Source organism: Prevotella sp. S7-1-8 (genome assembly GCF_000758925.1).
Lineage (GTDB): Bacteria > Bacteroidota > Bacteroidia > Bacteroidales > Bacteroidaceae > Prevotella.
This window is the reverse complement of the sequence record NZ_JRNC01000011.1, coordinates 1-57,671: the sequence shown is the minus strand read 5'-3', so window position 1 is coordinate 57,671 and position 57,671 is coordinate 1. Positions and strand designations below refer to the sequence as shown.

47 protein-coding genes and 1 tRNA gene (1 of these 48 running past the window's edge) are annotated in these 57,671 nt (G+C 50.0%); 30 read left to right on the top strand and 18 right to left on the bottom strand.

Translation table 11 applies throughout. The features are described from left to right. From rseP to tsaB, 6 genes are all read right to left on the bottom strand, one after another. Window positions 1-962, bottom strand: the 5' portion of a protein-coding gene (gene rseP, locus HMPREF1640_RS02010; RefSeq protein WP_036891955.1) for an RIP metalloprotease RseP. It extends 472 nt beyond the left edge of the window; only the first 962 of its 1,434 coding nucleotides appear in the window; it begins with the start codon at window positions 960-962; the stop codon falls past the left edge of the window. Window positions 963-1,081: 119 nt separating this feature from the next. Further along, a complete protein-coding gene (locus HMPREF1640_RS02005; RefSeq protein ID WP_036892010.1) occupies window positions 1,082-2,248 on the bottom strand; it encodes a 1-deoxy-D-xylulose-5-phosphate reductoisomerase in 1,167 nt (388 codons plus the stop codon). 36 nt (window positions 2,249-2,284) lie between these two features. Beyond that, window positions 2,285-2,806, bottom strand: coding sequence for a ribosome maturation factor RimM (gene rimM / locus HMPREF1640_RS02000; RefSeq protein WP_036891952.1), 522 nt, complete (start codon window positions 2,804-2,806; stop codon window positions 2,285-2,287). Beyond that, on the bottom strand, window positions 2,799-4,109 hold the full coding sequence (murA, locus tag HMPREF1640_RS01995; RefSeq protein WP_036891950.1) for a UDP-N-acetylglucosamine 1-carboxyvinyltransferase: 1,311 nt from the start codon (window positions 4,107-4,109) through the stop codon (window positions 2,799-2,801). Before murA ends, rimM begins: the two co-directional genes overlap by 8 nt. Before the next feature lie 3 nt (window positions 4,110-4,112). Next, window positions 4,113-4,703: a DUF4290 domain-containing protein gene (locus HMPREF1640_RS01990; protein ID WP_036891947.1), complete on the bottom strand. Its 591-nt coding sequence runs from the start codon at window positions 4,701-4,703 to the stop codon at window positions 4,113-4,115. 86 nt (window positions 4,704-4,789) lie between these two features. Continuing rightward, window positions 4,790-5,482 (bottom strand): tRNA (adenosine(37)-N6)-threonylcarbamoyltransferase complex dimerization subunit type 1 TsaB, encoded by a 693-nt coding sequence (gene tsaB / locus HMPREF1640_RS01985; RefSeq protein ID WP_036891946.1) that lies wholly within the window; start codon window positions 5,480-5,482, stop codon window positions 4,790-4,792. A gap of 103 nt (window positions 5,483-5,585) precedes the next feature. Between tsaB and HMPREF1640_RS01980 the strand changes: the two genes are divergently transcribed. The 12 genes from HMPREF1640_RS01980 to HMPREF1640_RS01925 all read left to right on the top strand — a co-directional run bounded on the left by HMPREF1640_RS01980 (window position 5,586) and on the right by HMPREF1640_RS01925 (window position 17,831). Beyond that, entirely contained in the window at window positions 5,586-6,461 is an 876-nt protein-coding gene (locus tag HMPREF1640_RS01980; RefSeq protein WP_036891944.1) for a YicC/YloC family endoribonuclease, read from the top strand. Between the two features lie 110 nt (window positions 6,462-6,571). Continuing rightward, window positions 6,572-7,162 (top strand): guanylate kinase, encoded by a 591-nt coding sequence (gene gmk / locus HMPREF1640_RS01975; RefSeq protein ID WP_036891942.1) that lies wholly within the window; start codon window positions 6,572-6,574, stop codon window positions 7,160-7,162. 59 nt (window positions 7,163-7,221) lie between these two features. Then, complete coding sequence (gene nadD / locus HMPREF1640_RS01970; protein ID WP_052051665.1) at window positions 7,222-7,848, top strand: nicotinate (nicotinamide) nucleotide adenylyltransferase; 627 nt, start codon at window positions 7,222-7,224, stop codon at window positions 7,846-7,848. A gap of 641 nt (window positions 7,849-8,489) precedes the next feature. Next, on the top strand, window positions 8,490-10,316 hold the full coding sequence (locus tag HMPREF1640_RS01965; protein WP_197051472.1) for a phosphoethanolamine transferase: 1,827 nt from the start codon (window positions 8,490-8,492) through the stop codon (window positions 10,314-10,316). A 35-nt stretch (window positions 10,317-10,351) separates the two neighbouring features. Then, complete coding sequence (locus HMPREF1640_RS01960; protein ID WP_036891940.1) at window positions 10,352-11,461, top strand: acyltransferase; 1,110 nt, start codon at window positions 10,352-10,354, stop codon at window positions 11,459-11,461. A gap of 183 nt (window positions 11,462-11,644) precedes the next feature. Further along, window positions 11,645-12,595 (top strand): acyltransferase, encoded by a 951-nt coding sequence (locus HMPREF1640_RS01955; protein WP_052051666.1) that lies wholly within the window; start codon window positions 11,645-11,647, stop codon window positions 12,593-12,595. Next, window positions 12,592-13,512 carry a decaprenyl-phosphate phosphoribosyltransferase gene (locus tag HMPREF1640_RS01950; RefSeq protein ID WP_036891938.1) on the top strand — a complete coding sequence of 307 codons (921 nt, stop codon included), beginning with the start codon at window positions 12,592-12,594 and terminating at the stop codon, window positions 13,510-13,512. The genes HMPREF1640_RS01955 and HMPREF1640_RS01950 overlap by 4 nt, the downstream gene beginning before the upstream one ends. After that, window positions 13,502-14,149 carry an HAD-IB family hydrolase gene (locus HMPREF1640_RS01945; protein ID WP_036891935.1) on the top strand — a complete coding sequence of 216 codons (648 nt, stop codon included), beginning with the start codon at window positions 13,502-13,504 and terminating at the stop codon, window positions 14,147-14,149. The genes HMPREF1640_RS01950 and HMPREF1640_RS01945 overlap by 11 nt, the downstream gene beginning before the upstream one ends. Next, window positions 14,112-14,516: a GtrA family protein gene (locus HMPREF1640_RS01940; protein WP_036891933.1), complete on the top strand. Its 405-nt coding sequence runs from the start codon at window positions 14,112-14,114 to the stop codon at window positions 14,514-14,516. Before HMPREF1640_RS01945 ends, HMPREF1640_RS01940 begins: the two co-directional genes overlap by 38 nt. A gap of 3 nt (window positions 14,517-14,519) precedes the next feature. Further along, a complete protein-coding gene (locus tag HMPREF1640_RS01935) occupies window positions 14,520-15,953 on the top strand; it encodes a DUF6080 domain-containing protein (protein WP_036891930.1) in 1,434 nt (477 codons plus the stop codon). Window positions 15,954-16,083: 130 nt separating this feature from the next. After that, a complete protein-coding gene (locus tag HMPREF1640_RS01930) occupies window positions 16,084-17,175 on the top strand; it encodes a phosphotransferase enzyme family protein (RefSeq protein WP_036891927.1) in 1,092 nt (363 codons plus the stop codon). After that, the gene (locus tag HMPREF1640_RS01925) at window positions 17,166-17,831 is read left to right on the top strand and encodes a carbohydrate-binding family 9-like protein (protein WP_369699815.1); all 666 of its coding nucleotides are present in this window, start codon (window positions 17,166-17,168) and stop codon (window positions 17,829-17,831) included. The genes HMPREF1640_RS01930 and HMPREF1640_RS01925 overlap by 10 nt, the downstream gene beginning before the upstream one ends. Before the next feature lie 81 nt (window positions 17,832-17,912). On the opposite strand, the gene HMPREF1640_RS01920 is transcribed toward HMPREF1640_RS01925, so the two are convergent. Genes HMPREF1640_RS01920 through HMPREF1640_RS01910 form a run of 3 tightly spaced genes read right to left on the bottom strand, consistent with a single transcriptional unit; the run spans window position 17,913 to window position 21,281 of the window. Then, window positions 17,913-18,932, bottom strand: a complete 1,020-nt coding sequence (locus HMPREF1640_RS01920; RefSeq protein WP_036892001.1) for a hypothetical protein — start codon at window positions 18,930-18,932, stop codon at window positions 17,913-17,915. Window positions 18,933-18,936: 4 nt separating this feature from the next. Then, window positions 18,937-19,842, bottom strand: a complete 906-nt coding sequence (locus HMPREF1640_RS12495) for a glycosyltransferase family 2 protein (protein ID WP_052051664.1) — start codon at window positions 19,840-19,842, stop codon at window positions 18,937-18,939. Beyond that, entirely contained in the window at window positions 19,839-21,281 is a 1,443-nt protein-coding gene (locus HMPREF1640_RS01910) for a lipopolysaccharide biosynthesis protein (protein ID WP_036891925.1), read from the bottom strand. Before HMPREF1640_RS01910 ends, HMPREF1640_RS12495 begins: the two co-directional genes overlap by 4 nt. 170 nt (window positions 21,282-21,451) lie before the next feature. Between HMPREF1640_RS01910 and HMPREF1640_RS01905 the strand changes: the two genes are divergently transcribed. From HMPREF1640_RS01905 to HMPREF1640_RS01890, 4 genes are all read left to right on the top strand, one after another. Next, window positions 21,452-21,886 (top strand): adenylyltransferase/cytidyltransferase family protein, encoded by a 435-nt coding sequence (locus HMPREF1640_RS01905; RefSeq protein ID WP_036891923.1) that lies wholly within the window; start codon window positions 21,452-21,454, stop codon window positions 21,884-21,886. Window positions 21,887-22,090: 204 nt separating this feature from the next. After that, the gene (locus HMPREF1640_RS01900) at window positions 22,091-23,131 is read left to right on the top strand and encodes an asparagine synthase C-terminal domain-containing protein (RefSeq protein WP_197051470.1); all 1,041 of its coding nucleotides are present in this window, start codon (window positions 22,091-22,093) and stop codon (window positions 23,129-23,131) included. 56 nt (window positions 23,132-23,187) lie between these two features. Beyond that, complete coding sequence (locus HMPREF1640_RS01895; RefSeq protein WP_036891919.1) at window positions 23,188-24,078, top strand: phosphorylcholine transferase LicD; 891 nt, start codon at window positions 23,188-23,190, stop codon at window positions 24,076-24,078. Between the two features lie 305 nt (window positions 24,079-24,383). Further along, window positions 24,384-26,573 (top strand): glutamine synthetase III, encoded by a 2,190-nt coding sequence (locus HMPREF1640_RS01890; protein WP_036891918.1) that lies wholly within the window; start codon window positions 24,384-24,386, stop codon window positions 26,571-26,573. 266 nt (window positions 26,574-26,839) lie between these two features. Here the strand turns inward: HMPREF1640_RS01890 and HMPREF1640_RS01885 are convergent, their stop codons facing one another. Next, window positions 26,840-30,049: a glycoside hydrolase family 2 TIM barrel-domain containing protein gene (locus HMPREF1640_RS01885; protein ID WP_036891997.1), complete on the bottom strand. Its 3,210-nt coding sequence runs from the start codon at window positions 30,047-30,049 to the stop codon at window positions 26,840-26,842. Between the two features lie 919 nt (window positions 30,050-30,968). Here HMPREF1640_RS01885 and HMPREF1640_RS01880 point away from each other — a divergent pair. Further along, complete coding sequence (locus HMPREF1640_RS01880) at window positions 30,969-31,985, top strand: YqiA/YcfP family alpha/beta fold hydrolase (RefSeq protein ID WP_036891916.1); 1,017 nt, start codon at window positions 30,969-30,971, stop codon at window positions 31,983-31,985. A gap of 9 nt (window positions 31,986-31,994) precedes the next feature. Here the strand turns inward: HMPREF1640_RS01880 and HMPREF1640_RS01875 are convergent, their stop codons facing one another. After that, entirely contained in the window at window positions 31,995-32,462 is a 468-nt protein-coding gene (locus HMPREF1640_RS01875; RefSeq protein WP_036891914.1) for a nucleoside deaminase, read from the bottom strand. Between the two features lie 207 nt (window positions 32,463-32,669). On the opposite strand from HMPREF1640_RS01875, the gene HMPREF1640_RS01870 reads away from it, so the two are divergent. The 3 genes from HMPREF1640_RS01870 (at window position 32,670) to HMPREF1640_RS01860 (ending at window position 37,413) form a co-directional block, all read left to right on the top strand. Beyond that, window positions 32,670-33,290 carry a methylated-DNA--[protein]-cysteine S-methyltransferase gene (locus HMPREF1640_RS01870; RefSeq protein WP_036891995.1) on the top strand — a complete coding sequence of 207 codons (621 nt, stop codon included), beginning with the start codon at window positions 32,670-32,672 and terminating at the stop codon, window positions 33,288-33,290. Then, on the top strand, window positions 33,277-36,738 hold the full coding sequence (locus tag HMPREF1640_RS01865; protein ID WP_036891913.1) for an ATP-binding protein: 3,462 nt from the start codon (window positions 33,277-33,279) through the stop codon (window positions 36,736-36,738). Before HMPREF1640_RS01870 ends, HMPREF1640_RS01865 begins: the two co-directional genes overlap by 14 nt. Before the next feature lie 75 nt (window positions 36,739-36,813). Continuing rightward, window positions 36,814-37,413 (top strand): porin family protein, encoded by a 600-nt coding sequence (locus HMPREF1640_RS01860; RefSeq protein ID WP_036891911.1) that lies wholly within the window; start codon window positions 36,814-36,816, stop codon window positions 37,411-37,413. A gap of 141 nt (window positions 37,414-37,554) precedes the next feature. Here the strand turns inward: HMPREF1640_RS01860 and mutY are convergent, their stop codons facing one another. Together mutY and HMPREF1640_RS01850 are read right to left on the bottom strand one after the other, a co-directional pair. After that, window positions 37,555-38,640 (bottom strand): A/G-specific adenine glycosylase, encoded by a 1,086-nt coding sequence (mutY, locus tag HMPREF1640_RS01855; RefSeq protein ID WP_036891909.1) that lies wholly within the window; start codon window positions 38,638-38,640, stop codon window positions 37,555-37,557. Next, window positions 38,641-39,072, bottom strand: coding sequence for a Fur family transcriptional regulator (locus tag HMPREF1640_RS01850; RefSeq protein ID WP_036891907.1), 432 nt, complete (start codon window positions 39,070-39,072; stop codon window positions 38,641-38,643). A gap of 96 nt (window positions 39,073-39,168) precedes the next feature. On the opposite strand from HMPREF1640_RS01850, the gene HMPREF1640_RS01845 reads away from it, so the two are divergent. Continuing rightward, window positions 39,169-40,092 carry an FAD-dependent thymidylate synthase gene (locus HMPREF1640_RS01845; RefSeq protein WP_036891905.1) on the top strand — a complete coding sequence of 308 codons (924 nt, stop codon included), beginning with the start codon at window positions 39,169-39,171 and terminating at the stop codon, window positions 40,090-40,092. Window positions 40,093-40,162: 70 nt separating this feature from the next. Further along, entirely contained in the window at window positions 40,163-41,803 is a 1,641-nt protein-coding gene (locus HMPREF1640_RS01840; protein WP_231565816.1) for an RluA family pseudouridine synthase, read from the top strand. Window positions 41,804-41,812: 9 nt separating this feature from the next. Here the strand turns inward: HMPREF1640_RS01840 and HMPREF1640_RS01835 are convergent, their stop codons facing one another. Together HMPREF1640_RS01835 and HMPREF1640_RS01830 are read right to left on the bottom strand one after the other, a co-directional pair. Continuing rightward, a complete protein-coding gene (locus HMPREF1640_RS01835; RefSeq protein ID WP_036891904.1) occupies window positions 41,813-43,474 on the bottom strand; it encodes a putative transporter in 1,662 nt (553 codons plus the stop codon). A 23-nt stretch (window positions 43,475-43,497) separates the two neighbouring features. Continuing rightward, window positions 43,498-44,316, bottom strand: coding sequence for a pyridoxamine kinase (locus HMPREF1640_RS01830; RefSeq protein ID WP_036891902.1), 819 nt, complete (start codon window positions 44,314-44,316; stop codon window positions 43,498-43,500). A gap of 168 nt (window positions 44,317-44,484) precedes the next feature. Here HMPREF1640_RS01830 and HMPREF1640_RS01825 point away from each other — a divergent pair, with 168 nt between their 5' ends. Then, window positions 44,485-45,573, top strand: coding sequence for a mannose-1-phosphate guanylyltransferase (locus HMPREF1640_RS01825; protein ID WP_036891900.1), 1,089 nt, complete (start codon window positions 44,485-44,487; stop codon window positions 45,571-45,573). A gap of 98 nt (window positions 45,574-45,671) precedes the next feature. Here the strand turns inward: HMPREF1640_RS01825 and HMPREF1640_RS01820 are convergent, their stop codons facing one another. Beyond that, window positions 45,672-46,073, bottom strand: a complete 402-nt coding sequence (locus HMPREF1640_RS01820) for an HIT family protein (RefSeq protein WP_036891897.1) — start codon at window positions 46,071-46,073, stop codon at window positions 45,672-45,674. Window positions 46,074-46,083: 10 nt separating this feature from the next. Next, window positions 46,084-46,551, bottom strand: a complete 468-nt coding sequence (gene greA, locus HMPREF1640_RS01815; RefSeq protein ID WP_036891895.1) for a transcription elongation factor GreA — start codon at window positions 46,549-46,551, stop codon at window positions 46,084-46,086. Window positions 46,552-47,806: 1,255 nt separating this feature from the next. On the opposite strand from greA, the gene metG reads away from it, so the two are divergent. The 4 genes from metG (at window position 47,807) to HMPREF1640_RS01780 (ending at window position 54,314) form a co-directional block, all read left to right on the top strand. Beyond that, window positions 47,807-49,936: a methionine--tRNA ligase gene (gene metG, locus HMPREF1640_RS01795; protein WP_369699816.1), complete on the top strand. Its 2,130-nt coding sequence runs from the start codon at window positions 47,807-47,809 to the stop codon at window positions 49,934-49,936. A gap of 106 nt (window positions 49,937-50,042) precedes the next feature. Then, window positions 50,043-50,591, top strand: coding sequence for a protein-disulfide reductase DsbD domain-containing protein (locus HMPREF1640_RS01790; protein ID WP_052051662.1), 549 nt, complete (start codon window positions 50,043-50,045; stop codon window positions 50,589-50,591). 222 nt (window positions 50,592-50,813) lie between these two features. Beyond that, complete coding sequence (locus HMPREF1640_RS01785) at window positions 50,814-52,904, top strand: thioredoxin family protein (protein ID WP_036891882.1); 2,091 nt, start codon at window positions 50,814-50,816, stop codon at window positions 52,902-52,904. A gap of 117 nt (window positions 52,905-53,021) precedes the next feature. Then, window positions 53,022-54,314, top strand: coding sequence for a serine dehydratase subunit alpha family protein (locus HMPREF1640_RS01780; protein ID WP_036891880.1), 1,293 nt, complete (start codon window positions 53,022-53,024; stop codon window positions 54,312-54,314). 4 nt (window positions 54,315-54,318) lie between these two features. Here the strand turns inward: HMPREF1640_RS01780 and HMPREF1640_RS01775 are convergent, their stop codons facing one another. Further along, on the bottom strand, window positions 54,319-55,212 hold the full coding sequence (locus tag HMPREF1640_RS01775; RefSeq protein ID WP_036891879.1) for a PfkB family carbohydrate kinase: 894 nt from the start codon (window positions 55,210-55,212) through the stop codon (window positions 54,319-54,321). Between the two features lie 280 nt (window positions 55,213-55,492). Here HMPREF1640_RS01775 and HMPREF1640_RS01765 point away from each other — a divergent pair, with 280 nt between their 5' ends. From HMPREF1640_RS01765 to HMPREF1640_RS01755, 3 genes are all read left to right on the top strand, one after another. Further along, the gene (locus HMPREF1640_RS01765; protein WP_156098679.1) at window positions 55,493-55,804 is read left to right on the top strand and encodes a hypothetical protein; all 312 of its coding nucleotides are present in this window, start codon (window positions 55,493-55,495) and stop codon (window positions 55,802-55,804) included. Between the two features lie 122 nt (window positions 55,805-55,926). Next, window positions 55,927-57,054: a nucleoside recognition domain-containing protein gene (locus HMPREF1640_RS01760; protein WP_156098677.1), complete on the top strand. Its 1,128-nt coding sequence runs from the start codon at window positions 55,927-55,929 to the stop codon at window positions 57,052-57,054. A 214-nt stretch (window positions 57,055-57,268) separates the two neighbouring features. Next, window positions 57,269-57,350: transfer RNA gene (locus tag HMPREF1640_RS01755), tRNA-Leu, on the top strand. Window positions 57,351-57,671: the final 321 nt, after the last annotated feature.

Here is a 57,671-nt window from a genome sequence, read left to right as displayed (position 1 = left end):
AGCGTCGTATGCAATGTATCGACACCAGCGCCTCCGGCCTTGGCCACGATGAGCGTGACGCGACGCAGATCAACACTGTCTTTGCGAGTCTTGGCGGCCGTCATTTGGTCCTCCACGCGCCCTATCTCGTCCATAAACTCGTTGTATGAGCCAATGGCCTTGCCATTGACGGAACGTATGGTGTCGCCCTTGGCCAATCCTATCTGGCAAGCTGGCGCCACGACAGAGACGCCGCCACCTTCCGTTACCGGCACACGGCGAAATACAGTATCGACGATAGCGGGGATGAATGGCTCGACAAACTTCGGCGTGGCCTGCAACATGTCCAACAGGTTGATATCGCCGGGAAGCGCGACACGCACCTTTTTGCCACCGCGGACGACATCCGCGTATTGGGCCTCGGACAGGTCGCGGTAAACGTCTATATTGAAGTCGCGGAAGGGCCGGATGTTTGTGCCAACAAGAATATCCTTGTCTTGGAAACCGAGCTTCTTGGCCTCGGCGCTAAACTTCATGCCCTCGGTCATGTTGGACATGCCCACATAGCTCTCGCCCCAATGGTACATAATCATGGAATAAATGAAAAGAGCCAGCAGAAAATTGACCGTAACGCCACCCACCATGATGATGAGACGCTGCCACGCGGGCTTCGTCCTGAACTCCCACGGCTGCGGTTCTTGTTTCAGCTGCTCGGTATCCATGCTCTCATCTATCATGCCGGCTATCTTACAATAGCCCCCAAGCGGCAGCCATCCTACGCCATACTCGGTGTCTCCGGCCTTAGGTTTGAAACTGAAAAGTTTTCCTCCCCACTTGCCAACGCTGACATCAAAAAAAACAAAGAACTTGTCCACGCGCACTCCGAAGAGCTTCGCCGCCAACATATGACCGCCCTCGTGCAAAAAAACAAGCAGGGATATGGACAAAATGAATTGGAGGAGCTTGATTAAAAAGATTTCCATTGCGTTAAATTGTTTATTGTAAGCATTATTTATCTACTTTCACGACACAAAAAAGAACGTATAAAGTTTGGAGGAACAACAATTCCTTTGACTTGTGAAAAGTGTTAAATAATAGTCAATTAATTGTTTTTATTAAGAATCTTGGTCGCTATGTTTCTGGCCTCCTTGTCTGTTTGGAGATAGACATCGAGGTCTGGATTACTGTCAAAAGTGGCTTCTCGCATGGTTTGTTCTATGATATCCGCCATGCCCAAGAACGTGCACGCGCCGCGTCTGAATGCCGCGTTGACCACCTCGTTGGCCGCGTTGAGCACGCACGGCATGTTACCCCCACGGCGTATGGCCTCGTAAGCCAAGGCCAAACATTTGAATTTGTCCATGTCCGGCTCGTAAAACTCCAATGTTCGGGTTTTGAACAGGTCGAGCTTGTCACCTTGCGATGACAGGCGTTGGGGATAAGACAGGGCATACTGGATAGGCAAGCGCATGTCCGGAACGCCCAATTGCGCTTTCACCGCGCCATCCTTGAACTCCACGCCGCTATGCACCACGCTCTGCGGATGTATCAGCACTTGTATCTTCTCGGCCGGCACGCCAAAGAGCCACTTGGCCTCCATCACCTCAAAGCCCTTGTTCATCAGCGTGGCGGAGTCTATCGTGATCTTCGCGCCCATGTCCCACGTGGGGTGACGCAAGGCGTCTGCCGCGGTGACGCCAGCCAACCGGTCGAGCGAGTGGAGCCTGAACGGTCCGCCCGAGCAGGTCAACAATATTCTCTCCACCTCGTTCATATCCTCGCCCACAAGGCATTGGAATATGGCACTGTGCTCCGAGTCCACGGGCAGCAGGTCCACATGGTACTGGCGCACGAGGTTCAACATCAGCTCTCCGGCCACCACAAGCGTCTCCTTGTTGGCCAAAGCTATCTTCTTGCGAGCCTTGATGGCTTGGATGGTGGGGACCAATCCGGCAAAGCCCACCATCGAGGCGATGACCACGTCGATAGCGTCAGACTCGACAACTTGGCTTAACGCATCCGCCCCGGCATAGACCTTGATATCCGGTTTGTCGGACAACAAATCCGTCAAAAGCTCGTAACGCTCCTCGTTGGCAATGACCACGCAAGCCGGATTGAAGCGGCGAGCCTGCTCGGCGAGTTTCTCCACGCTGTTGTTTGCGGTCAGACAGTAGACCTCGTAGCGGTCTGAGTGTCGCGCGATGACATCGAGTGCCTGCGTGCCTATTGACCCTGTGCTGCCGAGAATACATATCTGTTGTTTCTTCATTATATTGTTTTGATTGTGCCATTCCATACGCCACGACTATAAATCGAGCAGTCCTTGAGGTATGTTCATGGCAATGACGCGCGTGTTATTGTCCACTTTGGTGATGAGACTGGCATCTGCCGGGATCAGGATTTCCCTGCCATCATTGGCCGCCACCTCAAACAAGACGTTGACAGTGCTGTCGTCCACGCCTTTGACTACGCCCACAGGCTTGTGCGTTTGGGCGTCGAGGATTTTGTATCCCACGATTTCTGACCAACTCAGATGGCCGGCATCGTCCCCGGAACGTGTCCTTTGAAAAAAAACATCACAACCCGAAATCTCACGCGCTTGCATTTGAGTGTCGATGTCTTCAAACTTAAGCAATGCCACTTCGTTACTCTTAAAACGATATTCTTCTATAAAAAAAGGAACAAAAATGCCATCAAGCTCTATTAAAAGATGGTCGGCCTCCACCCTGTCGAACACGTCGTCGACAAACCGAAACGTGATTTCTCCCCTCACGCCATGTGGCCTTTCCAATTGGCCTATGCGGTAAACGTCCTCCCTTTTAATCATCCACACGAGATATTTTGGCTCCCAATTGATTGAGCCTGTACTCTATATCCTCATACCCACGGTCTATTTGGGCGATGTTTTCGATACGGCTTACCCCGTCGGCGCCCATCGCGGCTATGAGCAAGGCGATGCCGGCGCGAATGTCCGGACTTGTCATCCTGCCGGCTCTCAACTTGATGCGGTGGTCCTGGCCTACCACAACAGCCCTGTGTGGGTCGCAAAGGATGATTTGGGCGCGCATGTCTATGAGTTTGTCAACAAAGAAAAGCCTGCTCTCAAACATCTTTTGGTGTATCAAGACCGAGCCCCGCGCTTGCGTGGCCACGACCAACAGCACAGACAAAAGGTCTGGCGTGAGCCCTGGCCAAGGTGCGTCCGCCAATGTCATAATGGTGCCGTCAATAAAGGATTCCACCTCGTAGTGACTTTGATGAGGTATGAAAATATCATCGCCATCCACCTCTATTTTAACGCCAAGACGGCGGAAAGATTGTGGGATTACGCCCAAATTTCTCAATGACACATCTTTCACGCGTACGCCATTGCCCACCATTGCCGCCATGCCTATGAACGATCCGACCTCTATCATGTCTGGCAACAGGCGATGCCTCGTGCCGTGAAGGCTTTTCGTGCCGACAATGGTGAGCAGGTTACTGCCTATCCCACTGATGACGGCCCCCATGCCATTAAGCATATGGCAGAGCTGTTGCACGTATGGTTCGCAGGCCGCGTTGTAGATGGTGGTCACGCCATCGGCCAAGACGCTGGCCATGATGATATTGGCGGTGCCCGTCACAGACGCCTCGTCCAACAACATATAGGTGCCTTTCAAGCGTTTAGCCGTGATGTGATACACATTGCGTTCAGGGTCGTGGACAAAATCAGCGCCTAACTCTTTAAATCCCAAGAAATGGGTGTCAAGCCTCCTTCGCCCTATCTTGTCCCCCCCCGGCTTGGCCACAATGGCTCGCCCAAAACGTCCGAGCAACGGCCCTATAAGGAGCACCGACCCCCGCAACGACGAGCATTTCTTGACAAATTCAATACTGTCAAGGTAGTCGAGGTTTAGCGCGTCGGCTTGGAACGTATAGTCATGCCGACTGTTTTTGACAACTTTCACGCCAATATCCTTGAGCAAACGAATGAGGTTGTTAACGTCGAGAATATCGGGGATATTTGATATTCTTACCGGCTCATCCGTCAACAACGCGGCACTGACGACCTGTAGCGCCTCGTTTTTGGCGCCCTGAGGGATGATGGTGCCGGACAATTGATGCCCCCCCTCGATGACAAAAGACTCCATAGGCTATCTCTTTCTACGTTTTCTATCGTTTTCGCGGACCGAGATCTTGTCAAACTTAAAGTTTCCAAGGTCTATCCGCACCCTCCCGTCCGTATAGCGAGCCAAGTCGTCCGCCACCTTTTCGTCGCTGCAACCGTGGCTCCATTGCATGAGGTCGCGTTTCATCTGGTTAGCCGTCAGCCTGACCAAGGCGTCGTATTCCTCGCCCTCGGGCATGGTTTTGAGCTTGTCGAAGAGCTCGAACAACATGCGTCCATAATGGCGCACCGAAATCTTGTCGTTGGGATAAACCATTGGTTCTGGCTTTGTGCCAATAGATTTGGCTTGTGACACATCATAAGGCCAATCAATATCGAGCTTAAAATCGCTCATCAAGGCTAAATGATCCCACAGTTTCTGTCTGTAGTCCGCGCTCTCCTTGATTTGCGGGAACATGCGTTCCATGGTCATGACGATGGTCTCGGCACAGCGCTGGCGCTCTTCTTTATCCTCCAGCGTCAACGCGTAGTTCACCATATTTTGTATTTCCCGGCCATATTCCGGCAACACGAGCTTTTCTCGTTGGGTATTGTAATCCAATCCGTCTATATTCATAAGTATTGTTATTTTGCCTTTATCAAGGGAGAAATGAGACTTTATTTTCGCTCAACGACCTTTCGTCACAAAGTCGACGTGACGCCTTACAACAATTTACGCGGTTGTTTAGCCACGAAATCCTTTAAATAGAATGGCACAAAATAGGCCACGTCCTCAAACCTTTCGTCGGCCCACCGCTTTTCCGCCAATGGCAACATGTTCTTGGCCAACGCCTCCACGCCGTCTATGAAACGGGCGTTGGGATGGCCTATGGCATCCTTGCATTTACGAGCCCCATTGCCAAAGAAATAGACCGGGGCCTTATCCAAGAACTCCCTGTACGTATCCGCGTCCACGACATCAGCGTGAATGGGCCTAACCTCTTTGAGAGAGCGGTCAAAAAGCTGCGCGTAGACCTCCATCCTGCGAGCGTCGAGCATGGGGCACAACAACGCGTTTTCCTCCTTTATCCTCTCCTGAAGCAGCACCGGCACACACAACAGCGACAACGTAGGCACGCTGATGAGCTTAACGCCACGTCCATAGCACACGCCCTTGGCCATCGAAACGCCAATGCGAAGCCCCGTGTACGAACCAGGACCGGAGCTTACCGCCACCGCGTCCAACGGTATGGCGTGGTTGTCAACGTATGACAAAGCCTCGTCGACAAACGTGCCGAGCCTCTCGGCATGGTTAGGGCCAGAATGGTCTTCTTGCTCAAAAATGCACGCGCCATTGTCGCTTACGGCAACAGAGCACACGTTGGTGCTCGTATCAATATGCAATATACAAGACATAACTTTTTCCTCGTTTACTATCGAATAATATTAATAAATTGCAAATTTACTCTTTTTTCCTGCATTTTTTGTATTTTTGCAGAAATTTAACTTGCAAGAAACTATGATACTATCAATGACCGGTTACGGCAAGTCTGTCGTAACATATAGAGACAAGAAAATCAACGTTGAGATAAAATCATTAAATAGCAAGTCCTTGGATCTTTCCGTTCGCATAGCTCCGCTTTACCGGGAGAGAGAGATGGAGATACGCCAAAAACTTGCCGCAGGGCTCAAGAGAGGGAAGGTAGACTTTTCGATTTGGATCGAAAAAAGCGACCTTGTAGACGCCACTCCCATCAACGCCTCGCTTGTTGAGAATTATTACAACCAGATAAAAACCATCTCCGAGCGCACCGGCATACCCGAGCCAACCGATTGGTACGCCACGTTGCTACGCATGCCCGACGTGCTTCTCAAGACAGACGCCGAGCAACTTGACGACGAGGAGTGGGGCATGGCGAGCCAAGCCATCGACAAAGCCTTGGCCGAGACGATAGACTTCCGCCGCCAAGAAGGCGCCGCCCTCGAGAAAAAGTTCAACGAAAAAATTGCCAACATCAGCCGGTTGCTCCAAGAGATAGAACCATTCGAGGCAAGCCGAGTGCCCAAGATAAAAGAAAATATCATCAATGGGTTGAGGCAAATACCCGAAGTGGATTACAACAAAAACCGGCTCGAGCAAGAACTCATTTACTATATCGAGAAGCTTGACATCAACGAGGAGAAACAGCGACTGGCCAACCACCTTAAATATTTCAGCGAGACCATGGCCGAAGAGCAGCCCAACGGCAAAAAATTAGGCTTTATCGCCCAAGAAATGGGACGCGAGATAAACACCACCGGCTCTAAAAGCAACCAAGCGGAAATGCAAAACATCGTGGTAAAGATGAAGGATGAGTTAGAGCAAATCAAGGAGCAGGTACTCAACGTGCTATAAACACACCCGCCCCAACCATCGCCATCCTCACCCGGGCATCATCGACACCATACGACAACGGTCACGGTGCCCGACATCAAACCACCCATCCACCCTTCACATCATAGACTATGAACTCCAACAACACGCCAAACGCCAAACTCATCATCTTCAGCGCACCCAGCGGAAGCGGCAAAAGCACCATCGTCAATTATCTCATGCGCGAGCACCCCGAGTTGCGCCTGGCATTCTCCATATCGTGCACCAACCGAGCCCCGCGTGGCACCGAGCGACATGGCGTGGAGTATTTCTTTCTTTCGACCGATGAGTTTCTGTCCAAGATAGACGGAAACGAGTTCTTGGAGTACGAGGAAGTTTACCCCGGCCGTTTCTACGGCACATTGAAATCGCAGGTCGAGAACCAGCGCGAGAAAGGCCAAAACGTTGTGTTTGACGTAGACGTGAAAGGAGGTTGCAACATCAAGGACTATTACGGCGACCGCGCGCTAAGCGTATTCATTCAGCCGCCATCCGTCGACGAGCTGCGCCGCCGCTTGGAGGGACGGGCCACGGACGCGCCAGACGTAATCAAGCAGCGGCTGGACAAGGCGGCCTACGAAATGACCTTCGCCAACCGTTTTGACCGCGTCATTGTCAACGACGACCTTGCGAAAGCCCAAAAAGAGGCCTATGGGATAGTCAGCGAGTTTTTAAAAAAATAGTTGTCTTGCGCCTTGTCATCCATCGGCAGGCACCCAGCTTTATATTTATCCACACGCTTATGAACGACATCGCGCCGACATCGCTCGCCACACGCGCCACCACCCACGACAAGAGGTTGCGCACGGGGGTGTTCGGCGGCAGCTTCAACCCCATTCATGTGGGGCACATTGCGTTGGCGCGCCAAATACTCCAAGCGGCCCATTTGGAAGAGGTGTGGCTCATGGTCTCGCCTCTCAACCCCTTCAAGACCAACGACACCCAACTTTTAGACGACCGCGCGCGACTCGATCTCACAAGCCGCGCGCTCGCCACAGAGCCAACACTGAAAGCCTCCGACTACGAGTTCCACCTGCCCAAGCCTTCTTTTACGTGGAACACGCTCAAGCACTTAGCCTCCGACTATCCGGAACGCACATTCGTCCTTATCATCGGCGCCGACAACTGGCTGGCATTCGACCGCTGGGCCGAACCACAATACATACTCTCGCATCACGAGATAGCGGTCTATCCACGCAAGGGCTATCCCATAGATCGCTCCAAGCTGCCTCCCAACGCGCACCTCGTCGACACACAGCTCTACCCTCTAAGCAGCACAGAGATAAGGCGTCGCGTCAAGGCGAGACAGCCCATAGACGGTTTAGTGCCTGACGCCATCTTGCCAATGGTGCAAAAACTGTATCGGTAAGCACACACCTTTAGAATGTAAAGACACATTGGCAAATCTCCATTTTTTCAAAATAATATCACAAAAAAAGCATCCTCCACAACCTGTCTTTTAGCGCGAAAAAAATCAGTTTCTTGGCAATTTCTCGCCATTATGGGCACCTCGATTTTGTCGACAAACCACGAACGCTATCCAATCGCGCCACGTTCAAGGCCCATTGAGTCCGCGATTAAGTCTCATTGACGTTGCGACCAAGGCCCATTCGCCACAGCTTTAAGCACTAATGGCAAGCCCGAAAGAAAACTTTCGCGCACGAAAAAACGCCAAGACGTCATAACGTTCCGCAAGACAAGGCTTTACAAAAAACTCGCATTTTTCGTGTATTTGCGCGCAAAGCCAACACCGACAGCGAACACACGATTTACGGGAAACACTTTGTCAATATTTTTCAGCTTGGGCATGCCTGTCCCTTCAACACCTCCATCATATCTCACCCAACGCGTCAAAACAAGCCAAAGCACGCTTGGCGACACTTCTTTCGCGTTAATTTAGGGCATGTGCATTGTTTATCTCCTATTTTTATACTATTTTTGCAAAAAATAATAAAACAAGCATTCGTGAAGACTTTGAGACGCGTGGCGTCGCTATTGCTGAAACCCATCATGAAGAACAGCGTTTTCTTCGTGATGATGTATGCGCTTGGGATGCTGAGCGCCATTCTCACTTTGCCCCACCATAAAGGCGCGACACTATACGAGAATATCTATTTGGAGCTGTTCCTGTTTGATTATTGCGCCTGCGCGGCACTCGCGCTTTTTCCCCACAAGATACGCACATGGCTGAAACGGTTGCTCTACGTCGTGCTCTACACCGTGTCTATCATTGACATATACTGCTTTTGGAAATTCGCCTCAACGCTCAATCCCACGATGCTCATGCTCGTGAACGAGACCGATAGCAGGGAAGCCGGCGATTTTATTCGGGCGTTTCTCAACGTAGACATTCTCTTCTCGCCCCTCTGCTGGATATTCTCGCTCATCCTCATTCATGCCCTATGGGTAGCGCGTCGGCACTTCTTCCACCTGCCGAGCAAACGCGCGCGCCAAACGGCCAGGGCGTGGCTCATGGCCATAGACGCCAAGGCCACCAAGTGGAAATTGGACTACGCGGGGGGCGTGGCCATCGCCGCGCTCTTGGCGCTGAGCGTAAACACAAGCTGGCACAATATAAAAGAGACTGTCAGGCTGATGACCGCGGACACCATCGGCACCGTGGAGCACATACTGACCGAGAAAGATCACGCCGTGCTCTACTTGCCCATCTACCGCCTGGCATTCAGCATTTACAGCAATTCGCTGGCCGACAAGCAGATAGGACGGTGCATCGCCACTAACGAGAAGATAGCGGTGGACACTTGCACGCGGCGATCGCCCACCATCGTCCTTATCATCGGAGAGAGCTATGGCAAGGCGCACAGCTACCAATACGGCTACTATCTCAAGACCACGCCGCGCCAAATGAGACGCGAGCGCAGCGGACTGCTCACCAAGTTCACCGACGTGGTGAGCTGCTGGAACCTCACGAGCTTCGTCTTCAAGAACGTGCTCTCCACACACGTAGTGGGCCAGAAAGGTGAATGGTGCGACTATCCGCTCTTCCCGGCCATATTTCGCAAGGCTGGATACCATGTGAGCTTTCTCACCAACCAATTCCTGCCCAAGGCCAAAGACGCCGTATACGATTTCTCTGGCGGCTTTTTCCTGAACAACGCCACACTGAGCAAGGCACAGTTTGACACCCGCAACACACAGACACACCAATATGATGACGGACTGCTCGATGACTATGACCGATTAGTGAAACGCGGAGAGATAACCAACGACAACCCCAACCTCATCATCTTCCATCTCATAGGCCAACACGTGAACTACCGCACGCGATGCCCCAACGCACAGCGCAAGTTCGGGCCAGAGGCGTATGCGAAGACGCGACCGGAACTCGACGAGAAGAAACGGCGTATCATCGCCGACTACGACAACGCCGTGCTCTACAACGATTCCATCGTGGACGCCATCATCAAGCGTTTTGAACACAAGGAGGCCATCGTCATCTACATGCCAGACCACGGCGAGGAATGCTACGAACCGGGGCGAAATTTCATCTGTCGCAACCACAGCGCAGCCATAGACTGGCCATTGGCTCACTACGAATTTGAAATCCCATTCTGGATATATTGCTCACGCGAATACGTGAAAAGGCACAGAGACGTGTACAGAGCCATCCGAAAAGCCAAAGACAAGCGATTTATGACCGACGCCCTGCCACACATGATGCTGTGGTTGGCCGGCATCAAGACCAAAGACTACAGGCCCGAATACAACTTGCTCTCGACCGAGTACGATGAGCGAAGGCCTCGCATACTGAAGAATACCACCGACTATGACTATTTGCGAGAACGTCACTACGCCGAGTCTGCCAAGCGGAAATAAACGCCACCGCCATCATCCCATTATCACAGATCGTCATGAAATACAAAATGAATGTCGCGCTTCTCTCGCGCGCCGAGTGCAACGCGCTACGAGGATTGGCCATCATAGGCATTTTCTTGCACAACTATTGCCACTGGCTCGGCCCCGTGGTGAAGGAGAACGAATATCAGTTTTTCAAGCGCAACGCGGACTGGTTCTCGCAAGTGGCAAGCAACCCCGACTACCTGTGGCCTATGCACATACTGTCGTTTTTCGGACACTACGGCGTACCGATCTTCTTGTTTCTCAGTGCCTATGGGTTGGAACGCAAGTATGGCGCGACATCGACCGCCACGGCACAAGGCCATGACGGCGTTGGCGAAACGTGGATGTTTGTCAAAAAGCACTATCTCAAACTGTTCCAAATGATGTTCGTGGGCTTCGCGTGCTTTGTCTTTGTGGATGCCATCACACCCGGCAGATGGCACTACTCCACGCTGCAAATCGTGGCGCAATTGGGCATGTTCAACAACCTTTTGCCAGAACCCGACCAGAATATCTGGCCAGGACCTTACTGGTTTTTCGGGCTGATGCTCCAGCTCTACATTGTGTACCGGCTGCTGCTCTATCGACGGCACTGGGCTTGGACGGTGACATTGATGGCTCTCTGCATTGGCGGCCAGCTCTGTCTTGGACCTGAAAGCGAGGCTCTCAATCGCTATCGGTACAACTTCATGGGCGGCATGCTGCCCTTTGGAATGGGGCTGCTGTTCGCGCGCCACGGCCAACGGGTCATCTTGGTGAACCTCTCCACGGTGGCATTGCTCATGTCGCTTGTGGTCACAACGTTTTTCGTAGTTGGTTTCGGCAACAACTTTTGGGGCTGGATGCTGGTGCCCGCGCTGGTGTGCTATGCCGCTGTCTATTTTGTAAAATCATTGAAGAGCGTGCCTGCCAATGTCGTGACCGACACCATTTGGAAAGCATTGCAGTGGATGGGTGGCGTATCGGCAGCCCTGTTTGTCGTCCACCCCGCGATACGAAAAGTATTCATACCCATATCCCAACATGGCGACACCTACGCCGGGCTATTGCTTTACACCATCGCCTCGATAGGCGCGGCATGGCTTGTCAATGAGATTATGAAAAAAATAAAGATGGGATAAGACGACAAAAGGTTCCAGCTACAAAAACGACACATGTCACAGCCACGACAACATCACGCCACACAGCACATGAAAACACACGCCACACAGTGTCACGATTCAAAGACACCATCTTGGGAAAACGCCCACGAGGATGGCTGTCGGCTATCATTGGCCGCCATCAGCGCCTACCGAGGAGAGCTGATGGGACTTGCCATGTTGATGATTATGTTGTTCCATGTGCCCCTTTCGTCACGCGACCCGTTCTTTGGACTACACAGAATGGGCAATATCGGCGTGGATATATTTTTCTTTCTCAGTGGCGTGGGGCTATGGTTCTCATGGACCAAGAACCCAAACTACAAACACTTTTTCAAACGCAGGTACCTCCGCGTCTATCCGGCATGGCTGCTCATGGCCAGCCTTTACTACATACCGCGGTTCAGGGGGGGCGACACGATGGCGTGGGTAGACCTCGTCGGCGACATCACCATCAACTGGGACTTCTGGCTTCACGACGAATTAACGTTTTGGTATGTACCCGCCGCCATGGCGCTCTACCTTTTCGCACCTGCCTATATGAACCTTATCAAGCGCGACACCACGTACCGCTGGTTGCCCGTGGCGATGGTTGTGTGGTGCGTGGCTGTGCAATGGGTAGCCCCTATCCATAACGCCGTGGGGCATTTAGAGATATTCTGGAGCAGGGTACCCATCTTCTTCATCGGCTTGGGCATGGGCGAAAGCGTGCGGCAAAAACACAGCGTCCCCCTGTCATCGGCGTGGTTGCTATTGGCTGTCGTCCTCATCGGAATGGGCACCAGTATATACATGGAGCAAAATTTGCACGGCAAATTTCCGCTTTTTATAGAACGAATGGTCTATATTCCTGTCACCGTATGCGGCACATGGCTGCTGGGCACCGCCTTGAGGCGTATAGGCAGGGGCGCAAGACGTGCCTTGGCGTTTATTGGAAGTATCAGCTTGGAGACATACCTCATACACGCCCATTTCGTATTAAGGCGCCTGCCCGCGGATTGGAGCTACTGGATCACATTCCTCGCGTGCCTTGCATGCACGCTCCCTTTGGCTTGGGCATTGTGGCTGGCAAGCTCGCGGTTGACAGGAAAAATATTTAAAACGAAAAAAAAATGAAGCATTACATCAGACTGGCACGGCCCACACAGTGGATTAAAAACCTCTTTGTCTTTGGTCCTGTGATATTTGGCGGCAGGTTGCTCGACCCCCAGGCCATGTCGGCGGCTTTCGTCACCTTCTGGGTTTTCTGCTTCGTGGCATCGAGCATCTACTGCCTGAATGACATCATCGACGCGCCGGACGACCGTCGTCACCCCGTGAAGCGCACACGGCCGATAGCCTCCGGGGCGGTTTCCTTGCGCCAAGCCTACGCCCTGATGCTGCTGACGCTTGCGCTCTCGGCATGCTGCGTGGCCGCGTTGGCGCCCCTATACGGCATGTTTGGCTCATGCCCCCCATCCAGCCTACACTCATGTCTCAGCGTGGGCGCGGTGGCGTTGTTCTACGTGGCGCTCAACATAGCCTATTGCGTCAAGCTCAAACAATACGCCATCATCGACGTTTGCTTGGTAGCGTTCGGCTTTGTGCTCCGGCTAATGGCTGGCGGCTTGGCCACGGGCATAACATTGAGCAAATGGATTGTGCTCATGACATTTCTGTTAACGTTGTTCATGAGCTTCGCCAAACGGCGTGACGACGTGGTCCGAATGGAAGCCACGGGAGAGCCACCACGCAAGAACACCATACATTACAACCTCACGTTCATCAACCAAGCCATAACCATCACCGCCGCCGTGACATTGGTATGCTACATCATGTACACCATAAGCCCGGAGGTGATAGCGCAGTTTGGAAACGAGAACCTATATCTCACCAGCGTGTTCGTATTGGTGGGACTGCTGCGCTACATCCAGATAGCGGTGGTAGAGAAAAAAAGTGGCAACCCCACAAAAGTGATATTGAAAGACCGTTTTGTGCAACTCGTTGTGGCGGCGTGGTTCGTCGCGTTCATCTTGATTATTTATGTTTTCTGAGCCGAGAACCAAAACCAAGCTCGCGCTGTTCGATTTTGACGGCACGATCACCACAAAAGACACTTTCGTGGCGTTCATTCGCTATGCCAAGGGCAATGTGAGAACGCTGTGTGGATTTATGCTCCACGCACCCATTTTGGCGTTGATGCTGCTGCGCCTATACCCCAACCATAAGGCCAAGCGACGCATTTTTTCATATTTCTTCAAGGGAACGCGCTTGGCCGACTTTGACAAACTGTGCCAGCGATTTGCCAATGACAGCCGGGAATGGTTGATACGCCCCAAGGCCAAAGATGCCATGCGCCGGGCCTTGGACAACGGGTCCAAGGTGATGGTGGTGAGCGCAAGCGTGGAAAACTGGGTGAGGCCATTCTTCACCGCGCCTGAAGAACGAGCCGGCGAACAAGACGCGAGCGACATTACAATATTGGGCACGCGGATAGAAGTGCGAGACGGCATCGTCACGGGCGAGTTTTCCACCCCAAATTGTTATGGCATGGAGAAAGTGAGACGCGTCAAAGCGGCGCTCACCAAGCCCCGGGAGGAATATGACATCACCGCCTTTGGCGATAGCGGGGGCGACAAAGAAATGCTCAACTATGCAGACAGAAAACACTACAAACCATTCAGGAACTGACAAGCGACAGAGAATGGGCGAGATAATACGCTTTGGCGCGGTAGGCGCGTTGGCCACATTGATACAATATGGCATCTATTTGCCGCTCTTGACATGGACGCACGCCACGGTGGCCAACACAGTGGGCTATGTCGTGAGCTTCGCGTTCAACTTCATGGCAAGCGCGCTCTTCACGTTCCGCGTCAAGCCAAACGCCAAGCGCGGAGCATGGTTCGCGCTGTGCCACGCCATCAATTATCTATTACAAACGGCATCGTTAGCGTGCTTTATCTATATTGGAACACCCAAATCGTTGGCCCCAATACCCATGTTTGCCATCTGCGTGCCCGTCAATTTCATATTGGTTAGACATTTCATGAGACGTTGAATTATGAAAAAAATACTTGACATATTCCGTTTAAAACAAGAGGAGCGCATACCTACCATGGTCGCGACGCTACTCATGGCAGCGCTCATCGCGCTTCCTATCTACGCTTACAGTGACGCGTTGACGCCTATATCCGACGACTTCAGAAAGATGGTGATAGCCCACTTCCGCATATCGGGCTTCGACCCGTTGAGCTATCTTGTACTGACCGATTGGGGAACGTTCTACAACGTGTACCGTCACCCACTGTTGGCGTTCTTTATGTACCCGCCATATCTGCTCAACCAAGCGTTGACTTGGCTCACGGGACACAACTGCGCCATCTATGTCATGGGGGCGTCGCAACTGCTGTGCAGTTGCTACTCGTTCGCGTTCATGTATCGTATCCTGCGCGAGATTATCGGCTTGAAGCGCATAGAGACCATCGTCATGTCTTATTACCTTTTCTCCATGGCTTACGTCATGGTGACATTCATCTCGCCTGACCACTTCGCCATGTCCATGCCAGCGCTAATTATGACACTGTACATAAGCGGAACATGTATCAAAAAACGCCGCGCGCTCACCATTTGGCAAACCGTCTTGCTCTTCGCGCTCACGGCTGGCATATCGCTCAACAATGGCTTGAAGACCTTCATGGCCGCCCTTTTCTGCAATGGCAAGCGGTTCTTCCGCTTGAAATACCTGCTTCTGGCTGTCATCGCGCCCTCTCTCCTCATCTGGTTGTTCGCCCGATTCGAATATCGCAAATTTGTGTGGCCCGCCGAAATGGCCCGAAAAGAGGCCAAGATGAAGAAAGACAAAGCATGGAGAGACAAGGTGTACACACAGTACAGGGATACCACCAAGCTCACAGACACGGCACAAATAAGGGCGAACGTGAACCAATACATCAACCAAAAAATTAGCGCGAAATATAAACGAGACCATCAAAAAGCGTGGATGGTGAACAAAGGAAAGCCCATCGCCCAAGGCGAGTTTATGAGTTGGACCGACGGAACAACCTCTCGTTGGGAGACAATCGTTGAAAATCTCTTCGGAGAGTCTATACAATTGCACAGCAAGCACCTGTTGGAAGACACGTTAGTGCAGCGTCCGCTCATCGTGAAATATGGCGCATGGTATTTTTATTGCATAGAGCTTATCGTGGTATCGCTATTCGTTTGCGGCGTCATAGCGGGTGCCCGATCACGCTTCTTGTGGCTTGTGATGTCTTTTTTTGGATTTGACATGTTGCTCCACATGGGTTTGGGATTTGGCATCAACGAGGTTTACATCATGTCGGCCCATTGGATTTACGCCATCCCCATAGCCACGTCTTGCCTGCTCAAACGCTCTCAGGGGGTGGCACGACACGCGCTGCTTGCCATATTGACCCTGCTCACGATATACCTATGGAGTTACAACGCGACGCTTGTTGTACAATATTTCACATAGACTCCAAAACAAAGATGAAGGCTGAAAGACAAAATTACCGAGTACATGTTTTGTTATTTCAGCCTTATTCGTTATTTTTGTATCATCGTTTTAAACCTATACCCAATACTAATCACTAAAATTATATTTCATGGAAAATAACAAATTGTCGAAAGTTATCGCTCAATTCAACATCAAAGGCACCGTTGAAAGCATTGCGCCACTTGGCAACGGCTTGATCAACGACACCTTCCTGGTAAGGACAAGGGAGCAAGACGCGCCAAGCTATGTGTTGCAACGCATTAACAACGAAATATTTACAGACGTTGATTTATTACAACACAATATAGAAACCGTAACCAACCATATACGCAAGAAACTAAAAAGCAAAGGTGAAACGGATATCGATCGCAAGGTGTTGAGATTTGTCACGGCCGACAATGGCAAGACATACTTCAAAGATTCCGATAACAAATACTGGCGCGTATCATTGTTCATACCCGACGCCGAGACACACGAGACCGTCAATCCCGCAAATTCTTATGACGCTGGCAAAGCTTTCGGCAATTTCCAGTCAATGTTGGTAGACGTGCCCGAAAAATTGGGCGAGACCATCCCCGACTTCCACAACATGGAGCTTAGAGCAAGGCAGCTGCGCCAAGCGGTAGACAATGACGCCGTGGGCAGGGTGAAAGAGGTGCGCGACATCTTGGCCGAACTGAAAGAACACGAGGCGGAAATGTGCAAAGCCGAGCGCTATTACCGGGACGGAAAACTCAAAAAGCGCATCTGCCACTGCGACACCAAGGTGAACAACATGATGTTTGACAAGGATGGCAAGGTGCTCTGCGTTATCGATCTGGATACCGTCATGCCAAGCTTTATATTCTCAGACTATGGCGATTTCCTGCGAACGGCCGCCAACACCGTTGCCGAAGACTCCCCCGAATACGACAAAATCGCTTTTCGAATGGATATTTTCGAGGCCTTCACAAAAGGGTATCTTGAATCGGCCAAAGTGTTCTTGGAACCCATCGAGATAGAAAACTTGCCCTACGCGGCCAAACTTTTCCCCTACATGCAGTGCGTAAGATTTCTTGCCGACTATATCAATGGCGACACCTATTATAAGACATCGTACGCCAACCACAATCTTGTGCGAGCCAAAAACCAATTGTGTTTATTCCGCAATGTATGCGAACACGAGCCTGAGATGAACGCTTATATCAAACAATGTTTATAGATATGAAACGCCTGACCATAAAAAAAATATCGCAGCAGCCCCTTGCCGCCGCCGACATACCAGCCATCATGGATGCCGAGCAAATTCCATTCGAGCTGATCGACAACGCCAATTGGGCCGCAGACTACCCCTATACACCGAAGGCATCGTTCAGGATGGGGCATCACAACGACACCATATACCTGCACTATCGTGTGTCTGAAGACAGCGTTAGAGCTTTGGCCGCTCAAGATAACGGGCATGTGTGGGAAGACTCTTGTTGTGAATTTTTCTTCCAGCCCACCCCGGACGGCCCCTATTACAACGTGGAATGCAACTGCGCGGGCACGTTATTGGTGGGTTGTGGCCAAGGAAGGGAATCGCGAGCATTGGCCTCTGAACATGTTTTAAGGCAGATTGACAGGTGGACAACATTGGGCAGGGCGCCCTTTGAAGAGCGAAAGGGTAGATGCGAGTGGCAGTTAGCCCTCATCATTCCTACCTCTACCTTCTTTAACCATCAAATTGGCACTGTGAGTGGGCAGGATTATCGCGCCAACTTTTACAAGTGTGGCGACGCTTTGGAAAAGCCTCACTTCTTGTCTTGGAACGCCATTGAGATAGCCAAGCCCGATTTTCATCGCCCCGACTACTTTGGCGACTTGTCGTTTGAATAGTGACGTGAGCGCGGAACGAGCGAGCGTCGCGCCATCAACTTATAACCGCATGGAGGCTTAACCCGTACCACAGGTTAAGCCTCAAACATGCTTGGCCCTACCCATCCATTTAGAGACACGTAGCCTGATGGCCTTGCCAATCTTGCCGAATTGTCCATATCGCAGGCTCAAGAGCAGCTCTTCCACCGACCGCCCCACCTTGACGAGTGGATGTCCCCATGCGTTGACACGATAAAGGCGGTCTTTATAGTCAACGTACTCTATGACATATTTGGGATGACGAAGCGGAAAATCAATCTCGTGACGCCCCATTGTGAATATGCGACGCAATCCATGTGGCGTGGTTCGCATATCAGAAGCATAATGAGTGGAGTTCTCCGTCAGCCCGATATTGCTCACAAGATTTTTTGACGGCATGATGGCGAGCCCCGAACCGAATAGCATCGCTGACCAAAAAACACTCTCGAAGAACGGCTTTCCAGCCTGCCGATGGTCTCGGCACATCTTGATGAAATCGCGCCTAAAACCTCTTTGCCTCAGCACCGACCGCAATTGGAGCATGTTGAAACTGTCGTCAAGAAAACTATAAGTAGCGTCCCATTGGTCAACAACTCTTCTCCACGACGCCCAGCCCCATATAGAGAACGCCGACGTGAAGAAATAGTCATACGGAACGGACGCCGACACTTCGTCAACATTAAACCCGGCAATCATCGTCACGCGCTCATCATGCTCGTATCTGTCAAGCATCTCCTTGCAAAACGGGAAGAAAGACTGCGACGGCACCACGTCATCCTCGAGTACCATGCACTTGGAGGCCAAAGAGAAAGCCCACTTTTGCGACATGTAGCCAGAAGGGTCGCAACCGTAGTTGCGCTCTTGATAACATTGACGCACGTCACATTCCCAATCGATATCCTCGGCAATGCGTCGGCAAGCCATGATACCATCCATGTCTTTGTCGTCCCGAGGTCCGTCCTGGTACAAGAACAGGCGCGACGGACGAGCCTTTTTCACCTCGGCAAAAACCTGTCCGAAGGTATCCGGACGATTGAAAAACAACATTAACACGGCAATGTCTATTTTGGCAGGATGTCTCATAATATCAGTCATTTAAATGTTTTCTCCAATGTATGGGGTAATAGGCCAACCGCGGCGGCAACATATAGGCCATGCGGTCTGCCAACGGAATATCGCCATTGAGTTTGCCGTCAAGTTGCGATTGGTAATAATCCTCAAACTCGCCAAAACGCCTTTGGTCCACAAATTTTTCGTATTGCTTGAGCTGTCTCAACACATAATAGTCTTTATACCTATCCCATTTAGGTGCCAACACCTCGCGGAGCAACTTGTCATAGGCCCGCTCCTCCGGAACATTGAGCGTGCGATCATTGGGAATATCCATATTGTAGTAATACACCGGCTCGTCCATGAAATACACTCGAGGCTCCCTCATCAACACCATCACCTGCATGAGGCGATCCTCGCCCGTCCTGATAACGCGTGGCGTGTCAAGGCATCCCGCGAGCAACTCGCGCTTGAAAAGAACGCCCCACAGCACGCAGAAACGCGAGCTATTGGCCAATATCTCCTTCAACAACAAGTCGTGCCCCACCCATCCCTTGCGATGGGTGGAGAACAGCCGGCCGTATTGATTGACATACGTGCCAATCACCTCGTCGGATCCGCTCTCTGCCATGGCGCCATGCAGTCGTTGCAGGGCGTCGGGCAACAGTTCGTCATCCGCGTCCACAAAGCTGACACACTCCCCTTGCGCTTGCTCCCATCCCACCTTTCGGGCGGCTGTCACACCGCCATTGGCAGTATGGATGACGCACAAGCGATGGTCTTCGAGAGCCATGGCATCCAGCAACTGGCCACCATTGTCCTTGCTTCCGTCGTCAACAGCGATAATCTCAAAGTCGGCAAAGGTTTGGGCAAGACAACTTGCCACGCATTTTTCTATATACTCAGCCTTGTTGTATACCGGGATAATGATGGATATTTTCATTTGTCGCGTTTAAAAAAAAAGTTGAGGCACTCATCAAAAATCTTCACTCTGCACACCTTCATCATGGCAATATAGAGCGCTATTGTCGTCACCACCTTGACCAACATCGATAAAACAAGCGAATTTATGGGCACACTCACCATATATGCCAAAGCCATGACACCCGCGGCAATGAGCATGAAGGGCGCAATGTCAAGCACGAACTCGCCAAAACGAATGTTGACAAGACGGCGCGTGGCCATAAACCACACTATCAACCATGTTATATTGAGCGCCGTAAAGGCGACAACCATGAACTGCACGCCCTGCTTGTAACATAGAAAGATGAGTGCCATTTGGGTGACAATCTGAAAGAAATTGCACCACATGTAGATGTCACTGCGCTGGTGACTGATGGCAAGATTTTGATAAAGGGTGTAGAAAGGCATAAAAGCGCCACCCACACAGAGTATCTGCATCAATGGCACGGCATCGCTCCACTTGGCACCCAAAAGCGTAATGATAAACTCTTGGGCAATAAGGGCCAACCCAAACAGGCAAGGAAATGAGAGCAAAGCCACAAAACGCGTCATTTTTCGAAACGCTCGCCGCTCTCTGCTGGCATCGTCATCCGTGAGCGATGACAAAACAGGTTGAGCCACTTGCTGCACCGCATTGCCCACAAAAGAATAGGCCATGGTATTCCATTTATACGCTTGGGAGAAATTGCCAACCACTTTTGCCGTGAAGAGCCGACCGAAAACAAAGGTCAGTATATTGTTATTCAACGTGTTGAGAATCATAGTTATAAGCATTTTCACGCTGAAACCAAACATCCTTTTGATGGGTTCAAAGCTGAAACGCCATGTGGGTCGCCACGCACAATAATAGTATCTGAACAGGTTGAGCACCAAGATATAGACCAATTGTTGCCAAGCCAAGCTCCAACAGCCATGCCCGCGCACCGCGAGCGCTAATCCGGTGGCACCCGCAACGATGAGAGCCACGTTTCCGGCGATAGCCAATTGCTTAATCTTGAGTTCTTTGGTAAGTATCACATTGGGCACAATGCCAAAAGCGCTGGCGACAAAAGTGAGAAATATAAAGCGTGACAGCGGTAGCAAAGTGGGCTCGTGAAAGAATGCGGCAATAAGGGGAGCGCCCGCAAAAAGTATCGCATAGATGGCTACACTGGTCAGGATGTTAAACCAAAACACTGCGTTATAGTCGGCATGGGTGGCATTTTTGAGATTGATTAGGGCGTTGGGAAACCCGCTACTCTGCAAATTGCCAGCAATAACGACAAAGATGGCCAGCATGCCCACCACCCCATAATCGGCCGGCGAGAGCAGTCGGGCCAAGAAAACACCGATGATAATGTTGAGCATCTGGGTCGCGCCACTGTTCACCGTGCCCCAGAACAGACCGTTTGCCGTCTTCTCTTTTAATGATTTTGCCATCTACATCAACACTTTTAAACAACAAATGTAGCATGAATTGTTTAATTCTCAAAATAAAACACTACTTTTGTAACTCAAAATTCAACCAATTCCTCAAAAGGTTTGGCGCCTTGGGGCGACAGGGAATAACCTTATTGGAATTTTCATAAAATAACGACAACATTAAATAAATGGTTATAGGATATACAACAGGAGTATACGATCTTTTCCACATTGGGCATCTAAACCTTTTGAAAAACGCAAAAGGGATGTGCGACAAACTAATTGTAGGAGTTACGGTTGACGAGCTTGTTGCTTACAAAGGGAAAAAAGCGATGATACCATTTGAGGATCGCATTGAGATCATTCGCAGTTGCAAATATGTCGACGCGGTAGTCCCACAATACGATATGGACAAATTTGAAGCATGCAAAAAATTAGGAGCGTCCATACTCTTTGTTGGCGACGACTGGTATGCCACGACCAAATGGCAAGAATACGAGAAGCAATTTGACGAGGCCGGTATTCGTATCATTTATTTTCCATATACCCAAGGCACTTCCTCCACACAGATTCGCAAAGCTCTCGATGCTATCAGAGGGGATAATTTAGAAGATTTAAAATAAAAAATCACGGTCTTTTACAAATTCCCAAAAACCGCAAGCCACCAAGTGTCAAAACCATTAGCATGAGGACAATCGCCCTTGTCAAAGTTGCCCCAAGAGGCTCGGAAACAAAATATTAATGATTTTCGCCACACAATTTTACACCACCCCAAAAGCGTTTATACAATATTTAATATAAAAATCATGGTAAATAAAGACTTTTGTTTGAGTTCATACATTGCTTACAGATACATATTCAAAGAGGGAGTAAACTTCTACCAAGGCATGGAACACAAGCATTTCAAACCAATAAGCGACGACAAAAAAATTGGAGTAAAAACACCCGAGGACATAGACAGGGAGATACGAAAGCAATTCGACAACTTGTACTCCCGCCATTCCAATATCGGCATCCTGCTTTCCGGTGGCATGGACAGCGCAATTCTTGCTTCATACCTTCGTCCAGGAAGCCATGCCTATACATTTACAGCGCATGGAACAGATGTGTTCAACCAAGATGCCGCGCGCTCGGACCATTATTGCGAGAAGTATGGGCTAATTCATCATTACATAGACATTTCCCTTGAAGACTATCAACAGATAGCTCCTGTCGTGATGAAACGCAAGTGCGCGCCCGTACATTCCATCGAGCCACAAATATATAAAGCCGCGTTGGCAGCCAAATCCGATGGCGTGACGATGATGGTTGTAGGCGAGAGCTCTGACCTCATCTTTGGCGGCATGGACCAATTGATATCACGCGATTGGACTTTTGACGCCTTTGCCAAGCGCTACACGTTTCTCGAGCCAGCGTCAGTGCTGACTAATCCCGACGAGAGCGTAAAGGATTTGTACGAAACTTATCGCCTGCCTGATAACAAAATAGATTATCTCAAATTCATGGACGAGGTGTTCTCCATAGAGAGTTCAGGCTCTTACCTGAACGCATTTGGCGCAGCAGGCTTGGATTATTACGACCCATACGCACGCCTTGTAATGACAGACCGATTAGACTTAAAACGTGTCAGGAACGGAGAACCCAAATATCTTATTCGCAATCTTTACGCTTTGAAATATCCCGAGACCCCTATTCCCGATAAAATCCCAATGCCAAGACCCGTAGACATGATTTTCAAAGATTGGAAAGGCCCAAAGCGAAAAGAGTTCAAAAACGACATAGACATGAGCGCTTTGACAGGTAACCAGAAGTGGCAACTGTGGTGCGCGGAGACCTTCCTGAACATTTACGAGCCTGAAAAAGCCTGAATAGGCAAAGCATCACCAAGGCAAAGGCGACAAAACAAATACATAAATCCTCAAAAATGAATCGGATAGAAGTAAAAGGCGAATTGAGAGAGCAATGGTGTAAATGTATCACAGACATACTAAAATACTATATACGACTGTGCGAGAAATATCATCTACGCTATTTTATAGCCTACGGTTCTGCCATTGGAGCGGCTCGCCATCACGGCATAATACCATGGGACGACGACATTGACGTTGTAATGCCCCGTCCTGATTTTGAAAAGCTGCTCGAAATATGCAAGCATGAAGACATGGGGAAATATGAGATTGTGTCGCCTTTCAACACCCCCAATTATTACCTTCCGTTTTATAAAATGTGCAACAAGGAAACCACCTTGTTGGAAAGCGAAGATTTCAAGTGTGTCCTTGGTATGTATATAGACATCTTTGTCTATGACGGGATGGTCTCCGACAAAAGCATCTCTGACCATTTGCGTCACAAATATGTCAAATATTGGAACCGCTTCACGGTAGCCTCTTCTTTTTATTCATGGGAGAGAATAAAGGGCAAACTGAAGCGTGGACAAATCAAGGACCTCGTTCATTACTTTCTTTTGAGTCTCAATCGCGACGGATACCGCAAGAAGTTTTTAAGGAAACTATACGACATAACCCATGCGTACAATTATGATGACATGGAACTTATCGTGAAATATCCTCCGGGATATGGAGCGAGCGAGGTTATCCCCAAAGAGTGGATCGAGGAAAGCACGCTCCTACCCTATGAAGACTTGCAGGTTGCAATCCCCAAAGACTACACCCGCTGGCTCAACAACTATTTTAAAGACTACACGCAGTTGCCTCCCGAAAACGAGAGACACCCTCATCACAATATCGCATACGTAAACTTAAAGAAACGGGAGAGCTTGGAGGAAGTGCTGAAAAAAATCAAAAAGAGAAAGTAATCCTGCCACGGCCAGCGTTCCCGATGCCCTCATTTACAATTGCGCATAATGTTTTAGAGCTTTACGTGGCATTGCCAACGCACCCGCCAAACCACTCGTAAACACCGTTATTTAAAACTGCCAACACACCCCACACTTACGCCCACATACCGGTATCGTAAGACACTGTTCATTTTTACGCATGCGTCAATTTAATCATATTGACGGAGATATACCATATTGCATAACATTTTAAAACCTATTGTTTCGTTATTTTGAGCAGAATAGCTTAAATTTGCACTTGATTTAATATTAAGTGCAAGTTAATGTCAAATTTAAGATTAGCAGCCGTTACAGCGGCTTTTCACAAACGACCCTTGGAAACGGTCGCGCCATTAGAGCGTCCTTCCGAATATTTTGCGCAAAAAGTGTTCAACCGTCGCAAAATGTACAAGTACCTCCCTTCGGATGTTTACCACAAACTTGTCAATGTCATCGACAATCATGAGCGATTAGACAGGGGCATAGCCGACGCCGTGGCCAAAGGCATGAAACAATGGGCGGAGGAGAATGGCGTGACACATTACACCCATTGGTTCCAACCATTGACAGAGGGAACGGCCGAAAAACACGACGCTTTCGTGGAGCATGACGGCGAGGGGGGCATGATAGAAGAGTTTTCTGGCAAACTGCTCATGCAGCAAGAGCCGGACGCCTCGAGCTTTCCGTCAGGCGGCATTCGCAACACTTTCGAGGCGCGCGGTTATTCGGCATGGGACCCCACGTCGCCGGTCTTCATCATGGATGACACCCTTTGCATTCCCACCATTTTCATCTCATACACCGGCGAGGCCCTCGATTACAAAGCGCCGCTGCTACGTTCGTTGCGCGCCGTGAACAAGGCGGCCGCCAATGTGGCCCAACTGTTCTATCCAGAGGTAAAAGAAGTGCAAACCAATCTTGGTTGGGAACAAGAATATTTTTTGGTGGACGAAGACCTTTATCTCGCCCGACCCGACCTCATGCTTACCGGACGCACACTCATGGGGCACGACTCGGCCAAAAACCAACAGATGGATGACCACTATTTCGGAGCCATACCCGAACGCGTGCAGGCCTTTATGAAAGACCTTGAGGTACAGGCTTTGGAATTGGGCATACCCTGCAAGACGCGCCACAACGAGGTAGCTCCCAACCAGTTTGAACTGGCACCTATATTCGAGGAGTGCAACTTGGCCGTGGACCACAACATGGCACTCATGGGACTGATGAAAAAAGTGGCCCACAAGCACAGCTTCAGGGTGCTCCTCCATGAGAAACCTTTCAAAGGAATCAATGGTAGCGGCAAGCACAACAACTGGAGTTTGTCCACCGACAACGGCATACAGTTATACGCTCCGGGTAAAAATTCGGTGGACAACCTGCGCTTCGTAGTGTTCATTGTCGAGACACTCATGGCTGTATACAAACACAACGGACTGCTCAAAGCGTCTATCATGTCGGCCACAAACTCCCATCGTCTGGGTGCCAATGAGGCTCCGCCGGCCATCATTTCCTCGTTTCTCGGCAAGCAACTATCCGATCTTCTTGACCACATTGAGAAAGCGGACAAGGAGGATTTGTTCTCTTTCTCGAGCAAAAAAGGCATGGTGCTCGACATACCAGAGATACCAGAACTATTCATTGACAATACAGACCGCAATCGCACGTCGCCCTTTGCCTTTACGGGCAACCGTTTTGAGTTTCGTGCAGTGGGTTCGGAGGCCAACTGCGCATGTGCCCTCATCGTACTAAACACCACCGTAGCCGAAGCTCTAACCGACTTCAAAGCTCGAGTGGACGCCCTCATGGCCCAAGGAGAAGACAGCTCCAACGCGGTCATTGACGTGATACGCGAAGATATAAGAACGTGCAACCCCATCCACTTTGAGGGCAATGGCTACAGCGAGGAATGGATAGAAGAGGCTAAAAAGCGTGGCCTCGACACCGAAAACTCATGCCCTCTTACCTACGACCGTTATTTAGACCGAGCGTCTATCGCCATGTTTGAAAACATGAACGTGATGCAAGAGAACGAGTTGTACGCTCGAAACGAGGTGAAATGGGAAACTTATATCAAGAAAATACAAATTGAGGCACGTGTCATGGGCGATCTAAGCATGAACCACATCATACCAGTCGCCACGCATTACCAGAGCCAGTTGGCCGAGAACGTGCAGCACATGTTCGCCATTTTCGACCAAAGCGAGGCCACGTCGCTCACGGCTCGCAACAAAGAATTGATACGCGAGATAGCCGAACGCACACAAAAAATAGAAACGGGGGTTGTCAATTTGGTCAACGCGCGCAAAGTGGCCAACAAAATAGAAAACACGCGCGAGCGCGCCATCGCTTACCATGACACCGTGGAAACGAAAATGACGGAGATACGCTATCAGATTGACAAGTTGGAATTGATAGTCTCTGACGACCTTTGGACACTGCCCAAATATCGCGAACTACTTTTCATACGCTAAACGTCGCAAACTATTTAACGGGAGAAGCCTTCTTTCTACGAAATGGCATCTCCCGTTATTTTTGTGTCGAACATACGCCAATGAGCGAACGTCAGGGTTGAGCCAGTTTAAAACTTAACCACCACAAACGCCTTGGAGGGTATGTTGACGATGGCCCTGCCATCTTGAGTTTCCATGGCTTGGTCATTGTTATTAACAATATTCACAATATAGCTTTTCCCATTTTTGTCGTACACGGCACTGCGTTTCCACGCACGCCTTGATGACTATTGGGCGCTTAGCGGAGTGACGCGGAACTTGAACGTCATGTCTTTGTAGCCCAAACGGTGCTGTGGCAACGGCCATGCCCCCCAGCTATTCTCACCACCGAGACCAAATTGCGCAAGGTCAAAGCACAACTCCGTGTACTTGCTTTTACGCAACTCGGGCGCATGGCGCTGCCCTTTGTCATCCCCCTCGTCCAACTCGGCTATGCCATAGTGCAACGCGCTGGCACTGAACAGGCCGTCCGCGGTAACGCAAAATCCCTTGCCCGAAGCCGCGCGCTGTTTCCACCAGCGTATGTCGCTCTTGGTTCCCGTTTCTTGCGGCCGTATGTAAGGATAAAATTGCTCGTCGGCTGTCTGCTCATAGATACCCACCATTTGGCTTTCCTTGCGGTCGACATAGTTCTCTATCGGTCCACGACCATAAAACTCCGACTTGTCCATTTCATAGGGCAGCTCCATCAACATGCCATATCTCAATGGCGCCCCGACGTCCGCTCCCTTGGTGGTGACAAGCGATTGAACCACATCTATCACGCCATTGGCATGAACGGTATAGTCTATTTTTAACGTGGATTGCACCGATGGCATATCAAAGACGGTGCTCACGCACACGACGTTATCACTCATTTTTTTAGAGGAGATGGCCTTAAGGCTCATATCCGGATTTCGCCAAGCCTTAAACTTACGATTCAACCGCGCACCCATGTCATTGTCGGTCACCGCTCTCCAGAAGTTAGGACGCATCTGCCCCCCCTCGCCTAACAAGTCGACTCCTCCCACACGATACTTGCCCATCAAGCCCGTGGACTTGCCAAACACCACTTCCAGGCCATCGTTGTCGGTTACTGTCAACGTGTTTTGCTTTCTGTCGGTTTTCACTTTCAACTTGCCCTCCATGGGTTGGATGGGCTGCATCGTCGGTTTAACCTCCCTGACGGCCATCTGCCTATAGGCTACCGTTTGTCCCTTGGCCATCAGCGGCTCGGCCGTCTTGAGCTTAAACGCCACGTCAAGCATCAGCTCTCCCGTTGCCGGCACATGGTAAGGCAGTGTGAGCGCGCACCTTTTTTGCGGTGCCACGTCAAGCTCGTTTACCTCGCCTTTCTGCACGACCTTGCCATCATTCAGCAGTGTCCATTCCATGATGTAATTGGAAAGGTCGCGGAAAAAATACTCATTGTAAACCGCTATCTTACCCTCGTTCAGGTCGATTGGCTCGGCCCAAACATTCTGGTACACGTACGCGAGGTCATAAGCGTGCGGGTTCAGTTGCCTGTCAGGGCCGATCAAGCCATTGCAATTGAAGTTGTTGTCAGAGCCATCCGTCTTGTTATAGTCGCCTCCGTATGTATAAAGCGGAGACATATTGCCCGTGCCAGCCTCGTATTTGGCGGCGATAGCCTCATAGTCGGCCACCGTTCGGCCGTACCTGAAGTCTGGATTTCGGTGCAAAGCTTGGTCCACGAAGTCCCAGTCGTAACCTCCTTGAAACTTCGGATACTTGCGCACCAAGTCCCAATACTCGAGCAATCCTCCTCCCGAGTTGCCCATGGTGTGGTTATATTCGCACTGAATGAGAGGCTTAGTGTATGTGGTGTCTTGGGCGTATCGCTCACAATCGGCGTGGCTGTAATACATAGGGCAGAATATATCAGTGTTCTTTCCGTCTATCCCCGCGCGCTCCCAGTGTATTGGTCTGCTTTGATCCACCGACTTAATCCATTCGTAGGCAGCCGTGAAGTTCGGCCCATCCACCGTCTCGTTGCCCAAGCTCCACACCACCACGGAAGGGTGGTTGTAGTACATTTCCACGTTGTGCTGGTTGCGCTCAAGTATTTGCTTGGCAAAAACAGGTTTCTTGGTTTCCGAATCGTCCTTGTAACCGAAGGCGTGTCCCTCTTGGTTTGCCTCGGCGGTGACATACAGTCCATACTCGTCGCAAAGATCATACCACACAGGGTCGTCCGGATAATGGCACGTGCGCACGGCGTTGATGTTGAGCCGTTTCATCACCTTGATATCTTGTATCATGCGCTCGCGGGTCACCACATAGCCTCCGTCAGGGTCCATCTCATGGCGATTGGCGCCCTTGATGAGCACCGGTTGGCCGTTGACGAGAAACTGTCCGTCCTTTATCTCCACCTTCCTGAAGCCCACTCTCTGCGGTATCACCTCTGTCACGTTGCCTCTGGTGTCTTTCACCACGGCCAACAGCGTGTACAAATAAGGAGTCTCCGCCGTCCACTTCTTCACGTTTCTCACAACAAATCGCACCGTGCCGTTAGACATTTTACGGAAATTGCCCACCGTTTTACCCACGACAATGTCGTTGTGATTGAGCAGTTTGAACTCTATGACCGGATCGCCCGTCACATCCACATTGATTAACAGTTCGCCGTCCTCGTAGTTATTGCCAAGGTCGGGGGTAATACGGATGTCGCTTACCTGCACCTTTGGGTTGCGCGCGTAGAGATAACTATCGCGCGCCACGCCCGATAGCCGCCAGAAATCTTGGTCTTCGCACATCGAGCCGTCACACCATCTGAAGGTCTGAAAGGCTATCAAGTTCTTGCCGGGCCTCACGTATCTCGTGATGTCAAACTCAGCGGCGACCTTGGAATCTTCCGTGTAGCCCACAAATTGACCATTTACGTATAGATACATGTTTGACGTCACCGAGCCAAAATGGGCTATAACCTGCTTGCCATTCCAGTTTTGCGGTATCTCCACCATCCGTCTGTAACTACCCACGTGGTTGTCTTTAATGGGCACGTCGAGCGGTTTTTCCCAATTAATCTGGTAACTCCATGCCAACCCGATGTTTTTATACAGTGGATCTCCAAAGCCATTTAGCTCCCACATTCCAGGCATCCGCATGGTCGTCCAGCCCGACTCGTCCATGTCAGTCTTATAGAAGTCCGTGGGGCGTTCATTGGCATGACGCACCCATTTAAATTTCCATGTGCCATTTAACGACAAGAAATTTTTTGAGTTGGCTTTCTCGCCTTTCATGGCCAAAGCCTCATTTTCGTAAGCAAAAAACTGTGTATGCGGTTTAAATCTGTTCACCGCGTTGACCTGTAAATCGTGCCACTCGTTCCATGTGGGCCGCGAGCCATCCGCCAGCGTCGTCTCATTTGCGCATGTGGCAGCGTTCACATTCAGCGACAGGGCCATCAAGGCCATTGCCATCAATATTTTTTTCATTGTTTTAGAGTATAAGTATTTTTTAATTTGCAACTCCCCCCTATGCATGTTTTCCAACATTAGGCGAGCCATCTCGCAAGTCTGACGTCGCCAATAGGCACGATCGGTTACGGCGCGTGCCTCTTGGCCGTTATGGCACATGCCGGGAGAGCGCGCGCAAAGGCCACTGTAAAAACTTTGGTTGACAATTTATTCATGATGTTTAGGTTTTGTAAATTCTCTGTACGACAAGGGCGGATAGCTGGCTGAAACACCCATCCTTAATTACAAAGATACGACAATTTTAACTATGGGCTATGGATTAAACAATTTTTAAGGTGCAAAAAAGTGACATTACAAATGGGAATGGCTCTCCCCTTTGTTTGCCATCCCTCCCCAAAAAGTCGCGAAAGCCATAAGAGAAACCAAAATATGTCAAAAAAATGGATGCAAAACAAGCTGCGCAAACTCTTGGCTTTTAGAAGATGAAAAGATAAAATCAGGATGTTTTTTGGCCATCGCCTCGCCCCCAAACCAGCTATCGGCGTGCCATTAGCACCTATTGGCACGGCGAATAAGGCCTCGACGCACGTTGAATGGGGTCCATTCGCCCTGTGGTTAAGCCTTAAAGGCAGCCCGAATAAGCACTAAAGGCAGAGTCCCCGGAAAACTTTGTATAGCCGTGCGAATGCCAAAAGAGCGCAAAAGCATGTCTATCAATTCATTGTGAAAAACTTGAAATAAGGCCGTATTTTCAGCCAATGGATTTTATTTTTCAAGAAAACGAAGCACGCAAGGCCTCTTGTCAAATGTTTTCAAACACCAAGCGCAAATAGTCAAGGTTAACGCCCGCGAAAAGAACCCAATATTATCGCAGTTATAAAAAGCCGTTTTGCGTATAAATGCGTATCTTTGCAATAACAACAAAACACAGTTATTCATGGACAATCCATATATCAAACAATATCCAGACTTGATGGACGGCAAGACCATCATGTACAACCACGGCTTCGGCTCGTCGGCCGCGTCGGGCACCGTGGGCCGCATTCAGCAAACTTTTCCCAACGCTCGAGTGGTGGCTTTCGACATTCCGTTGCACCCCACCGAGGCCATGACATTCCTGAAAGAGAAAGTGGCGCAAGAAAAACCCGACCTCATCATCGGCACGTCGATGGGCGGCATGTACACGGAGATGCTCTACGGGTATGACCGTATATTGGTAAACCCGGCCTTTGAGATGGGTCAAACCATGAAAGAACATGGCATGACAGGCAAACAGACATGGCAAAACCCACGGCAAGATGGCGAGCGAACATTTCTCGTGACCAAGGCTCTGGAGAAAGAATACAAAGAAATGACCGAGCGATGCTTCGTGGAATTGGAGAGCATGCCAGCCAAGGGCAAAGCCGAGGAGCAGGCTCGCGTGTGGGGACTGTTCGGCGACGAGGACCCAATCGTGCACACGTTCGACCTGTATCGCGACCATTACCCGCAAGCGGCCCACTTTCATGGCGAGCACCGCATGGACGACAGGTCGTTCATGAACGGAGTGGTGCCGGTGATAAGATGGATTGACGACCGGCAAGAAAAGCGCGAGCGACCCGTCGCGCTCATAGACAGCAGCGCGCTGCGTGACGCTTACGGCAAACCCAAATCGAGCCTGAACAAAGCTTTCGACATGCTCATAGAGCGTTACGCAGTGTACATCGTGGCGCCGGCGCCCACCAACGATCGCGAGGATTTAGCCGACATGGGCGCATGGGTAGAGCGACACCTGTCCACCCCCGCCCACGACAGAGTGATATATTGCAACCAAAAACAACAACTCTACGGCGACTATTACATAGACGCCAACCCTTGCGCCAACTTCATGGGCACCACCATCGCCTTTGGCAGCGACAAGTTCAAGACATGGGAAGAGGTGATAACCTTTTTCGAACGACTTGGCGGCCAATGAGGCACAAGGCTAATACTCGGTCTTGTCGGTCTTGTCGCGCCACATGTCAAAGGCTTTGGCCCCCTCTGTGGGCAGCAAGACGTCAATGGGAATGGAACGCTTGTCGAGGTCTAACGGTATGTCGTTATAGATAAGGTCGTCGCTAAAGCCGATGGCGCCGGCAGCCTTGCGGTCGTTGGCAAAATAGATATGGCCAAGGCGAGCCCAGTATATGGCGCCGAGACACATAGGGCATGGCTCGCACGAGCAATATATCTCGCAACCCGAGAGGTCGAAACTCCTAAGCCGCGAGCAAGCCGCGCGTATGGCGTTGACCTCGGCATGGGCCGTAGGGTCGTTGTCCATGGTGACACTGTTGGAAGCCTCGGCTATCACCACGCCGTCCTTGGCGATGACGGCTCCAAACGGACCGCCGCCGGTCCTCACGCTCTCTTCGCTCAAGGCAATGGCCCTACGCATCAAAGACTCGTTATTCATTGTATATATTTTTTTAGTTTCGTGAAAATAAACAAATAGTGACACAAAGGTAAACATTTTATCAAGGCATGCCGTGCCTTTACCAATCTTTTAACATCGAAAAAACTTTTTTCCTTTTTTTTGTCGCTACCACAGCGCGCGCTCGCGCTCACTTTTTCTGGCCATTGGCGCGATATATCAGGAAATTATACTTACATTTGCAACATCATGGGCACTATAACATACGGTTTCAGCGACACGCCATTTGGCGAAATTATCGTGGCCGCAACAAAGAAGGGCGTTTGCGACTTGCGATTTTTGGAATATAACAAGTTGGAGACCATTCACGATTTGGGACAACGGTGGGGCGTCTACACTCCTATTACGCTTGATAACGAAATGGCTGAGATGGTAGCCAGCGTGGTGTTCGGGGGCAAACGGCGCAAACTTACCGTCGACCTGCGAAGCACCGACTTCCAGATAGCGGTGTGGAAAGCCGTGCGCGCCATTCCATTTGGGCAGACCGCCACCTATCAAGACATGGCCAGGGCAGCCGGTAACGAAAAGGCCGCGCGCGCGGCGGCAACGGCCGTGGCACAAAATCCGGTGTCGCTGCTCATTCCGTGCCACAGGGTGGTGCGTGGCGATGGAGACACCGGCGACTACCGATGGGGACGGGATTTGAAACGAAAACTGTTGAAATGGGAAGCCGAGACCGTTGCCGCCCAGCCAAAAAACGGCATGGCGACAGACCTAACCCAGCTGATAGACATACACTGCAGCAACGTGCCGTTGGTGGAAGAACTCTCGCAAGACATGTTTAAAGGAGATTTGGATGGATTGTTCTGAACTTTTTGACCGCGTGTCGCAACTGCTCACCACACAAGACCTTGAGCCGGCCATACAAAACAAGATTATGCACGAGACGTTGGTACAGACTTGTACCTACGGCCTGAAAAATTGCAAGTATGGGTTTGGAGACCTCAACGCACAGGTGGAACAACTGATAGAGCGACACCATATCTCTCAAACGGTGGCCAACGCCATACATAAAATGCGGCGAGACAGCAACAGAAGCGACGCCTTGTTGCCAGAAGAGCTGCTACATGACGCACGCGCCTTGGCCACGTTTATCGCGCAGGTGCTCAACGTTGACATACCCAAGGGGCTAACGTCAAAATTGCCGCGAAACATGAACGACACACGCGGCAGGAACCGAGCCAACTCCCCCGACAAGCGTTGCACGGTGATGGCATGGGATGACACGACCATCACGGTAAGGGTGGACGAGGACGACGCGAGGGATTGGAAAAAAGTTTTTTACACCAAAGAGACACAATACGCCAACATGCAATACATGCGTGGCATACTGCGAAAGCACATGCAGCTCAACTTGATAGGATGCCACGTGGATGGAGACGCCATCACGCCACAACTAATCGTGGTGGAACCCGACTGCCTGATAGACATCAGCAGCATCGCGGCATGCTTTGAGGATTATGGACACCACCCATTGCTCTATCTGATAAACCGATTGAAACCACGCCCTGTCAGCCAACCCATCTTGTTGGGCAATTTTGCCAGCAACGCGCTTGACGACATTATCAGCAACCGAGAAGCTGACTTCGCCAGCACTCTGGTGAAAAATTTTACGAAAAACGCCGTGGAATACAGTACCTGCCAAGATTTTAACGCCACAAAATTCAAACAGGACGCCATGACGCAAATGCGTAACCTAAAACAGATAGTGGCAGAAATAGAAAATGGACACAACCTCAAGAAAGCCATCCTTGAGCCTTCGCTTATCTGTGAAAAGTTTGGATTGCAAGGACGAGTGGACCTCATGACCACCGACCTGAAACTGTTGGTGGAGCAGAAGTCGGGGCGAAACATCTTTTTGGAACGTGGCACCAAAAACCAATACGGAGGTCAACATATTGAGAAACATTATGTACAGCTACTACTCTACAACAGCATTCTCTATACCATATCTCCCAACTCGAAACGCGACATACAACTGCTTTACTCTAAATTTGAGTTGCCGAACGGGTTGATAAAAGTGAAAAACCTCATGGAACTGTTCTACGAGGCCATACGCTTTCGCAACGAGGCCGTGGCGCTGGAGTTTGACATCGCTCATAACGGCTTGCGGCACATATTGCCAACGCTTAGCGTAGAAAACCTGAACACAGCAGGCAGACAAGACTTTTTCTATGACAGATACCTACGGCCACAACTTGAAAAAACACTGTTGCCACTGCAACAAATGCGACCATTGGAACGCGCTTATTTTTGCAGGATGACGCAATTTGTAATTCTCGAAAGCCTGTTGTCCAAAGTGGGCGTATGTGAAAGCTCGGGCAACAGCGTGGCCAACTTGTGGAACATGCCACTCGCGGAGAAAAAAGAAACTGGAAATATTTATACCAACCTTACCATTACAAACAAGGTGAAGAGCGGGCAACCTAAAGGCAACGACAGCTACGACCTTGTCACTTTGGCCTTGCCCGAACAAGACGAGGGCTTTCTGCCCAATTTTAGACGCGGTGACATGGTATGGCTCTACGCCTATCCAAAAAACGAAGAGCCAGACATCCGGAAGGCATTGGTTTTCAAAGGTGGACTGGCCGACATACATGCCAACAAGATAACAGTAAAACTGAGCGACGGACAGCAGAACAAACACATCTTCGACCACCTGCCTTATTCCGACCTGACACTCTCCAACGAAGAGGATGCCCGGCCTGAGCAACGCTTCGCATGGTGCATAGAGCATGGCAACAGCGACGTTGGCGGCAGCTCGGCCATACGCGCGCTATACGAGTTTGTAACCTCGGCCGACCACCGCAAGGCTTTGCTGTTGGGGCAGCGCGAACCCCGACGCGACACCTCGCTGTCGCTGTCGCGCAGCTACGACCCTACGCTCGACCCCCTATTGCTCAAAGTGAAGCAGGCGCAAGACTATTTTTTGTTGGTGGGCCCACCCGGCACGGGCAAGACAAGCAGGGCGTTGAGATTCATGGTCGAGGAGGAACTGGCCAACAAATCGAGCGCGGTGTTGCTACTCGCATATACAAACCGCGCCGTGGACGAGATTTGCGACATGCTTGTGGACGCAGGCATCGACTTTCTTCGCGTTGGCAGCGAGTTGAGCTGCGCGCCGCAATTCGAGGCTCACCTCATTCCCAATGCCGTGGGCGAGAAACCTCTACTAAACGAGATGAAGGCCACGTTGGCAAGCGCGCGCGTGGTGGTGGGCACGACAGCGACGCTTCAGGCCAGGCCGTTCATTTTCGGCTTGAAACATTTTACGATGGCGTTGGTAGACGAAAGCTCGCAGATTTTGGAACCAAACATCATCGGATTGTTAGCCGGGCACGTCGGGACGACCGGCAAAACGGCAAGCGACATTTGCGACATTGACAAATTTGTGCTCGTCGGCGACTACAAACAGCTGCCGGCCGTGGCGCGGCAAAACGACGCACAAGCTACCGTTAGTGAGCCGGAGCTGCATGAGATATGCCTGACAAACTGCAAGAACAGCCTGTTCGAAAGGCTCATAAATATTGAGAAGAAGAGCGGGCGGACGGCATTCATGGGTGTGCTACAGTTGCAAGGACGCATGCATCCGGACATAGCTGAGTTTCCAACCAAGGAGTTTTACTTTGACGAACAGCCGCGGCCTGTGCCTTTAAGGCATCAATTGGCCACAACGATCGATTACAAATTGCCATCCGAAGACAGCGTGGACGACATGCTGAAGCAGCATCGGATGTTGTTCATCGCATCCGGTTTTTGCAGGCGACCCGACATCTCCGACAAAGTGAACACTATCGAGGCGCGCGTCGTGGCCGACCTGCTAAGACGCATACACCGATTCGCGGATACCGGTTTTGACCCTGACAAGACGGTGGGCGTGATCGTTCCTTACCGCAACCAGATAGCGATGATACGCAGGGAGATAGAAAAAATGGGCATTGCCGATTTGGAAAAAATAAGCATTGACACGGTGGAACGCTACCAAGGCTCACAGCGAGATGTCATAATCTACTCTTTCACGATACAGCGACGTTACCAGCTGGACTTTCTCACAGCTAATGTTTTTGAAGAAAACGGACATACCATAGACCGGAAACTAAACGTGGCGATGACGCGAGCGCGCAAACAACTGGCGCTCGTTGGCAATCCAAGCGTCCTTGGCGAGAACGCGCTTTTTAAGCGAATAATAGACTATTCAAAACAAAAAGAATGTTATATAAGGGAGTATATGCCTACAATTACGGAACAATACATTTAAGAACAAACAGCCATCGAAAAAAAACACTTACATTTGCAGGAGAAAACCATTAGGGTATTTTTAAAACATTACATTATGAAAAAAATTATTTTATCAGCTGTAGTCATGCTCGCATCTGTCGCAGGCTATGCTCAACATGAAGTGGGAACCGTTACCATTCAGCCTAAAGTGGGTTTGAATGTGGCCACATTGACTAATTATGACAAAGCCGACCCACGTTTTGGCGTGGCCGCTGGCGCGGAACTTGAGTATCAGCTCACAGACATTGTGTCACTATCGGCTGGCGCCCTTTACTCTATGCAAGGCTACAAAACCTCTGTATCACAAGGGAAAATTAGCATAACCAACACTCACAAGGTGGATTATGTGAACGTGCCTGTCATGTGCAATGTATATGTGGTAAATGGTTTGGCCGTTAAATTAGGTGTGCAACCGGGTTTCAAAGTGAACAGCAAGAACGACTTCAAGGCAAATACCATACTGGGCAAAGCCTCTGAATCTTTTGACATGAAAGCCAAAAGCGTAGACTTCTCAATTCCGGTAGGTCTCTCTTATGAGTACAGAAACTTGGTTCTTGACGCTCGTTATAACTTCGGCGTAACCAAAGTGTTTGAAAACTCAGACACTAAAAACAGCGTATTCCAGTTCACATTGGGTTATAAATTTGAGCTCTAAGCCCCGCGAGACAAAGACAACAAACCGTTGTTAAACATATAGCGGAAAGCCTGAGACTGCATGTCAGTCTCAGGCTTTCTTATTTATATGGTATCGTTTGGCATCAATAATTTACGCATGAAAAAGGAAATCAGGACACGGTCATGATGCGTCGATGGATCTATCACGGCTTGACAGACGTTCTAATAATAGTTGGAACAAGCGTGAAATGGCATAGTTGTCAAGACTTTGCTCATCTATCCAAACGTATTCCGACGGCAAAACGGGGCGTCGTTCTGGCTCCCAAAGATAAAAATCGGACAGAATAATACGATGTGTCAGCACATGCTTGACAGACAGGGCAATGGGTTTCCAAGCGGAATTAAAACCCATTGAAGATATGGAAAACACCTTTTCTTTAGACAAGCATTTACGTTTTTTGTCGTCATCCCCATTGGCAGCCATAACGTCAGCACACAAATAGGGTTCCCACAATCCTTGCCATATATCGCCTTTGCCACGCTGACGAATGGCTGTTTGCCCATTGCAACGTATGTAAACATAGGTCATGCGGCGCATTTTCACCTTTACCGTCTTGAGCTTCACGGGCAACTCGTCCACCCGTCCCTGCCGAACGGCGTCGCACTGGTCTACAATTGGGCATGCAACGCAGTCCGGATTTTGTGGCGTGCATTGCATGGCACCAAAGTCCATGATAGCCGCGTTGACCTCGGGATGAGTGACAACCTGTTCTGCCAACGCCTTAAACAGTTTCTTTCCTGCCGTGGAGTTGATAGGCGTATCTATGCCAAACACACGCGCCAACACACGATAGAAATTGCCATCGACGGCTGCCACAGGATTGTCAAACGCAAAAGCGGCAATGGCCGCGGCCGTATATTCGCCCACTCCCTTGAGTTTTCTTATCTCGTCTAACGATTCAGGAAAATAGCCCAAGCGTACTAACTGCTTGGCAGCATGGTGCAAATTGCGCGCTCTACTGTAATAACCCAAACCTTGCCACAACTTCAATACCTCGTCTTCAGACGCAGACGCTAACGCCTCGACCGTGGGATACTCGCTCATGAAACGTTCCCAATAAGCCGTACCTTGGCTGATACGCGTCTGTTGAAGAATGATTTCACTCAGCCAAATGGCGTATGGGTCGCGCGTTTGACGCCACGGAAGGTCGCGACCGTGCCGTGAATACCATTCGAGCAACACTTGGGCAAGTTGGGAAGGAGCCATCTACAAGTTATCCTCCTCACATGCACAGGATGGGCATACGCCCTTGACCATGTAGTTGATGGTCGCGACAGAGAAGCCATCGGGCAATTCGACGGCAGGAATAGGAATGTCGTGCAGGCAATACACTTGTCCGCAGCGCTCGCAAAAAAAATGTACATGCACATCGTCATCCTCGTCTTCGTCGTGGCTTAAGCACAACTCATACCTCACGCCACCATTCCCATCCTCTAACGAATGTACCAAATGGCGCTCCTTGAAAAGCATGAGCGTACGAAAAACACCACTTTTATCAATCGTCAAAATGGTATTTTCCAATTCGGAAACAGACATGGGGCGTTCCTCGTGGGCCAGTGCCTTGAGCACCACGATGCGGTTGCTGGTGGGCTTGATGGCATGTTTCTGTAACAGTTCAACGCATGCAGATTCGTTCATAACAAATGCAAAAATACGAATAAAAAAACGTTTTAGACCATCTCGTCACGTTAAAATAGCTATCTTTGCATTACAAACCTCTGAATAATCCATTCTATGAAAATAGAAAATCCATCTTTTGAGATATGGCTTCAAGACAGTGGAGCCAACGGTATATATCGCCAAATAGAGCGCGCGGGGCGTGTTTGCTACAAGAGTGAAAGCCACGCCAATGAGAAATCAGCTCGCCCATTTGTGGAAAAAATGATCAAAAACAAACATACGGCCATGTTAGAGCATGGCACAGTATATCTGTTTTTTCAAGAATTTGACAATGAAATGCCGCATGCCCGGCGGTCAACGAGCCCCAAACCTTGGCTTCGCTACGAAAAAAACGCATTTTCAAGGGTGGTGGCCAAAGATGGCAAATATTACGTGACAACCAATCTACGTGTGCTCTCGGAAAATGACTGGATGGACGACCTTGAGTTCTTGTGTGAGCCGCGAACTTACCACGAGCGTCGCGTGACGGTACATTTTACCACTCAAATTGGCACAACGAGAGAGTTTAACCGTCACAGAGCCAATTCGATGGCAGAACAAAGCACTCGCTATTGCAACTACGCCAAAGACAAATTTGGCAACGAGATCACTGTCAACATACCGGTGTGGATAGCCGAACTCATCCAAGAACAAGATCATTCCACACCGAATTGTTCGACGGAACAATTGCCTTCGCTCTTCGAGAAAGTTTACAGTGGCACCGCGACCAAACTTGAAAATTGGACTTTCGCCAACCTTGCCGCTGAAAAAGCATATATGAACCTGACCGCCGCGGGCTGCAAACCGCAAGAAGCAAGGGCCGTATTGCCTCTTGACACCAACACCGAATTGGTGCACACGGCATTCGTGTCAGACTGGAAACACTTCTTCGAGCTACGCTCCTTAGGTGTCACAGGCGTGCCGCATCCTGACGCGAAAGTGTTAGCCCAGCCACTGATGGATGAGTTTATTCAACTTGGATTGATTGCCGAGGAATAAATCTCCACGGAAATAAAAACACCTTTTATGGGCTTTTTATGTCATGCTTTCCAATCGTTACCACATTACATTGAAAAACAATTCATTGTTACATCGTCTGCACTATGATGGCGAGTTGCCCAAACGCTTGAACAACCCTTTTTATTACCAGCCCGATCCATTAAGCCAAAAAGCGATAGACGAGTTGGCCGCCTATCTCTCAGGTGCCGAAAACCAACGCTTCGCGGCTCATCATGTCAATCCTGATTTTAAGCGAGAGATAGCCCAAGGCAAGATGTTCGGCGTGCTTGTCGTCAAGAAATCCGCCGCCACAGCAACAACAAGCGACGCTCGCGGCGACAAAAACCTGTATTATCTTGCGGGATATAGCGGACAAATATGTGGGCGAAGCGATTGGGACGAATTTGTGCCGGCAGTGTTTGACTACCTTGAACCGGATGGATTTTTCAAGCGCGAGGAGGCCGAAATCGTAAGCTTAAGCCATGACATAGACGCGATGCCACGCCCCCTTAAGTGGGAAGAAACGTTAGAAAACGCCCACCGGCCCGCATATTTCAAGGGGCGAAAGGCAGACGAGGATGAGGAAGCGTACATTCGTCGTCGTCAATTTGAGAACGCCGAGCTACATCGCTGGAAGCTGAAGATGCGACAAAAGCGTGAAAAGTTTGAGGCCCGCGAAAGTCAAAAAGCTAAAAAAATAGCCTCGTTGAAGACCTTGCGCAGGCAAAAGAGCGACGCTTTGCAGACATGGTTGTTTCGCCAATTCGTGATGCGGAACGGAAAGGGAGAAAAGCGAGACTTGACAGAGATATTCCAAGAATGCCAGCTTTCGGGCGCCATTGACAGCGCGTCAAATTCTAAGAACACCCCACCACCTGCCGGAACCGGCGAGTGTTGCGAGCCCAAACTTTTGCAACACGCTTTTAAGCACGGTCTGATCCCCATTAGCATGGCTATGTTTTGGTGGGGAAAGAGCCCGCGTGGCGAGGTTCGTCATCACTTGGCATGCTATCCGGCATGTCATGGCAAGTGCAAACCCTTGCTACACTGGATGCTCCAAGGCATCGATGTGGCACCCAACGCATTGGAAGAGGAAAGGCGCCACAGCTTGGAAACAATATACGATGATGAAGACATTTGCGTGATAAACAAGCCGGCCGGCATGCTCGCCGTACCGGGAAAAAGCCAACGAGAGAATGTCTACAGCTTGATAAGGCAACGCTACCCTGACGCCACCGGGCCTCTCATCGCTCATAGATTGGACATGGCCACGAGCGGGTTGATGGTGGTTGCCAAAAGCACGCGAGCGTACCTGAACCTTCAAGCGCAATTCGCCAAACGACAAATTGGCAAGCGATATGTAGCCATACTGAGCAAACCCTTGACCCAAGCCACGGGAAAAATAAGCCTTCCGCTGCGTCCCGACCTTATGGATCGTCCCAGGCAAATAGTAGATTGGCAACACGGCAAGGCCGCCACAACCCATTTCGAACGCATAGACAGCTGTCGCGTGGCCCTATATCCCCTAACCGGCCGGACCCATCAGCTTCGCGTGCACTGCGCCCATCTTGATGGATTGAACAATCCTATCAAGGGAGATGATCTTTATGGACAACACGCAAATCGCCTGTACCTACATGCCGAGCGTCTTGTTTTCAAGCATCCAAGCACTGGAAGACGGATGGAATTTTCCCTTCCGGCTCCATTCTGAGCCAGAAAATCAAACAAAAAAAGTGACTAAAATTTGCGCCACGACTACACGGACAAACATGCCCAAAGGGTATACCGTAGCGTAAGAGATACTCGGTGTGTCGCCCTCGATGCTGTCATTGGCATAGCTTAGCGCCATAGGATTGGCCATACTGCCACACAAAATGCCACAAACGCTGCCAAAATCGAGCTTCCTGGCCTTTAGGATGATGAGGCCCACAACAATTATTGGCACCACCGTGATGAGGAAACCAAGCCCTACCCAAAGCATTCCTTCCGGCCTGACCACCGTCGCGAGAAAATCCTTGCCGGCGTCAAGCCCAAGACAAGCAAGGTATAATGACAACCCGAGTTTGCGCAGCATCAAGCTCGCCGAGCGCGTGGTGTAGGATATGAAGTGCATGCGAGGGCCCAGCGCGCCGACAACGATGCCCATGATAATCGGACCTCCAGCTATACCCAAACGTATGGGCATGCTCATGCCCGGCACAGCGATAGGGATGGTCCCGATGGCCAAACCGAGAATGATGCCTATGAATATACTACCAATGTTAGGTTCCTCGAGCGTCTTGACAGAGTTTCCGAAGAAATGCTCCGCGTTATTCACGTCATCATGTTTGCCCACCACGGCGACACGATCGCCATATTGCAGGCGCAGGCTGTTGGCGGCAAGCAATTTAATATCGCCGCGCATCACCCTGCTGACATTAACGCCACACACCTGCCGCATATGCAATTCGCCCAACCGTTTGCCATTGAGGCCACGACGCGTAACCACGCAAACCCTGCTCTCGACTTTGGAATCGATAGCGTTCCAGTCTATCTTTTCCTCATTCCAGTCTTTCTTTTCCTTCTGCCCAAAAAGCAAAACGATCGCGTTCTCATCGTCCCTTTCCATGACCACGAGCAACGAGTCGTCCTTCTTGATCACCGTGTCTGCCAAAGGAACGAGCACCTCTCCGTTACGCCATATGCGCGAGATGATAAATCGCAAGCGCGACATTTGCACGATTTGGAGTATTGTCATACCCTCGACAGCTGGATTAATAACGGTGAGTTGTGCTATATGGGTATGGTTGTCCTCGTCTTGCGAGCATACCACAAGGTCTTGGGGCTTGACGAAAAACTTTCGTATGAACACCATCGCAAATATCACTCCCACTACACCGAGAGGATAAGTGACGGCCGTGGCCAACGCGGCGCTGCCACTTGAGACGTTCACATGCTCCAAGGCTTGCGTCGCGGCGCCCAGCGCCGGGGTGTTGGTGGTGGCGCCACAGAGCAATCCTATCATATTGGGCACGCTCACATGGGTGATCGGAACGAGCAGCATGGCAAACGCCGTGCCCACGAAAATGACCAGCATGCTCCACATATTAAGCTCCATGCCCTCATGCCGAAGCGAGCCTATAAAGTTTGGCCCGACCTGCAATCCCAGGCAATACACAAATATGGCGAGCCCAAACGTCTCGACAAAATCAAGTGTGTCAAGGTTCACCGTCAATCCGATGTGCCCCGCTAAAATACCTATAAAAAACACAAAGGCTATACCAAGCGATATGCCCATCACCTTAATTCGGCCCAAGGCCAGGCCCAAAGCGATAATCAGTGATATTACGATGACCGTCTGTACAGACGAGTGAATGCTAAAAAGAGATGTAACCCAATCCATAACGCAAGGGTGCGAACTAAAAATTAAATGGTGTTCAGAAAGTTCTCGAGTGGTATTCCGCGATTTTTGTCAGCGTTTCGCTTGTTGGCATCGATGAGGTTGAACACGACGTCCATGGCCACCCTCGTGGCGTCACGCAGTGGGTCGCCCTCGAGCAGATGCCCTATCAAGACAGCCGAGAAGATGTCTCCCGTGCCGGGAAAGTGCACGGGGATCTCCGTGTAAGGCAACGTGAAATATCCATTGTCAAGGTGATTGTATCCCACCACGCTCGGATGCCCATCCACGGGTATGGATGTTATCAGCACAGACTTGCCGCACATGTCGCGCAGGGCGTCGATCAGGCGTTTGGATTCCGTCTCATTCACGCCGTCAGCGCGGTAAGTTGTGCTTGTGAGATAGCACGCCTCGGTATAATTGGGGAATATCAAGTCGGCCACGCCTATCATTTCACGCATGTTGCTTATGGCTTCCTTGGAGACCCCATTGTACAATTTTCCCTCATCGCCCATTATGGGGTCCACGTAGATGATGGTGCCATTGGCGGCCTGCTCGCCGCAAAAAGTGGAGACTATCTTGGCCTGACGCGCGCTCGCTATAAATCCGGTGGCAATGGCATCAAACCTGAACCCCAGTTCTTTCCAAACCGGAAAAACGCCCTCCATGTAATCCGTGGTGTCAAGAATGTTGAATTTTCCGTAGTCCAACGTGTTGGATACCAAAGCCGTGGGAAGATTGTACGTGGGGTGGCCCATATACGAAAGGATAGGCAACATAGCCGCCGTGGCCACTTTGCCATATCCGGCTATATCGTTTATCAGAAGTACCTGTTTCTTGCTCATTACCTTATGAAATCAGCCGCAAAGTTAGCAAAAAGAACAAAGGCGGGGAAGTAAAAAGACAAAAAAACTTGGATATTTCATAAATAAGCGAAAAAGATACCGGAATAGTTTGTAAAATCGTCGAATAATCGTAATTTTATTGTCAGTTTAAACCTTTATTGATACAACATGACAAACACCGAGAGTTTTTATTGTTTGATAATGGCAGGAGGCAAAGGGCGGCGTCTATGGCCCTTCAGCAGGGAGGAGTACCCCAAGCAGTTCATAGACTTCTTTGGAAGTGGGCGCACGCTTCTGCAACAAACCTATGATCGCATGTCCAAGGTTGTGGCACCCGAGCACATTTTTGTCAACACAAACGTTAATTATGTAGACTTGGTAATGCGGCAACTTCCCAACCTTCCGCGCGCGCGTATCATGGCCGAGCCTATCCATCGCAACACCGCCCCAAGCATTGCTTGGGCCGCCCATCGCTTCATGCGCCTCGATCCCCGCGCCGCGTTTGTCGCCGTACCGTCAGACCAGCTCATCATGGACGAGGAGGCGTTCAAGCGGAACATGCTCGAGGGGCTGCGCTTTGTGAGTAATCACGACATGCTACTCACCATGGGCATCAAACCCACCCGTCCAGAGCCTGGATACGGTTACATCCAGATAGCCAACCGCTTGGAAGGCAATGTGTACATGGTCAAGACTTTCACCGAGAAACCTAACCGCGAGTTCGCGCGAACATTCATGGAGAGTGGAGAGTTTTATTGGAACACCGGCTTGTTTCTTTCCAACGTGAGAAGCCTGCGCGAGCGTTTCGCGCGCATGTTTCCAGCTGTGCTTAAACATCTTGACGATACTAACTACTATGCCACCCCGGAGCAAGAAGAAGCCTATATACAAGAACATTTCCCGTCATACCCCAACCTGTCAATAGAGACAGGGTTGCTTGAGGGGGCCGATGGCGTGTGCGTGATGAAGTGCGGTTTCGGCTGGGCCGACATAGGCACGTGGCACGGCATATACGAGGCCATGCCCAAAGACAGTGAAGGAAACGTGGTGATACACTCGGACACGCTGATGGAAAATTGTCGTGACAATGTCATCAAGCTGCCCAAAGGCACGCTTGGCGTTATCAATGGCCTTGAAGGTTTTATCGTGGCCGAGAAAGACAATGTGCTGCTAATCTGTCCCAAGGAAGACTCGTCAGACCTCATCCGAAAATATGTCAATGAGGCAAGGCTCAAAAATGGCGACAAATTTGTGTGATGGAAATTTCAAATTCACCATTCAAAATTCATAACATAGGTATGTCACAATATATACAATTGATGTATTTTGAATGGTGAAATTAGAAATTATCTATTTCATTTTATTTTTTGAAACGCCTCGTATATACGCTCAGCCGTTTCCTTCATTTCTTCATCTGATAGCTTGACGTGTTTCTTAAAGTCCACGTCTCCCTCCGTGTTGATGGGCATGAGGTGTATATGAGCATGGTCAACCTCAAGCCCTAACACCACTTGCGCCACTTTTCTGCAGGGAAACGCGGCGCGAATGGCCTGCGCCACTCGCTTGGCAAACACCTCGAAAGCGGCCAAGTCATCATCGCTCATGTCGAAGATATAATCCACCTCCTTACGCGGCACGACGAGCGTATGCGCTCTCACCACCGGGTCGATGTCGAGAAAAGCATAGAAATTCTCGTTCTCAGCGCATTTATAACTCGGTATATCACCCGCGGCAATTTTAGAGAAAATAGTAGCCATAACGATTCGGTTATTCCAACGCAATGTTGTCAATACGCAGTTTAAGCATGCCGCGAGGCACCTCTATCTCAACCACATCGCCCACCTTCTTGTTGAGCAAGCCTTGCGCGATGGGCGTATGTATGGATATTTTGTTCTCTTTCAGATTTGCCTCGCTCTCGCTCACGATGGTGTAGGTCATTTTTTTCTTGGTGACCATATTGGTCATTTCCACCTTCGACATGATCTGCACCTCGTCGGTAGAAAGCCTGCTCATATCCACGATCTTGGCTTGGCCAATGGTCTTCTTCAGCTCGTTAATTCTATTTTCGAGATGCACTTGCGCTTCTTTTGCGGTATCGTACTCAGAGTTTTCGCTCAAGTCTCCCTTGTCGGCAGCCTCAGCTATAGCCGCGGAGGCTTTTGGACGCTCTATCGCCTCCAATTGATGGAGTTGCGCCACGAGCTTGTCATAGCCTTCTTGTGACATGTATGCCATAGTTGTTCTTGTTTAATTGTTTAAGTTTTATTATACATAAACTTCAGAAAACAAAACTCCGACATCTCTTCAAATGTCGGAATCTTGTTTTCTAAAGCTTGATTATCAAATTGTATTTGCAAAGTTAGGGATTATAATTGACATATCCAATATTTTTAAATATTTTTTGAGCGTCGGCTTGATACAAATCAATAAAAAGGTGAAAAATAACAAGTTGCGCATCATTGGAATGGCAGGGGCAAATAAATGTTCGTATCTTTGCACCACGTTTTTCATAGTATTAGATTTAAGGTTAGTAACGTTTGGGACTCGGCGGAGCCCCATTTTTTTTGCCCAAACGCTCACGGAGTCCTGTCACTTATTGCGCGCGTAAAAATGATAGCGCCAAGAACGCATGGTGTTCACATTCCTCAAGAATGGTTGTCAAAACCATACCCACGCGCATATTTTACCACCAAATCATTTGACAAAAGCTCGCATGGATTTTGCGCACAGCAAAAAACAAAAACTTTTGCTCAAAATACGCAAAAAACCGCACGTTTTTTTTCAACGTGTTATATTCCAGCCATTTACGCCCATCCTCATTGAAAACACGCCGTCGAATGGTATAGGCCGCTCCACGTTTAGACACTAACGGCCCAGCGAAAGCATTCGAATCGGCGAGCGTATAATATCAAATGGCCGGGCCATTAAGGCCCAAACGCGACCCCATCAGTGCCTAATTGGGCGACCAGCGCGACAACAACCCGCAAAATTTAACCAAGACCGCAACCCTCGCGCGTCAAGATCGCCGTGGAACGAAGAGTGCCAAGGCTTCATTTTTTATGACTTTATTTTTACGTGTCCGCATTTTGACGAATGGCGCGTGCCAACGCCTTGGGCCATCAGGCCGTCCCATCCATCATCTGCCACATGTCCAAAACATTGGCCAATCAGCAAAGGCTTAAAAAAATCCAAGCACATACAGCCGGCGGCCACGCTACCGGCCACGCTCAAGCCCACCGCCAAAAGCGTCGCGCGCGAAACGCGACACGACTCGCTCGAACCGCTGGGCTCAGCCCGTTTCATAAGACCAAGAATCCCCGTGATGACAAGACGCGACCAACACAACGCACACATGCGGCCGCGGCTGCCATTCGCGGCGCATGCCCAAACTTCAAAACGCCCAAGCAAGCGTTTCGCGGGCTTACCTCGCAACTTTGCGCTTGGCGCCGCCATTTGGCAAAAGAGGCAAAAATATGAAAGCCTTGCGGCTATTTATAAATTAGTTTTTGTAAATTTGCATCATACATACCAAATATCCCTAAAGATGGAAGAAAAAAAATATAAACGCACCACTGTCACCGCCGCCCTGCCCTACGCCAATGGCGGCGTGCACATCGGCCACTTGGCCGGCGTATATGTTCCCGCGGACATTTACGCGCGCTATCTCAGGCTGAAAAAGCAAGAGGTGGCATTCATCGGTGGCAGCGACGAGCACGGCGTGCCCATCACGATACGCGCCAAGAAAGAAGGATGCATGCCACAAGACGTGTGCGACAGGTACCACAAGATGATAAAGGACTCGTTCGCGGAGTTTGGCATCTCGTTTGACATATACAGTCGCACCACGTCAGACATTCATCACAAGTTTGCCTCCGAGTTCTTCAAGAAATTGTACGATGACGGCAAACTGGTGGAAAAAGAGAGCGAGCAACTCTATGACGATGAGGCGCACCAGTTTTTAGCCGACCGTTACATCATGGGCACCTGCCCCCACTGTGGCAACACGGGAGCGTACGGCGACCAATGCGAGAAATGCGGCACCGCCCTCAGTCCCGAAGAACTGATAAACCCCCACTCCACCATCTCCGGCTCCAAACCCATCAAGAAAACCACCAAAAACTGGTATCTGCCCCTGAACAACTATCAGGAATGGCTCAAACAGTGGATTCTTGAGGGGCATAAAGAATGGCGCCCCAATGTTTATGGACAGTGCAAGAGCTGGTTAGACTTGGACCTTCAACCGCGCGCCATGACACGCGACTTGGACTGGGGCATACCCGTGCCAGTGAAGGGAGCCGAAGGCAAGGTGCTATACGTGTGGTTTGACGCGCCGATAGGCTATATATCCAACACCAAAGAGATGTGCGACAACCATCCCGAGAAATGGGGAGCGTGGCAGAAATGGTGGCAAGACCCTGAGACGCGCTTGGTGCACTTCATCGGCAAGGACAACATCGTGTTCCACTGCCTCATTTTCCCCACCATGCTCAAGGCTCACGGCGACTACATCCTGCCAGACAACGTGCCAGCCAATGAGTTCCTGAACTTGGAGAATGACAAGATTTCGACCAGCAAGAACTGGGCCGTATGGCTGCATGAATATCTTAAGGATTTCCCCGGCAAACAAGACGTGCTGCGCTATGTGCTTACGGCCAACGCCCCCGAGACCAAAGACAACAACTTCACGTGGAAAGATTTTCAAGAGCGCAACAACTCTGAGCTGGTGGCCATCTATGGCAATTTCGTAAACCGCGCGCTCCAACTGACCAAGAAATATTGGGACGGCATAGTACCCGCGCGCGGCGAACTGCAAGAGGTGGACAAGCAAGCCATAGACGAATTTAAAGACGTGAAAGAAAAGTTGGAAAACTGTCTCGATGTCTTCAAGTTTCGCGAGGCACAAAAAGAAGCCATGAACCTGGCTCGCATCGGCAACAAATATATCACCGAATGCGAACCTTGGAAGGTTTGGAAGACTGACCGCCAACGCGTGGAAACCATTCTTTACATCTCGTTGCAACTCGTTGCCAACCTCTCCATAGCCTTTGAGCCGTTCCTGCCATTCTCCAGCAAGAAACTGCGCGACATGATCGGGTTGGAGCGTTTTGACTGGACAGAGTTGGGCAGCATCGAACTGCTGAAGGCAGGAGACCGCATCAACGAGCCCCAGCTGCTCTTTGAGAAGATCGAGGACGACGCCATCCAGGCACAGTTAGACAAGTTAGCCGCCACCAAAGCCAGCAACGAGGCCGCCAAAGCCAGCGCCGAATACAAGGCCAAGCCTGTCAAGCCCAATGTAGAGTTTGACCAATGGGAACAATTGGACATCAGGGTGGGACACATCAAAGCCTGCGAAAAGGTGAAGAAGAGCAACAAACTGCTCAAATTCACAATCGATGACGGCAGCGGACAAGACCGCACCATACTCTCGGGCATAGCCAAGTTTTACCAGCCCGAGCAGCTCAAGGGCAAAGACGTGCTGTTCATAGCCAATCTCGCGCCACGCAAGATGATGGGCATGGAGAGTCAAGGCATGATACTCTCAGCCGTGGACCATGACGACACGTTGGCCGTGACAACCATAGAGCGCGGCGTGAAACCCGGCTCGCAAGTGCAATAAGCCATAACAAGGGGATACCCTCGCGAACGGGAGTATCTCCTTGCTTTTTCTCAATTACAAACAAGAGCGCTAAATTACAGACTACATTGGACAAATCAGATTAATCATGAAAAAACTGTTTTTAACCATACTGACGCTTGTGTCGGCCACCATCGTCATGGCTCAGAACGACGCTATCAAGTTTACTTCTGAAATCGTCACCACCCCATGCGGCAAGGCCGCCATCATCTTTAAAGGTTCCATTGCGCCCGGCTGGCACGTGTACTCCACCGATCTGAAGGAGGGAGGACCGGTGTCGGCATCTTTTAAAGCCACCAAGTTGGACGGTGTGGAATTAGTGGGCAAACTTAAGGCCGTGGGCCATGAGATTGACAAATTTGACAACATGTTTGAGATGCAAGTACGCTATTTTGAAAATGAGGTTAAATTTGTACAGGTGATACGCTTTACCAAGCCTACCTATAGCATTGAGGCCAACCTCAATTATGGCAGCTGCAATGACAAGACATGCCTGCCACCGGCACAAGTGATTTTCAAGCAGCGGGGCAACGCACCCAAGATAACTGGCAAAACATGCCACAAGGAAGGGCGCGATGACAAACAGCGTTGCAAGCAAAAAGAAGACAGCAAATGTGGCAAGTGCAAAAACAAATAAGTCACGCCTATGAAACTTCGGCCCAAACACAAAAGTTGAGAGCCGTTGCCCAACGGCATGCATGGCGACGGCTTGGCTCGACATGACGCCATAAAGATGGGCCTAAGTTAAAAAACAATAACTAAGCGCACAAGAAGTAACCAGCAACGCTATTCGGACGTATTGGAAATAAAAACCTATATATAGTATCTTCTCGCAAAAAAGTTTTAAAGAAAAGAAGAAATGAAAAAACTAATAACACTAACGTTAACACTGCTTGTGGCTCTCATAGCCAATGGGCAAATGCTAAATCCAGTAAAATTCAGCTCGCGGCTCAAGACCAACAACACGGCAGAGGCCGAGATTGTGTTCTCAGGCAAAATTGACAAAGGCTGGCATGTCTACTCTACCGGATTGGGCAGCGGAGGCCCCACATCGGCCACGTTCAACAAAGTGAAATTGGATGGCGTGGAGCTTGTGGGCAGGCTGAAGCCCGTGGGGCGCGAGATTTCTAACTATGACAAGCTTTTCGAAATGACGCTGCGCTATTTTGAAAACAGCGTTCAGTTTGTCCAAAAGATAAGGTTCACCAAACCCACCTATACCATCGACGCTTATCTGGGATATGGCGCATGCAACGATAACAACTGTCTGCCACCATCAGAGGTAAGCATTAAGAAATCGGGCAAAAGTCCGGCAGTGGCCAACGCAAAAACAGATGCCAAGTCGGCCAATGGCATGAGCGAAGAAAACAAGATGGACGCAGCAGCCAACACGCAAGTGAGCGCCACCGCCGCGAATATGGACTCAACGGCCTCGCTCCAAGCAGACTCATTGGCCGAGCCCAACGCCAATGCCACCGCACAGCTTTCCGGCACGGAAGCCCAAGCCCTGTGGCTACCAGTGGTGAAACAATTGCAGCAGTTTGACGGTAACAACAATATTGCCAACCACTCCTTGTTATATATATTCCTTATGGGTATCGTGGGCGGATTGCTCGCCCTGGTCATGCCCTGCATATGGCCTATTATCCCAATGACGGTAAGCTTCTTTTTGAAACGTTCCAAGGATGACCGACAAAAGGGCGTGCGTGACGCCATCACCTATGGCATTTCCATTATCGTTATATATCTCGCTTTGGGTATCGGGGTGACGGCAATATTTGGCCCGAGCACGCTCAACTCCCTCTCTACCAACGCAGTGTTTAATATCTTCTTGTTCTTACTGTTAGTGATTTTTGCGGTGAGCTTCTTTGGATGGTTCGAGATAAAACTACCAGACAGCTGGGCTAACAGCGTGGATAACAAGGCATCGCAGACCACTGGCCTGCTCTCTATATTCCTGATGGCGTTCACGCTGGTATTGGTGAGCTTCTCGTGCACGGCGCCAATCATCGGCCTACTGTTAGTACAGACTGTAACCTCGGGCAACTGGATAGGGCCGGCCATCGGCATGTTAGGCTTCGCCTTGGCCTTAGCCGTACCGTTCACACTATTTGCCCTATTCCCCACATTGATGAAAAAGAGCCCCAAAAGTGGCTCATGGATGACACAAATCAAGGTGGTTCTGGGCTTCGTCGAATTAGCTTTTGCCCTGAAATTCTTTAGCGTGGCCGATTTGGCTTATGGTTGGCACCTGCTTGACCGTGAGGTTTTCCTCTCGCTGTGGATTGTCATCTTTATGGGCTTGGGCTGTTATCTTGTGGGCTGGCTCAAGTTTCCGGAAGACGAGGTGGGTGGCGACATCACCAAGCCCATGCCGGTGCCCGCCATCATGCTCGGACTGTGCTCGCTGGCTTTTGCCATCTACATGGTGCCTGGACTTTGGGGCGCGCCATGCAAGGCGGTCTCCGCATTCGCCCCTCCAATGAATACGCAAGACTTTAATCTCAACACTAAGACTGTGGAGGCCACTTACAAGGACTACGAGGCTGGCATGGCCGCGGCCAAAGCTCAAGGCAAGCCCGCACTGATAGACTTCACCGGGTTTGGTTGCGTGAACTGTCGCAAGATGGAAGCGGCCGTGTGGACCGATCCTATCGTGGCCTCAAAGCTGGAAAAAGACTATGTGCTCATATCGCTATACGTGGATGACAAGACACCATTGCCCAAGCCTATGGAGGTACAACTGAATGGGCAACCGCGCACCCTGCGCACCGTGGGCGACAAGTGGAGCTACTTGCAAAGCCATAAGTTTGGCGCCAACGCGCAACCATTCTACGTGACTCTTGACAACAATGGCCAGCCCCTGACAGGCTCATACGGCTACAAGGAGGACGTTCCGGCCTACCTCGATTTCTTAAACAAGGGTTTGGACGCCTACAAGCGGCACTGACACGACAGTCGGATGAACACATTTAATCGAACAAAGGAGGGACAGGCACGCCCGCCTGCCCCTCATTGCCCCTCCGGGATATTTACCTAATGACACAAGAAACCTATTTTGAACACTATGTTAGAAAAGCGAACGAGACAACAAATCATTGACCTTATCAACAAGGAAGTGGTGCCAGCCGTTGGCTGCACCGAGCCAATGGCTGTGGCATTGTGCACGGCACGCGCCACCGAACTATTGGGGCGCAGGCCTGAAAAGATAACCGCGCTGCTCAGCGCGAACATGTTGAAAAACGCGATGGGAGTGGGTATACCCGGCACAGGCATGATAGGGCTGCCCATAGCCATAGCCCTCGGAGCTATCATAGGCAAGAGCGAGTACAAATTGGAGGTAATCAAGGATCTCGACGACAATTCGCTAAACGAGGCAAAGAGCTACATACAAGACCCCAACCACATTACCATCAAGCTCAAGGAGAATATTACCGAGAAACTCTACATCGAGGTGACATGCGAGGATGGCGACGACAAGGCATCTGCCATCATTGCCAACGCACACACCAATTTTGTTTATGAACAACGCAACGGAGAGACGCTCCTCGAAAAACGAGCGACCGCCACTGACAGCGAGCGGCCGGGCGACATACAGCTCAACATGCATATGGTGTGGGACTTTGCCACCACCACGCCGGTGGGGGAACTGGCCTTTATCATCAAAACACGAGACTACAACATACGCGCAGCGGAGGAAAGCCGCAAGGGCAATTACGGACACAATCTCGGGAAGACCATGGGACGCCCCCTAAGCTGCGGAATATTTGGCAAGACGATTTATTCGCGCATCATATCGGAAACCGCCTTGGCATGCGACGCGCGCATGGGCGGCGCAATGATACCGGTGATGTCAAACTCGGGGTCGGGCAATCAGGGTATTTGCGCGACCAACCCCGTGGCTGTCTACGCCAAGGAAAACGATAACACGGAGGAGGAATTGATACGGGCGCTCACGCTCTCACACCTGACAGCCATCTATATCAAACAAAGCCTTGGAAAACTTAGCGCGCTATGCGGATGCGTGGTGGCCAGCATCGGGTCAAGCTGCGGTATCGTGTATCTCATGGGAGGCGACTACACACACGTGTGCCATGCCGTGAAAAACATGATAGCGAACCTCACGGGCATGATTTGCGACGGAGCCAAACCAAGCTGCTCCATCAAGATATGCTCAGGTGTCTCGTCGGCCCTGCTATCGGCTTTGCTAAGCATGGAGGGCGAGCATGTCACCTCCGCGGAGGGCATCATAGACGATGACGTGGACAAAAGCATTCGCAACCTCACCAACATTGGCAAGGAAGCCATGTGCCCAACAGATGACATGGTGCTGAAAATCATGACACACAAAGGGTGTTAGCGATTCACAAGGCACAATCTCTCGCCCTGTTTTCAATCACCTCATAGATGTCGTCGATGGTACCATCGAAAGGCCCGCTGCGCTCCAACTTGAGCGTACACATAGCCGCCGCGAACTTGCCGGACTCCTCATACCCCATGCCTTGAAGTCGGCAATACAAGTAACCCGTGGAATAGGTATCGCCACAACCTGTGGCATCGACAAGTTCCTTGGGCTTGTAGGCCGGTATGTCATAAAACTTTCCTTCAGCGTAAATGATTGAGCCAAAACGGTCTAAAGTGACAATAACCTCCTTGACACCATACCCCGCAAGACTCTTGGCTACCGCGTGGGGGTCCCTGGAATGGGTGACGACCTCCATCTCGCGCTCGTTGAGCTTGAGAACATCGGTGCAAGAAAGAATTTTTTCCTTGTCTTTCCATTCCGCGGCACGCACCTCTTGCCCGACCACCTCGCGCAAATAGCCTTGGGCGTCGATGGACACACGCCCCTTGGTGGCAAGATGTTGCACCACGTCAGGAGAAAAATCATCGCTCAAAAGACTGCCTAAATGAAACACCTTGGCTTGCAAAGGACGCATCTCCTCGATAGTGAACGGATCCGCTTTGGCCAAGACACGCTGGGTGCGATGGTTGCCATCCGCATGATACTTGTTCTCAAAATATACACTTTGCGCGGAGGGATAGCACACCACGTCAGAACAGATTTGTCGCAAATTATTAACTTGAAGCATCTCTTCTCGCCCCACTTTGGTGACCAACTGAAAATCTACCTTGCGCGGCAGACGACTAATGCCATGCGCCATGTAGAAAGACGTGCCACCGGCCATATAGGTAGTGTGTCGCGGTGTTATCACCTTGTCTCGAGTGATATGCCCGATGCTACAAATATCTGTCATATTATTGTGATTGTTAGATTACAAAGTTAACAAAAATATTGGACAACATTCGTGTTGGCTGTACTTTTTATAGGAACCGCAGGCTCGCGACACGCTCGCTTAAAGCCAAGGCTTATACTTTGACAGCGCAACAGGACGGATTTGGTGGCAACAAAAATGAAATAACAGTTGGGAGCGTAAGAAAACGCGCTAAAAAAATGATGATTAGCGATAAAAAGTATAAATTTGCAAAATCGAAACCTGCATAATCTCAAACACGGGATAAAAGCGCGGCACAGTCATGCGCTTATCCCCAAACCTGATGACGACAAACCTTGGCAAACGACAAAGCAATGACAAGTCCCACACAACACCCACGTCGCTTACTCAAATCGGAAATATTGACAATTGTCCCGAAGAGGCTGACACCAAGATGCAAGCGCAAGGATTGGAACCCGACCACGCTCGTTATGGAATGCCGGCGTACGCTTTGAAAACAATAAATGGCAATATTATAAATTTAACGGAGAAACAAGATGCCACCCATTTACCCATATACCATGATGGTACCCATGAATATTTCAAACTATTGGGATTGAAGGAAATGCTCTAATAAATAACACAACAACAAATAACATGATTCGCACTAAACAAAACGGAGCGCAAACCTCCACACATGGAGAAGGGCGCCAACAACAGACCGAATGCAATGTCTGTCAAAAATCTAAAAAAAGAATGTCACAAGGCATTGTATGCCTGCTTGTTGTCGTAGGACTGTTCGGAAGCATTGCGAGCGTTATGGGAGTGGCCAACATGCTCAACACCATTATGCGCACAGCTCACGACTTATTGCTCAACACGTGCTTTTATCTAATGGCTATTTGCGTGCTAACAGGAGCCCTGGGCAAGCTTTTTGTTGAGTTTGGAGTGGTGGATTTGATAGAACGAGGGTTAAGGCCACTGATGAAACCCGTGTTCAGATTACCGGGAGTAGCGTCTCTCGGAGCTGTACTTACATTCCTGTCAGACAATCCTGCCATCATCACGTTGGCCCAAGACAAGCACTTCGGAAGCTATTTCAAAAAGTTTCAGTATATTTCCCTAACCAATTTCGGCACCGCTTTTGGCATGGGACTCATCGTGATCGTTTTCATGCTGGGAAATGGTTATTTCGCAGAGCCAGCCATAGGGTTAATAGGAGCATGCCTTGGATGCGTGGTGTCTACGAGACTAATGCAACACTTTGTGCTCAAAGCCTACCCACAATACCGCACGGAAGAGGCCTTGGACGGAGAGAAATTCCGTCAACAACCCACCCGAGAGCTACATCGTGAAGAGAAGTCTGTGTTTCTGCGCATGCTCAATTCACTGTTAGATGGTGGCAAATCTGGCGTTGAGGTTGGCGTTTCTATCATTCCCGGCGTACTCATTATATCCACCTTGGTAATGATACTCACCTTCGGACCAAACGCACAAGGCGCATTCACGGGGAAAGCTTACGAGGGAATTGCCATCTTGCCTGCCATAGCCAACAAATTAGACTGGTTACTCAATCCGCTTTTTGGTTTTTCGGACCCACACCAAATAGCCTTCCCAATCACGGCACTGGGAGCTGTAGGAGCAGCCTTGAGCCTTGTGCCAAATTTTATATCCCAAGGGTGGATGGACGGCAACGCCATCGCCGTATTTACAGGTATCGGAATGTGTTGGAGCGGATTTCTTAGCACCCATACTGCCATGCTCGATACAATTGGCTATCGAGAGCTTACTTCTAAAGCCATACTTTCGCATACTATCGGAGGCATTGCGGCTGCGCTTGTGGCTCATTGGGGATACATGCTATACACCGCGTTATTGACATAGCATTGATTTTTGCGAAAAAAATAGTATAAAATCAAGAAAACAAAGAAAGTAAATATGAAGAAGGACTGTCTGTTTAGCCTACTCTTCCATTCTTTTCAAAAGCCATTGCATTTCGGAATAGAATCTTTCGCAAAATATTTTGCGAAAAAAATTTGTGCTTTTCGACTTTAAATCGTACCTTTGCACTCGCATTTCTGTAACGAAATGCACATGCGCCCAGATGGCGGAATCGGTAGACGCGCTGGTCTCAAACACCAGTGGAGCAATCCATCCCGGTTCGATCCCGGGTCTGGGTACTACAAATCCCTTGTAAATCTTTGATTTACAAGGGATTTTTCTTTTTCGACACGTACTAAAAGTGTGCTTTCTAACAAATAATGAGAAAGGTGGCTTACCTAATATAGGGAAAAGACAAAAATTATCTATAATTCGTCTTCTGCGCCCTTATAATATTTATTGCTAAAATACTCAAGGCTTACACCAATAAGTATATTTTTAGAGATTGACTCGTATCTATAACAAGCAGCAATAGCATATATATCCTTACTAAAAATTGCGGTCAGACCATAAACTGTTGTACGTAGAGTCAACCAGCAAGTGCAAAATTATAAAACGTA

Excerpts from the sequence above, each read along its gene's own strand:
- HMPREF1640_RS02005 (WP_036892010.1), bottom strand. The coding sequence starts at position 2,248 with ATGAAGAAACAACAGATATGTATTCTCGGCAGCACAGGGTCAATAGGC.
- rimM (WP_036891952.1), bottom strand. The coding sequence starts at position 2,806 with ATGATTAAAAGGGAGGACGTTTACCGCATAGGCCAATTGGAAAGGCCA.
- murA (WP_036891950.1), bottom strand. The coding sequence starts at position 4,109 with ATGGAGTCTTTTGTCATCGAGGGGGGGCATCAATTGTCCGGCACCATC.
- HMPREF1640_RS01990 (WP_036891947.1), bottom strand. The coding sequence starts at position 4,703 with ATGAATATAGACGGATTGGATTACAATACCCAACGAGAAAAGCTCGTG.
- tsaB (WP_036891946.1), bottom strand. The coding sequence starts at position 5,482 with ATGTCTTGTATATTGCATATTGATACGAGCACCAACGTGTGCTCTGTT.
- HMPREF1640_RS01980 (WP_036891944.1), top strand. The coding sequence starts at position 5,586 with ATGATACTATCAATGACCGGTTACGGCAAGTCTGTCGTAACATATAGA.
- gmk (WP_036891942.1), top strand. The coding sequence starts at position 6,572 with ATGAACTCCAACAACACGCCAAACGCCAAACTCATCATCTTCAGCGCA.
- nadD (WP_052051665.1), top strand. The coding sequence starts at position 7,222 with ATGAACGACATCGCGCCGACATCGCTCGCCACACGCGCCACCACCCAC.
- HMPREF1640_RS01965 (WP_197051472.1), top strand. The coding sequence starts at position 8,490 with ATGAAGAACAGCGTTTTCTTCGTGATGATGTATGCGCTTGGGATGCTG.
- HMPREF1640_RS01960 (WP_036891940.1), top strand. The coding sequence starts at position 10,352 with ATGAAATACAAAATGAATGTCGCGCTTCTCTCGCGCGCCGAGTGCAAC.
- HMPREF1640_RS01955 (WP_052051666.1), top strand. The coding sequence starts at position 11,645 with ATGGGACTTGCCATGTTGATGATTATGTTGTTCCATGTGCCCCTTTCG.
- HMPREF1640_RS01950 (WP_036891938.1), top strand. The coding sequence starts at position 12,592 with ATGAAGCATTACATCAGACTGGCACGGCCCACACAGTGGATTAAAAAC.
- HMPREF1640_RS01945 (WP_036891935.1), top strand. The coding sequence starts at position 13,502 with ATGTTTTCTGAGCCGAGAACCAAAACCAAGCTCGCGCTGTTCGATTTT.
- HMPREF1640_RS01940 (WP_036891933.1), top strand. The coding sequence starts at position 14,112 with ATGCAGACAGAAAACACTACAAACCATTCAGGAACTGACAAGCGACAG.
- HMPREF1640_RS01935 (WP_036891930.1), top strand. The coding sequence starts at position 14,520 with ATGAAAAAAATACTTGACATATTCCGTTTAAAACAAGAGGAGCGCATA.
- HMPREF1640_RS01930 (WP_036891927.1), top strand. The coding sequence starts at position 16,084 with ATGGAAAATAACAAATTGTCGAAAGTTATCGCTCAATTCAACATCAAA.
- HMPREF1640_RS01925 (WP_369699815.1), top strand. The coding sequence starts at position 17,166 with ATGTTTATAGATATGAAACGCCTGACCATAAAAAAAATATCGCAGCAG.
- HMPREF1640_RS01920 (WP_036892001.1), bottom strand. The coding sequence starts at position 18,932 with ATGAGACATCCTGCCAAAATAGACATTGCCGTGTTAATGTTGTTTTTC.
- HMPREF1640_RS12495 (WP_052051664.1), bottom strand. The coding sequence starts at position 19,842 with ATGAAAATATCCATCATTATCCCGGTATACAACAAGGCTGAGTATATA.
- HMPREF1640_RS01910 (WP_036891925.1), bottom strand. The coding sequence starts at position 21,281 with ATGGCAAAATCATTAAAAGAGAAGACGGCAAACGGTCTGTTCTGGGGC.
- HMPREF1640_RS01905 (WP_036891923.1), top strand. The coding sequence starts at position 21,452 with ATGGTTATAGGATATACAACAGGAGTATACGATCTTTTCCACATTGGG.
- HMPREF1640_RS01895 (WP_036891919.1), top strand. The coding sequence starts at position 23,188 with ATGAATCGGATAGAAGTAAAAGGCGAATTGAGAGAGCAATGGTGTAAA.
- HMPREF1640_RS01890 (WP_036891918.1), top strand. The coding sequence starts at position 24,384 with ATGTCAAATTTAAGATTAGCAGCCGTTACAGCGGCTTTTCACAAACGA.
- HMPREF1640_RS01885 (WP_036891997.1), bottom strand. The coding sequence starts at position 30,049 with ATGAAAAAAATATTGATGGCAATGGCCTTGATGGCCCTGTCGCTGAAT.
- HMPREF1640_RS01880 (WP_036891916.1), top strand. The coding sequence starts at position 30,969 with ATGGACAATCCATATATCAAACAATATCCAGACTTGATGGACGGCAAG.
- HMPREF1640_RS01875 (WP_036891914.1), bottom strand. The coding sequence starts at position 32,462 with ATGAATAACGAGTCTTTGATGCGTAGGGCCATTGCCTTGAGCGAAGAG.
- HMPREF1640_RS01870 (WP_036891995.1), top strand. The coding sequence starts at position 32,670 with ATGGGCACTATAACATACGGTTTCAGCGACACGCCATTTGGCGAAATT.
- HMPREF1640_RS01865 (WP_036891913.1), top strand. The coding sequence starts at position 33,277 with ATGGATTGTTCTGAACTTTTTGACCGCGTGTCGCAACTGCTCACCACA.
- HMPREF1640_RS01860 (WP_036891911.1), top strand. The coding sequence starts at position 36,814 with ATGAAAAAAATTATTTTATCAGCTGTAGTCATGCTCGCATCTGTCGCA.
- mutY (WP_036891909.1), bottom strand. The coding sequence starts at position 38,640 with ATGGCTCCTTCCCAACTTGCCCAAGTGTTGCTCGAATGGTATTCACGG.
- HMPREF1640_RS01850 (WP_036891907.1), bottom strand. The coding sequence starts at position 39,072 with ATGAACGAATCTGCATGCGTTGAACTGTTACAGAAACATGCCATCAAG.
- HMPREF1640_RS01845 (WP_036891905.1), top strand. The coding sequence starts at position 39,169 with ATGAAAATAGAAAATCCATCTTTTGAGATATGGCTTCAAGACAGTGGA.
- HMPREF1640_RS01835 (WP_036891904.1), bottom strand. The coding sequence starts at position 43,474 with ATGGATTGGGTTACATCTCTTTTTAGCATTCACTCGTCTGTACAGACG.
- HMPREF1640_RS01830 (WP_036891902.1), bottom strand. The coding sequence starts at position 44,316 with ATGAGCAAGAAACAGGTACTTCTGATAAACGATATAGCCGGATATGGC.
- HMPREF1640_RS01825 (WP_036891900.1), top strand. The coding sequence starts at position 44,485 with ATGACAAACACCGAGAGTTTTTATTGTTTGATAATGGCAGGAGGCAAA.
- HMPREF1640_RS01820 (WP_036891897.1), bottom strand. The coding sequence starts at position 46,073 with ATGGCTACTATTTTCTCTAAAATTGCCGCGGGTGATATACCGAGTTAT.
- greA (WP_036891895.1), bottom strand. The coding sequence starts at position 46,551 with ATGGCATACATGTCACAAGAAGGCTATGACAAGCTCGTGGCGCAACTC.
- HMPREF1640_RS01790 (WP_052051662.1), top strand. The coding sequence starts at position 50,043 with ATGAAAAAACTGTTTTTAACCATACTGACGCTTGTGTCGGCCACCATC.
- HMPREF1640_RS01785 (WP_036891882.1), top strand. The coding sequence starts at position 50,814 with ATGAAAAAACTAATAACACTAACGTTAACACTGCTTGTGGCTCTCATA.
- HMPREF1640_RS01780 (WP_036891880.1), top strand. The coding sequence starts at position 53,022 with ATGTTAGAAAAGCGAACGAGACAACAAATCATTGACCTTATCAACAAG.
- HMPREF1640_RS01775 (WP_036891879.1), bottom strand. The coding sequence starts at position 55,212 with ATGACAGATATTTGTAGCATCGGGCATATCACTCGAGACAAGGTGATA.
- HMPREF1640_RS01765 (WP_156098679.1), top strand. The coding sequence starts at position 55,493 with ATGCGCTTATCCCCAAACCTGATGACGACAAACCTTGGCAAACGACAA.
- HMPREF1640_RS01760 (WP_156098677.1), top strand. The coding sequence starts at position 55,927 with ATGTCACAAGGCATTGTATGCCTGCTTGTTGTCGTAGGACTGTTCGGA.